Below are 57,671 nucleotides of genomic sequence, written 5' to 3'. Positions count from 1 at the left end.
TGTATGTTATTAAAACAGAGTTTGATAATAATAAACTCATTTTAAGAGTACAAAAATAGTATAATTAGTATTATGGCGAAAGTAAAATATTATTACGATGCAGACACTTTATCTTACAGAAAAATTACAGTTAAAAAGAGTGATTATTACAAGAAAAGTGTTTTCGGGATATTAGCAGTTTTTTTAATCGCTTTTATTGGTTTTGTTGTTTTTAGTCAGTTTATTATGTCTCCGTCAGAACGTTCTCAAAAAAGAGAATTAGATAATCTTAAACTTCATTACGAACTACTATCTAAAAGAATGGAAGAAAGTTCGGCAATATTAGCACAATTACAAGATAGAGATAACAACATTTATAGAACTTATTTTGAGGCAAATCCTATACCAGAAGAACAAAGAAAAGCAGGTTTTGGTGGTGTAAATAGGTACAAATCTTTAGATGGTTTTGATAATTCTACCATGATTAAAGAGTTAACTAAAGATGTAGATATACTTACAAAACAATTAGTTGTTCAGTCAAAATCTTTAGATGAAATTGTAGGTTTGGCTAAAGAGAAAGAAAAAATGTTGGCTTCTATTCCTGCAATTCAGCCTGTTAAAAATGAAGATTTAACAAGAATGGCATCTGGTTATGGTATGAGGATGCATCCTATATTAAAGTATAGAAAAATGCATAAAGGTATGGATTTTACAGCGCCAGTTGGTACGCCTATTTTTGCAACAGCAAATGGTAAAGTTGTTAAAGCTCAAAGAAGTAGCTCTTATGGTAATGTCGTTTATATAGACCATGGTTATGGTTATAAAACGGTTTACGGGCACATGAGTAAAATAAAGACTAGAAAAGGAAAAATGGTAAAAAGAGGGGATTTAATAGGTTATGTTGGTAATACTGGTTTATCTGCAGGTGCACATTTGCATTATGAGGTACATAAAAATGGTAGAGCTGTAAACCCTATTAGTTTTTATTATGGAGATTTAACACCAGAAGAATTTGCAGCAATGCAAAAAGCAGCAGCAGAAGAAGGACAATCTTATGATTAAATTACTTGTTTTATGCATGTAGAATTTCCTGATAAAAGTTACTATAAAATAGGCGAAGTTGCCAAAGCTTTTAATGTAAACACATCTTTAATTCGTTTTTGGGAAAAAGAGTTTGATATTATTAAACCCAAAAAGAATGCTAAAGGCAATCGTTTATTTACGCCAAAAGATATTTCTAACTTTAAATTAATCTATAACTTAGTTAAAGAAAGAGGTTTTACTTTAGAAGGAGCAAAACAAAAACTAAAGAAAAATCCGGAATCTACTTTTGATAAGCATGAAATAATTACTCGTTTAGAAGCTGTAAAAGCAGAGTTAATTAAAATTAAAAATCAATTGTAACATTTACTTTAGTTACGTGTCTAATAAATGCAATTCAATTTAATATTCTACAAAAAAAAGAGTGTTAAATTATATGATAACACAAAAATCAAACAAAAACTAAAAACTAAAAATTAGAAATTATGAAAAAATGGTTAATTCCTGTAATAGTAATCCTTGTTGTTGTTTTCGGACTTTATAATTGGGCTAAAAATTTTAATAACGAAGCTGTAGTTTTACAAGAAGATGCAAAAACAACTTGGTCTAATGTAGAAAGTGCTTACCAACGTAGAAACGATTTAATTGGTAACTTGGTAAAAACAGTACAAGGAGCAGCAGATTTTGAAAAAGAAACATTAACAGAAGTTATTAATGCAAGAGCTAAAGCAACTTCTGTAAATATTGATGCAGGAGATTTAACGCCAGAAAATATGGCACAATTTCAACAAGCACAATCTGGTTTAACAGGTGCCTTATCTAAATTATTGGTTTCTGTAGAACGTTATCCAGATTTAAAAGCAAATCAAAACTTTTTAGAATTACAAAGCCAATTAGAAGGTACAGAAAACAGAATTAATGTGGCAAGAGATCGTTTTAACGAGGGTGTAAATAACTATAACAAACACATTAAAGTTTTTCCTGGTTCTTTATTAGCAGGTATTTTTAATTTTGATGAAATGGATCGTTACAAAGCGAATGCTGGTTCTGAAAATGCACCAGATGTAGATTTTGATTTTAACAGCAAAAAAGAGTAAAAATGTCTAAAGTAGAAGCATTTCTTACACAAGAAGAAGAACAAGAAATTATTTCTGCTATTAAAATTGCAGAGAAAAATACTTCTGGTGAAATACGTGTTCATATAGAAGCTTCTACAGAGAAGAATCATTACGAACGTTCTTTAGAAGTATTTTATTTGCTAAAAATGGATGAAACTAAAGATAGAAATGGTGTGTTAATTTATGTTGCTGTTAAAGATAAAAAATTTGTTATCTATGGTGATAAAGGAATTAACAACGTTGTTTCTGATGATTTTTGGGATACTACTAAAGATGTTATACAAAATCACTTTAAAAAAGGGAATTTTAAACAAGGTATTGTAGACGGAATATTAAAAGCAGGAGAAGAGTTAAAAGAACATTTTCCTTGGCAGATTGATGATGAAGATGAACTATCTAATGAGATATCAAAAGGATGATAAAAGAAGTTTTTAGGTTACAGTTTTTTACATTTACTAAAAAGATACTAACGCTAGTTGTCTTCTTATTTTCTTTAAGTTTTTTTTCGCAAGGTTATAAAATACCAGAAAAACCAAATTTACAAACAAGTGTGTATGATTATACAAGTTTGTTAACGCCAACTCAAAAAACAAGTTTAGAAAACAAACTAATTCGCTATTCAGATACAACTTCTACACAAATTGTTGTTGCAATTATTTCATCTACCGAAGGTGAAAATATTAGTTACTTGGCAGCACAATGGTTAACAAAGTGGGGTTTAGGAACTGCAAAAGAAGATAATGGTGTGCTTGTTCTTTTAGCAGAAAATGATAGAAAAATAGCAATTAGTACAGGTTATGGTGTAGAGCATTTGCTTACAGATTTTCAGTCAAAAAGAATTATAGATAGAGTTATTATTCCTGAGTTTAAAAAAGGAGATTATTATAGTGGTTTAAACAAAGGATCTGACTATATTTTTAGAACTTTAAACGGAGAATTTAAAGGAAGTAGAGAACAAGAATCAGACAGTTTTAATTTTAACAAGATAATTTTTATTATTATAATCGTCATTATTTTTATTATAATTTCTAGAGGAAATAAAAATAATAGTGGCGGAAGAGGTCGTAGAAGAAGTTCTGTTGCAGGTAGTATTTTAGAAGCTATTATTTTAAGTAACGCAGGTAGAGGTAGCGGTGGAAGTTTTGGTGGTTTCGGAGGTTCTTCTGGTGGAGGAAGTTTCGGAGGCGGTTTTGGCGGTGGCTTTGGCGGCGGAATGGGCGGAGGCGGAGGCGCTTCTGGTGGCTGGTAAAAAAACATATAGATGAAAAAAAATAGCTTATTTTTATTATTATTTTTCTCTCTTAGTTGTAGTGATATAGGGAGATTAAAGTTAATTTCAGATTTACCAAAAGAATTAGAAGAGGTTTCGGGTACAGAAGTAGTTGCTGACTCTAATTTAGTTTGGATGCTAAATGATGGAGGAAATAAAGCTGAAATATATGGTGTTTCTAACAAAGGAAAAATTGTTAAAGAACTCTCTATAAAATCTAAAAATAACGATTGGGAAGATTTAACGTCTGATGAAAATGGAAATGTTTACATAGGAGATTTTGGAAATAATGAGAATAAAAGAAAAAATCTTGCAATTTTAAAAATTAAGAAAAAGCATTTATCAAGTTCTAAAAAGATAGATGTAAAAAAGATTAAATTTTATTATCCAAATCAAGACGATTTTCCACCAAAAAAGAAAAAGCTGTTTTTTGATTCAGAATCTTTTTTTTACTACAAAAATTCATTCTATATCTTTACTAAAAGTAGAGTAGAAGGTAAGTACGGAAAAACATCTTTGTATAAAATACCAGCAAAAGAGGGTAAAAAACACAAAGCAGAGTTTGTATCAGAATTTAATAATTGTAATGATGCTAATTGTTGGATAACATCTGCAGATATTTCGCCAAGCGGCAAAAAAGTAGCTTTATTATCACCAGAAGCAGTTTTAATTTTTACGGATTTTAAAAATGATGATTTCCTTTCTGGTAAAATGGTTAAAGTTACTTTAGATTCTTATTCTCAAAAAGAAGCGATTACTTTTAAAGATGAAAATACACTTTTAATTACTGATGAAAAAGCACATAATGTTGGTGGCAATTTCTATGAATTAAAAATATAATAATAACAAAAACGATTTTTAGAACATAAAAAAGCTGTTTAAGAATATTTTTTTAAAAAGCTAAGTATTTTAATGCATATTTGTTTCTTAATTATTTAAATAAATAGCCATTTCTTGTAAGTAAGAATTAGCAATTATTCATATAATGAAAAAGAAAAAGTTGTTTTATAAATAAATTTTAGTTCTCTCAATTTGTTCATAGCATATAAGTTTTAAAAGAAAAAGTTATTTTTAGAACTAAATAAAACTTATAAAACATTAATTAAATCCTTAGATTTTTCTAAGGATTTTTTTATTTATAAGATTAGAAACTTATAAAGTAAGAGAGCCCAACCTATAATTAAAAATAAACCACCAAGAGGAGTAACCGGACCTAAAATTCTTATTTTTTTATTGTTGGCGGCAGAGATTACTAATCCATAAATAGAAAAAGAAAATAGAATAACTCCCGTTATAAAAGAATAAACAATATAGTTGTCTATAGTTGTTTCTTTATTTAGTTGAAAACCTAAAATTAATAGAACAATTGCATGATACATTTGATACTTTACACCAGTTTCAAAACTTTGTAATTGCTCTGTAGTTAATTTTTTTTTAAGTAAATGAGCGCCAAAAGCACCTAAAATTACGGCTGTTAAACCAAAAGATGCACCAGTTATTAATGCTAATTTATCCATGTTTTATTGTCTTAAAAATCGAAACCTAATTGAAATGAAATTCGTAATCCATCTAAGCTATTAAAAGCCGCAATGTTACCAGCAACTAAATTTGCTGCAGTAAAAAATACACCACCTCCGTAAGAAGTGTTCCAGTCTTTTGTAATTTTATTAGGTGTAATGGTTATATTTTCTTGTCCCCAAACTTTACCATAATCAAAACCACCATAAACACCAATGTTTAATGGCGTAAAACTAGTTTTAAATCGTGTTAAATTTAGACGAATGTCTGATGTTTGATAAAAAGAGTTTTTATCTGTAAATCTTTGATTTCTATAACCTCTAAGACCATCGTTTCCGCCAATAGTAGCAGCTTGATAAAACTCATAGCCATCGTTAAAAGTAAGTCTACCTTTTAGTTTTGTAGCTAATACTAATTTTCCGTTTGGTATTAATTTATGATCAAAAGAAATAGAAGGTATAAAATAACCAAAATTGTTTTTGTTTTCTAAGTTTGATGTATATCCTAAAATAAGAGATGTTTTCATCCCTTTAGTAGGAAATATAGCGTTGTCAGAATTTTCGAAATAATAACTAGCTTCTGTGTTTACAAAATTTTGATTTTTAAAAACAGCATCATTTTCTAAAAACTGAGTACCTAAAAAACGATTTAAAGTGTTTTCTGCTTTTATATTCTGAAATTTAGCACCAATTTTAATTTTTCCACCTAAATCTCCTTGCCAATGTATAAAAGTACCTGCAAATAATTTTTTTAATTTTACTCTATTATAATCCTCTTCTTTATAATCGTTAGCAGCAGGGTTTACAGAGTTATTACCTAAACCAAAATAATTTATAGAAAAATTAGGACTCGTAAATGTTGCATCAACTCCTAAATTCCAGCTTTTAAAAACATTTGCAAATTCGCTAGCGTAATTAAGCTCAAACCCGCCTGTAGCAAAAAAGTAAGCAGCGTTTAAAGTATGTTGATAAGTAAAAGGATTTCTTTCGAAACCATAAGCGGTATATGTGTTAGAAATACCTGTTTTAACACCATCATCTGGGTTAAAACCTATTGTAGGTGTTAATAAAAACTGATTATATTTAATTTTCTTATAATCGTAAATATTGGTTTCATAATCATCTGTAAGCTTCTTTAAGCCTTTGTTGGTTACAAATGTATTTTTTTTAGATTTATAATCGTAGACCTTAACTCTTTTTCCGTTTTTAATATTAAAAGTATCGTTGTTTTGACCTCCAATAATTCTTAGTTTAATTGCACTGTCTTCATCACCTTTTACAACAAAAATATCATCATCATCTAAACCATAAATCCAAATTTCTTCACTGTCGGATTCGTTGTAAACACGTTCGTGAAAAACAATATTTTTTTCACCTTTTTTAATAGAATAAGCAGTAATTTTAGTTTGCCCATTCTTTAACCTTTCAATATCAAACCAATCATCTTTATTGGTACCTGTAATAACTTGAATTTTGTTGATCTGTTTAAAGTAGGCATCAGAAATTTTTTGTAAATTTTTCTTTCTTCCGTTTAATTTTCTTTTGATTTCTGATATTGTTTCATCATTTACTTCATCAGGAAAAAATGAAAAAGCATCTTCTATTACATTATCTGTAATATTGTTTTGAATGGTTTTAACCTGTTGATCCCAAATAGTTTTGTCTGATTTAGAAATTAAAAACATATCTAAAGGATAAGGTTCTAGGTTAAACCATTTAGGGCTTTTTAATTCTGTAGAATACGAGCGCATTAATCGTAAATCAGGAATAAGTTGAGTGGCAATATTTAACAAAAAACCATCACCAAAAATAGAAAAAGCTTGGTCTCTGTCTCTAGGAACTGGTCTGTAAATAGTTTGTTTTTTATTCTTAAAAACGGCCCATCTCCATTGGTCTTCGTGTCTATCCCAATCTCCAATTAACATATCAAACAAACGCGCTCTTATGTACGTAGCTTCATCTAAAACATGATTTTTATTTTTGTTTAGATTCTTTAATAAATCGTCTGTACTAATTATTTCATTAGAAAAACCAAAACTAGCTTTATCTCCGTGGCCAGAAGCAGCACGTTCTTCTATCATATACAATTCGTCTCCAAAACTGTCATTAAAAGAGCCCAAACTATTTTGTTTAGGCACATAGTATAATATAGGATTAGAGTGATAAATATTAATAGCATCAGATAATTTACCAATGGTAAAAGGAGCATAAGGATGAGAGCCTGTAAAAACATCAGACAAAAGATCTTCTGTTTTGGTGTTATTAAATTGACCTTCTATATATTGGTCTTTAAAAGCAACCGCTTGTAAATATTGAGTAGCATTTTTACGTAGCGCACGCATTACATATTCTCTACCTTTGTAGTCTTTTAAACGTAAAGATTTAGATTGATGTCCGCCACCTTTTCTTATAGGTTCTAAACCGCCAAAAAGCGTATCTAAACTAACAGTTGGTGCTTTAATTTCTGTACCAAAGTATTTTCTATAACGATCTCCCCAAAAAAAACGATAAGATTTTCCTTTTGTAACCTCTTCTTTTGTATAAATAGAGGCTTTTTTATAAGCTACGTTGTTTACAGCAAAGTTGTTAAATACTTTATTTACATCAGCAGGTAAAACATCTGTTGTATATACAATTCCATCATCTTTAACACTGTAAAAATTAACTCTAGATGAACCGTCTTTGTATATGTCTAATTTAGCAAATCCTTGAGTTTCGTATGTAAATTTTGCATCTTTAGATAATCTTGTAGGAGTTGTTTTAGAGCCAGAACCGCTTATAATTTGAGGCAAATTATCTTGTACAAGATATTGTAAATTATGGTCGTGACCAGAAACAAAAATTGTTTTTTCGTTTTCTTGAGATAAAGTTACAATACGTTTTTTTAGTTCGTTGTATTTTTTGTTTTGAATATCTGTGTTTGATAAGCCAGATGTTTCTCTAATTACATTTTTTATGGTTCCTAAAATAGGTAAAGGATTCATGTGGCTCTTAAACGAGTATTCTCCACCGTGAGAACCATTAGTAAACATCGGATGATGCATTGCTATAATTGTTGTTTTTCCTCTTGCTTTTTTTACTAAACTTTCAAATTCATCAAAAAATTTAGACCTAGTTTTAATTTCACATTCATCATTAATTGTTGGGTGTTTGTCCCAATTAGTTAAATACCAATGTGTATCTACTATAATTAAATCTATGTTTTTAGAGATTTCTACTTTTTCTAAAGGGCAACCGTTGTTAGGTAAAAAAGATGATTTTCCTAAAGCATTTTCAACCAATTTTTCTTCTCTTTTTAAGCCATCTAAACCGTGATACCAATCATGATTACCTGGTATAAAAATAGAGTTTCCTTTAAATTCTTTAGCAACATCTGTTTGTGCTTCTATTCTTCTTTTTGCTAAAGGGTATTTTTTAGATTTTTTCTTAGGAATACCTGTTTCATAAACATTATCACCCAAAAAAAGTAAGGTTGCATTTTCTGATTGATTTTTTATGTGTTTTCTTAAATATTTTAGGGCAGGAGAATCTTCTGTTAATGTAGAGTTACCAGCATCGCCAATTAAATAAAAAGAATGATCTATTGCAGTGTTTTTTTCTTTTAATTCTAAATTTTGATCTTCTGCAATTTGCATTTTAATAGTAGCACATGCAGAAATAAAAAACGAGAAAAATAATAATACTAGGGATTTGAATAATTTCATGACTGCAAAATTAACTATTTTAAAATATACTTTTAAAGATTGATAAACATCTTAAAAAAACATTAATAACCAATATATTTTTTAAACTTTTTTATTGATTAATAATTTGTTTAAAATTGTAAATCATGAATAAAAATTAAGTGAGGTTTAAATATAAAACTTTTATTATCAACTTAAAAAGGATATCCAATAGCAAAATTAAAAATAGGTTCATCTACTCTAAAATCCCAACGACTGCCTTCTTCTAAAGCAGGGTCATGAAAAGGAGCGGCCAAATCAAAACGAATTACAAAATTTTGAATATCTACACGTAAACCAACACCAGCACCCATACCTAATTCATTTATAAAATTAGATGAAAATTTATCTTCTCCATCAAAATCAGGATTTGCAACAGTATTCCAAACGTTTCCTGCATCTGCAAAAATAGCTCCTTTTAGAAAAGAAAAAATAGGAAAACGGTATTCTAAATTTGCTTCTAAACGAAGATTACCAGTTTTGTCAAAGTAAGAACTATCATCATCTGTATTGCTATCATTATAAGTTCCGGGTCCTAAAGATCTAATATTAAAAGCTCTTACACTATACGGTCCACCAGAGTAATATTGTTTAACAAACGGAATTACATCAGAATTTCCATAAGCATATCCGTAGCCAGCAAAAAGTCTTGTTGCAATTGTTTGTTGGTTCTTATTACCAAAATTATAATGATATCTAAAATCAACATCTGCTTTAGCGTATTGTGCATATTCTAAGCCTAAAAATTTATTAGTTTCATCGGTTTTTTTATCAAATAAACTAATAGAGTTACCTGCAATATCTAAGGTAGTTTGTAAATAAAGCTGATGTTTTTTAGCAGAGTTTATCATTTCGTTATAGATAAAAGAAAATGTAAGTCCGCTTATAAATTGCTGTTCAAAACTACTTTCTAAATAAGAATTGTTGTCTAAAATTTCTTGAAATTCATCTGTAGTATTAGACAAACGAGAATAATTTACAGAAATAGGGTTAAACTCGTAAGTAATATATTTATTAGCATTCCAAGAATAACCAAAAATAGCTGTACCAGATAAAAGTGTGTATAAATCGCTTCTACTTAAATAAGTAGCACTTAAACTTGTTTTTGTTTTAGGGATAGAATAATCAAAATAATCTTTATTAATGGAAAAAGGAGTGATAACTCTAGGAAAAACAATTTCACCTTTTAAACCCAGTTCTAAACTTGTTAAACCAGAAGTACTACCATTAGCTATTTGGGTTTCGTAACCAATATTTGTACTAATATTTAGTGTTTCTCCTCCTTTAAATAAATTTCTATTACTATAAGTTACTGCTAATGCTGGGCCCGCAAAATTGTTAGATTTTGTAACTGCTTGTATCTCTGTACGTATTGCACGTTTGGTTAATGGCGATAAAAAAATATTAGCATCTAAGCTTCCTATAGAATCTGTAATAGAATCTTTACTTTTATTGTATTGGATGTTTACAAATTTATAAGTACCAATAGAAGAAAGTCTTCTTGCAGTGTTTTTAGAGGTTAATGGATTGTAAAAATCTCCTTCTTTTATTGTAATAAAATCATCTAAATATTTTGGATTAAAAAAGACAGTGTCTTGGTGATATGTTTTTTCTTTAAAACGAGTCTTTTTTACTTCTATAGAATCGTTTAAGTTGTAATTTGGGTAAATATTAATGTTTTTAATTTTATAAGGAATTGTTGATTTTTTAGGCACATTTGCCTTTAATTTTAAAAATAAATCGAACTTTTTATTGTTGTATTTATTTGTATCGGCCTCAAACAGAAGAAAGTCGGAATTAAAATTATAATATCCTTTTTGTTTCAACTCTGTATCTAAACGTTGCCTTTCTAACTTTAAAGTACCTAAATCAAATCGCATACCTTCTTTAATCATCGATGTTTTGGTTAACTGCTTTACATCATTATAAATAGGGGCAACCATACTGTCTATTTTATAGGTCGCTATTTTATAAGGAGCTAAAATTTTTAGGTTGTACACAATAGCAGCTTCTTTTTTGTTTTCTATAAAATTAGAGTTAATTGTGCTGTAGAAAAAGCCATAATTTTCTAGTTTGTTTCTTAAAATTGCTTTGTTTTCTAATTCATTTATATCGGATTGATAAACGGGTTTTTGTCCAATTTTTTTATAAATCCATTTGGTTAAAAAACTAGTGTTTTCTTTTTGATTTTTATAATAGTAGTACAAACCAAGATGCATACCAAGAAACCTTGTGTTGGGTTGTTTGTTAAGTACAGATGATAAGTCGGTTTGTAGTTCGTCTATTTTTTGTACTGTAGAATCTGCCGCAATTTTTATAGTTGCACCAGTATATAAACGTTTATTTTCTGGAATGTATTTTTTTATACCACAAGCATAAAAAAGCAATAATATTACTGTAAAAAAGCTGTATTTTGTATAGGTTCTTTTTAACATTTAGTTACTTTTATTTTCAGAATTTTCTTTGTCTTTACTTATTTTATCCTCTTCTTTTTTTACATTTTTTTTCTCTTTTTTAGAGTGTAAAATAGAGTTCCAAAGTTGCTGAAATTCATTAAATTCTTTAGTGAAAATTAATGCAATTCCGCTTACAATAGTTTGTCCGTCAATTACATTTTCAAATTCACTTTTTCTAAATCCTTTTAAACTGTATCTGCCATCTTCTGTAATTTTATACTCTAAACTTACATTACCTATTAAAGGCGATTCTTCTTCTGTTTGGCTACTTCCTTGTATGTCTATTTCGCTACCAACTCTTACAGTTAACCGATCGTTAAATAATTTTTTTTGTGCAGCAACATCTAATTGTGTTCTTTCTGTTGGTGTATCTCCTTGGTAATCTGTAAAACTATTTAAACCAAAATCTAATTGAACACCAGAGCTACCTAAAATTTTATCAGAAAAAGAGTTTAATTGGTCTGAAACGGCATCATTTAAATTGTCTCTTGCAATAGATGCAAAACCACCAGAACTACCATCGCTACCAGAATCTGGATAAAACCTATTTAAAACCAATAAAGAAAACACTTGCTTATTTAACTCATCTTCTTGTTGATTAACTTCTTGTATTCTTTCATAAACTTGACCACTAATTGCGCCTTGTTCATCTTCTGGCATATCTAAATTAAAAGATATTTTTGGTTGTAATAATTCGCCAGCAATATTTAAATACACATTAAAAGGTAATACTTGTTTGTATTTGTTTTGTACAGATGAATCTTCGCCAGAAATTTGAGAAGCCATTAAACTTAGAGCAGAGGTTTTTAACGTGTATAAAGTACGGATGTCTAATTTTGCATCAAAAGGATCGCCAACCCAAGAAATACGACTACCAGGAACTAAAACAAATTTTCTGTCTACAACATTGTATAAGTTTAGTTGATATTGACCAGAAGAAACTTCATACGCTCCTGTTAAAGATAAATCTCCATTCGGAATCATTGTAAAGATAAATTCTCCATCACCAGAAATTTTAAAGTTATCACCCGTTTCTTCATCAATAATAACAGTTACTGCAGCTTGTTTATCAATTTTTAAAAGAGCTTTTATATCAAAACCTGTAATTGTAGCAGTTTCTTCTTTTTGTTGTGTTAAAATAGCATTTGGGTTATCTCTGTTTACAAAAGAAACTACGCCATCTCTTTCTTCTATATTAGAGTAGGTAGAAGGCAATACGTAGGTAATATCTGTGTCTGAACCTACCATTAATTTTGTGTCTAATTTTGGTATTTGTAAATCTCCAGTTAGTTTTGCATCAGCATTAAAAGTAACTTTACCATAAAGAGATTCGTTGTCTTTTTTTGTTGCATTTAAGACTCTAAAATTAGTAGCTTTTATGTCTAAATTAAAAGAAGGATTTATAAAACTTTTAGTTTTAACATCACCAGATATTATTAACGAATTGTTTGCTGCATCTAAAACAGTAAAGTTACGCATATTTAAACCTGCATTATTAATATTTAAAGTTTCATTTTGTAACTTAAATTTAGTGTTTAGTTTGGCTACATTAAAAACCGCATTGTTAAATTGTAAACTTCCGGTATATTTTGGTTCAGATGTTTGCCCTGTTATTTTAAATTGACCAGAAAAACTACCCGAAGTTTCTTTAATTTCTCCTAAAGAAAGAGTGTTTAGAGCTTCCATTTTAAAAGTATTAATTAGCAGGTCTAAATTTAAATTGGCATCGTTGTTTTCTGCTAAATAGTCTCCTTTAAGATCTAAATCTACATCGCCATCTTTTAAAGAAGCATTAAAATCATAATTACCATTTTCTAAAGATTTGGCATTTACACTTAGTTTACCAAAATCTGTTTTTAAAATTTTTAATTGATTAATGCCTAAATTAGCAATAATACCAGTGTTTCCAAAAGGTTCTTCTAAAATAAAATTACCGTTTAAAACACCTGTGGCTATTTCTTTTTCTGGACTTAGATAGTTAAAAATTTCATCAATTTTAAAGTTTTGATAATTTAAAGCAACATGATTTTTTGTAACATCAGAAATTTTATCTGTAATTTCTATGGATTGATTACCACGACTTATTTTAAAATCTGTAAATGATAATTTAGCTTCTTCTTCGGCATAAGTAATAGCATTAGTTTTAGGAATTTTCCAACTATTATTGTTTAAAAATAAGCTGTCTTGTTTTATTGTAAATTGTAATAAATTGTTGTTTTTTGTGATTACAGAATTTACATTCATTAATTTTTCACCATCATAAAAACCTAAAAAATTAAGAGATAATTGGTTGTCTTTTTGGTTACCCGTAATAATGGTTTTTGGTACATTTAAAGGGCCTGCAGTTATATTTTTAAAACCTAAATTAAAATTAAAATCTTCTTTATCTGTATTTATAGATAAGAATAAGCTGTCTAATTTATTATCACTAAAATTAATGTAAGGTGCAGTAATATTGGTTGTTAATTTCTGTTTTTTTTCTTTAAAATTAACATCAATATTAATCGTGTCTAAATCTTTTAAATTAACCAGAAAAACTTCGTTTAAAAGTGGAGCTTGAGAAATTTGAGCTTTTAAAATTAAGTTTACAGGTTTTTTAATAGAATCTGTAATAGTATTACTTGTAGAAAAATAATTAGAGATATGATGATCTAAAGCTGTGCTAAATGTTTGAGGATCTGTGTTAGATTCTAGTTGTAAATCAATCATTTTATTATTGATAGAAACAGCAGTTGTATCTTTGTCTACAAATGCATTGGCAGCTAAAGAACCCAGTAAATAAGTTTGATTGTTGTATACAACAACTCCGTTTTTTATATTACTTTTTACGGTATATTTTTCTAGATTTCCTGTAAAATCTAAAGACAAATCCATTGCAGATTTTACATTACGTTGCATTAAACCAAGTGCTTGTAAATCTGCACCAATTATGTTTAAATTAACGGTAGCTTTTGTGTTTATAGAATCTAAATCTACAAGTGCATCTAAATCTAAATTTAGATTTTTGTCTTTATAGTCAGAAGTAATTTTTCCTTTACTGTTCTTTATATTTCCATTGATATTTAAATCTGTAATGCTGTAATTTTGTAATTCGAATTTTGAAATATTTGTAGATAAACGAGCGTCTAAATCTTGAATACTTTTACCGTTTCCAGAAGAATTTAAGTTAACACTTAATTTACCAAAGTTAGGATTCATTAAAAGAGCACCAACATCATATTTATTAATTGTAACTGTGGTTTTGTAGTCTATTTTTTCTTGATTTTTAAAATCTACCTTAATGTTGGCAATACCTTGTGTTGTGTTTATTTGTGTACTTGTAGAGATGTTATTTAAAGAACCGTTGGCTTTACTTTGTATTAAAATGTTTTTTGGTAAACGAATGCCTAACGCTTTTTCATCTAAAATTTGTAAAAGATCACTTCGTTTTGTTTCAGCTTTAAAATCGGAAATGTTAAGTGATAATTTATCAGTATTTGTAATGTTTTTAAAAATACCGTTTAAAGACGCTTTGGTGTAATTTCCCCAATTTATTGCAGTATTGGCAACGTTGATTTCGGCTAAAGAACCATTAATATTTAATGTACCTGTAAAATCTTTTTTACTTAATTTATTTAGATATTCATTGTCTTTTAAGGTTGGTTGAAATTTAAAAAGAGTTTCTAGCCAAATACTAAAAGAAGGTATTTGTAGTTGAAGATTTGTTTTTTCTGGTGATGAAATTAATTGCGAAATAGAACTGTAATTTGCTTGAGCAAAACCAGAAACTTTGTTTTCGTTTAACTGGATATTAATGTCTGAAATTTCTAACTTTTGATCACTAAGTGCTGCATTTAATGCAAATTCTCTTAAGTTGAAGCCTGCTTGTTCTTTAAACTGAAAAGAAGCTAATTGCAATCCTGCTTTTTTGTCTTTTAAGTAAATGTCAGATGCTTTTAATGTTAAATTTTCTAATGCAATAGCATTTGGGTTAAAAGTATTTTCAACTACTTTTTCATCATTTACAAAATATTGAATTTTATTGTTTTCTAGATTAATATCTGCTATTGCTACTTCAAAATCTGGCCAAATAAAAACTTCATTTGTGTTAGAAGTTTCTTTAGGTGTAATTGTGTTATTAGAAGCTGTATTTAATAGAATATTAGTGTTTTTTAGCTGTAAAGTGTTAAGATTGATTTTGTTTTTCGATAAATCTATGTTAGGAATTTCGATGTAAAATTCATCAATATTTACATCTGCTATTAATTTGTCTACAGGGTTTTTATAAGATACTTTTACGTTTTTTAAAGAAATTTCATCTGCAGATAAAATAGGTAATACAGATGCTGTAGTGTCTGTATTTGTAGAAATTACAGGTTGTTGAATGAGCTTTACATCGGTGTCAGAAATAGAAATTTCATCAGCATTAAAAATCATTTTTTGCAAATCTATTTTGTCCATATCGGCAGTAAGATTTCCTATTTTAAAATGACTGTTAATTCCTAATACTTTATCGTTAAAAACTATATTAATATTGTTTAAATCAAGGTTTTCAATAACAATATTTAAAGGTTTTGTTTCTGTTTCTTGGGCAACTTCTGTAGTGTCTTCTGTTGCAAAAGCATCTATTAAAAACTGAAAATTATAATTAGCTATGGTATCTTCTCTTGTAATATTTGCTCGTAAACCATTCCATTCTAAATTGTCAACTCCAACAGCATCACCATTAATCATTGCCCAAAGAGGTAAGTTGGCTTCTAAAGATTTAGAGTAAATTAAAGTATCTCCTTTAGTGTCTTCTAAATACAAACCGTCTAATTGTAAACCGCCTTTAAAAGTTAAAAACAGTTTATCTATAGAAATTTTTGTATTGGTTTTGTTAGCAACATAATTTACAGCTTTGTTTACAATTATGTTTTGTCCCCAAGGACTTCTAATAAAAAGAATAATTAATAAAATGAACACAAAAAAGCCTAAAAAGACTCTTAGCAACCTTCTTAAAAATCGATATTTTGTGTTTTTATTTTTTTTAGACACAGTTTATAATAGTTTTAGCATTGCAAATTTAACTAGCAATAGCAAGTTAAATTGTCTTTATTTGATAATATTTTAACTCGTTTGCTAAAACATGAGGGTTTTTAGCCTAAAATTTACGGATATATCTTTTAGTATATTATAAGTAAAAGCGTTTTTGATGGTTAATTCCACTCTAATTTTTTTCTTTCAGACCAATAGTTTTCATTTGAAACTTTAAAAGAGTGTAAAATTTCAATTTCATTATTAGAAAGTAAAAAATCATTCAATTTTAAATTTTCTTTTAATTGATGTGTTGTACTCGCTCCGCTTAAAATTTTAGCATTTGTTATGGTTTGCTCACAATATTTTAAAGAAATTGCATCTACACCAACGTTATGTTGCGCTGCTATTTTTTCTAAAGAAGTGTACATTTCTTTATAATGAGGATATTTTTTATTGCTAAAAATCCTTCCGTTTGCCAAAGCTTCTTTAATAACAATCGATTTGTTTTGAAGGTTTAATTCTGATGAAATTTCTGATAAACTTTGATCTAAAAAATTATAAGTTACTTGAAATAAGTCAAAAACTTGTTCACCATCAACTAAAACATCTAAAGCTTTTTTAATCACTTCAACTTGATTAGTACCGGTAGTTGTTAACCCAATTTTTAAATGATGTTCTTTTTTTAAAAAAGATAAATATTCTAAAACGGCTGTGTTTTCTAAAACACCGGTTTCTAAAGTAGCAGAATGAATTTGATATACTTTTAAGTAAGGTAGTAGTTTTTTAGAGAAATTCCATTGCTCTTTTAACTTAGATAAACTATGCTCTTTTATTTCATGAACCGTTGCATTTGGATTAAAATTGGCTGTGTAAGTATAACCCCATTTTGTAGCAACTTCAATGGTTTTGTCATCTTTTGTTAGCAACCAATCTAACAATAACTCTTCTGCCAAACCATAACCAGGAGCCGTATCAAAATAACGAATTCCTAAATTGTAAGCCTCTTCTAAAACTGCAAAACTTTTGTTTCTAAAAGCATTTAAATCAGAATTATCACAGTTTTCTAGTCGTACATTAATGTATTGTGGTCTGCCTAAAGCAGCGGTTCCTAAGCCTAATTTCATGTGTTTTTTATTTTTAAGAACTACAAGATAACATAGAGCAACCTACTTTGTTTCTTGCCCATTCTGGTCTTTTTGCAAACCATTTTTCGTTTTCTGGTTGTTCTGAATATGGTTTTTTTAAGAGTTTAAATAATTCATCAATTAAAGAGTAATTTCCTTTTTCAGCCTCATCAATTGCCATTTGAGACATATAGTTTCTTAAAACATATTTGGGATTTACTAAATCCATTTTTTCTTTTCTTTCTTCGGATGAAATTCGTTCTATTTTAAGTCTATCGTCATATTTTTTAAACCAATTATTCCATCTATTTTTTACATCATCAGAAATGTTTTCTAAATTGTAAAAGGCATTTTTTATCAAGTTAAAAGCAGTTTCTTTAGAAGAAAAATTACTTAAAAGTCTAAAAAAGATAGTCATGTCTGTTTCTACTAACTGTAAATTTTCTTCCAATTCTTGAATCAATTTTACGTCATCTTCATCAGAAATAATTAAACCTAACTTTTCTTTCATCATTGTAAAAGATTGCTTTTCAAAGTCAATTTTATATTGCTCTAAAATGTTGTTCAGCGGTGCTACTTCTTCAATTATTGGATACAAAGTATTTGCTAATTGATACAAATTCCATAAACCAATATTAGGCTGATTTCCGTATCTGTAACGTTTGTGTTGTCTGTCGGTTGTGTTTGGTGTCCAACCAAAATCAAAACCTTCTAACCATCCGTAAGGTCCGTAATCTATGGTTAAACCCAAAATAGACATATTGTCTGTATTCATCACTCCGTGTACAAAACCCACACGTTGCCAATCAATAATCATTTTTAAAGTACGCTCAGAAACCTCTTTAAAAAAGTTGATATAAGTTTCTTTGGATGGTTTCCCTAAGTGAGCAAAATGATGTTTGATGGTATAATTAACCAGACTTTTTAAGTTTTTGATATCTTTTCTTGCTGTAAAAATTTCAAAATTACCAAAACGTAAAAAAGAAGGAGCAACTCTAGCAACAATAGCCCCTTTTTCGTAAGCAGGATTTCCATTATATAAAACATCTCGTAAAACGGCATCGCCAGATAAACTTAAAGACAAAGATCTTGTGGTTGGTACGTTTAAATGAAACATAGCTTCGGCACATAAATACTCTCTAATAGACGAACGTAAAACGGCCAAACCATCTGCAGTTCTAGAATACGGAGTTTCGCCAGCGCCTTTTAATTGAACTTTCCAGTTTTTGTTATTGTGTTCAATTTCAAATAAATTAATAGCTCTTCCGTCTCCTAATTGTCCTGCCCAATTACCAAATTGATGTCCGCCATAACACATGGCATAAGGTGTTGTATTCGGGTAAATTCGATTACCAGTAACAATGTCTTTAAAAAAATCTGATTTTGTTTCTTTGGATGAAATATTTAATTCTTCAGCCATTTCTGCAGAAACATGTAGCAATTTCGGTGCGCTTGTTTTTTTAGGTTTTACGTAAGAAAACACAGCACCTTCAACCTGTCTTCTAGTATTTTCTACATTAGAATCGGCTGGGTTTTCTGTGGTAAAAGTATCTTTTATGTTAAGATTCATGCTAGTTTGTCTGCGTGTAGTTTTCTCAATTTATTCAATTTTGGTGCAATTACAAAACTACAATACCCTTGTTGAGAGTTTTCTCTGTAGTAATTTTGATGCTCTTCTTCTGCTTCATAAAAAATAGAAAGCGGACTAATTTCTGTTACAATTTTATCATCATAATAAGGTTGCATTTGTTTTAGAACTTCGGTTGCAATTTTATGTTGACGCTCATTATGATAATAAATGACAGATCTATATTGGGTTCCTCTATCTGCACCTTGTCTATTTAAGGTTGTAGGATCGTGTGTGGTCATAAAAATGACTAAAATATCTTGATAAGAAATAATATTTGCATCAAAAGTAATTTGAATAACTTCTGCATGCCCAGTTAATCCTGAGCAAATTTCTCTGTAAGTTGGTTTTCCTGGAACATTACCACCAGAATAACCAGAAATTACTTTTTCGATACCTTTTACTTCTTGAAATACAGCTTCTGTACACCAAAAACAGCCGCCGCCAATAGTTGCTAGTTGTAAATTTTTACTCATTATTTTTTATCTAAAATCATAGATTCAGAATTAATACAATAACGTAATCCACTTGGCTCTGGTCCATCAGGAAAAACGTGTCCTAAATGAGCATCGCATACATTACACATTACTTCAACTCTAACCATACCAAAAGAAGTGTCTTTGTGGTATTTAATGGCATTTTCTGTAATGGGTTGTGTAAAACTTGGCCAACCAGAACTAGAATCAAATTTAATTGTAGAGTCAAATAAAGGTGTGTTACAGCAAGTACAATTGTATTGTCCTTCATCAAAAATGCTACATAAATCACCAGAATTTGGTCTTTCTGTACCTTTTAATCTAGTAATTCTAAATTGCTCTGCCGTTAATAAATTTTTCCATTCTGTTTCCGTTTTTTCAACTTTTTTATCTGGTATCGGATTTCCTTTTGTTGCGAAGCGAATAACTTCTGTCCAAGTAATCATATTTTATTTCTTTTCTAAATTATTATTGTTTGCAATCTAATTTTAGACGTAAAAAACACTTGATAACTTACAAAAAATAATTAATTTGTAAGTTTGAAAGCAATACATAAATTTACGACGAATATTAATGAAATAAATATTTGTTTTAAAGTTTCTTTTAAATCATTTATAAAATAATTTTACATGAGCACATTATTAGTTGATATAGAAAAATATGTTTTTAATTTGTTAAATAAAACCTTAGATAATGGGTTGGTTTATCATAATATATCTCATACGCAAGGTGTCGTAGAAAAGGTGATAGAGCTTGCAGATAATTTAAGTATTGATGAAGTTTCTAAAGAAAATTTACAAATTGCAGCATGGTTTCATGATACGGGTTTTATTAGCGGACCAGAAAACCATGAAGATGAAAGTGTAAAAATTGTAGAAAAGTATTTAAAAGAACAAAATTTTGATGCTGATAGAATTACATTGATATGTAATTTAATTTTAGCAACAAAAATGGGGCATAAACCACAGAATGATTTAGAAAGAATTATTGTTGATGCAGATTGTGGGCATTTAGGTAGTAAAGATTTTGAAGATAGATTAGAGCTTTTAAGAAAAGAATGGGAAGCCGTTTGTGATAAAAAATATTCTGATGAAGATTGGATTGCTTTAAATATTGATTTTTTAACTAAAGAACATAAATATTACACAGATTATGCTTTAAAAAATTGGAGTAAAAGAAAGGATAAAAACTTAACGAGTCTTCTTAAAAAACAAAGTAAGTTAAAAGATAATTTATTAAAATTTAATCAGAAAAAAGAAGCTTTAAAAATAAAGAAAAATAAAAGTGAAGTACCAGAAAGAGGTATAGAAACAATGTTTAGGGTTGCTTTAAAAAACCATATGACGTTAAGTAATATTGCAGATACAAAAGCCAATATTTTACTCTCTGTAAATGCAATTATTGTTTCTTTAGCATTATCTAATTTGCTTCCAAAATTAGATAATCCGTCAAATAGTTATTTAATTACCCCTACAGTTGTTTTTATTGTTTTTACAGTAGCTTCCATTATTTTATCAATTTTAGCAACAAGACCAAATGTAACCGAAGGTAAGTTTACTAAAGAAGATGTAGCTAATAAAAAGGTAAATTTATTGTTTTTTGGTAATTTTCATCAAATGGAATTACCCGATTTTGAATGGGGAATTACAGAAATGATGGAAGATAAAGAATATTTATACGGTTCTTTAACTAAAGATTTATACTTTTTGGGTTTAGTTTTAAATAAGAAATATAAAATTTTAAGACTTACTTATACTGTTTTTATGATTGGTATTATTTTAAGTGTTATTGGTTTTGCTTTAGCTTTTAAAATGCAAGAAAGAGGTGTTTTGTGAAAATTAAGCCTCAATTTCTTTTATTAAATCATTTAAAGTAATGGTGCTTTTGGCATCAAAGTTTTTATGATAAATTACTTCAACTCTTAAAGCTTTTAAACCTGCAGCACCTTGTAAATCTTCTAATTCTAAAAACTCTATTTTACCTAGTTGATTTCTAGATTGTAAGAAGTTAATATATTTAATATATTCTAAAGCATCTTTGTCTTGCGAGTATACAATAGCTATTTTACCTGGTGTTGTTAAGCGTTCGTTACTTCCTTTAATATTGGCTTTATCAATTCTTTTTTTAATAATTTCATACCTAATGTTGTAAGCACCATCAACATCAAATTGCTTTTCATCCATTCTAAACTTTATAGCCATAGGATTACTGTGTACTAAGATAAGTGAAGCAACTCTTAAATCATGCTTCATGTTTTTACGTTCATTAAAAGCAATGTTTTCCATTTCGCACATGGTTTGTAATTGCCATAAACGTAAATTATATAGGTAAATATCATCAAAATTCTTTTGTTTTGATATAGATTGACCAATATACATGTTAAACTCTACGCCATCCGTTTTATATCTCTCAAAATAATGAGGATACATTTTTTGCGCTTCTTTTTGTTTTTTATCTATATACTTAGCAAGTTTTTCATTTAAAAGAGTAACGCTTTTTTCGTATTCTTTTCTTTTTTCATAAACAACGCCTAAACCTTTGTCTAAACGGTTCATGTAAACAGTTACTTTTTTAGAAGTTTCTGTATTTAACTCTTTAACATGATTAAAAATTGGGTAAATTTCTCGGCTTAAAAATTCTAAAATATTTACTTCATCACCGGCGTTTAATCCTTTTTTAATGTCTTTTAAAAAGGTAGCAACTCTATATGTTAATTCGTTATAAATAGGTAGAGATTCGTTTTTACAAGCATCTTTTAAAACATCAATTGCTAAGTTTAATTGAGTGCTTAAATCTTCTTGAATAGCAATATTTCTTGCTTCAGATGAACCTTTAATATCACTTTGACCGTATAAAGGATATACATCATTAAAGATAATCTCATCTAATTTTGCGTTTTCATTAGTTTGAGCTGCTAAATGATATTTTTCTGCAGCTTCATAAAAGCGCCATTTTACAGCACTGTGTATAGAAGTATAATTTTCTTGAATAGTAGCTTCTAATGCATTTTGTCTTTCTTCTGAAATTCTTTTAACAGCGGCTTCAAAGACAGGAATAATATCTTTTAATTTGTTAATGTTTGCAGAATTTAGGTCATAAGCTCTTGGAGAAGCTATTTCTAATAAAGCTAGATCTCCGTTCTCAGTTGCTTTTATAGGTATTAAAATAATACTTAAAACACCAGAGTTGTATAAGTTTTGGTAAAAAGGGTTTTTATTAGTTTGAGCACCATAAAGTTCTACGTCTGATATAATAAAGGTTTCGTGCTTTTTAAAAACTTTATCCATAATAGAATCACAGAAATAACCATCTTTACAGCTAATTTCTAAATCTTTATTTAAAATAATACTGTTAGATTTTTTGATGGCAGCTTCACAAACTTTAGAGTTTACATTATCAAAAATAGAGAACCCTAATTTTAAATCTTTAATACTGTAAAAATCTCTTAAATTGTTTTGTAGCTTGTAAATAAGATCGTTACCGCCGGATAATAAATTAGCTTTAATTGCAGAAAGCATTTCTTCTGAGGTTACATCAAAAAGACTTACAAGACCAAAACCTTTAAAAATATAACTGTCAGGCGGAAATTTTTCTTTCCAAACATCAATGTTTTCAAAGTTATTTAAAAGTATTTTAAAATCATCACTATTTAAAGAAGGTGCTTTTTCTGTAGGAATTATTTCAGAGAAATCAGCATTAAAAGCTGCTCTGTAATATTTCATTGTGCCCGTTTTTTTGTCTGGAATATCAAAATAAAAAGGCCTTTTTACATCAATAGTAAATCCATATACATAACTTAAAATAAAAGTACATGCCATAATATACATGCTGTTCTCTTCAAAATTACGCACGTTTAATTCAAAATCTTCACCAGCATTTTCTACTATATTTACAAATCTATCTGTAAATTTAAAAGAGGTAAAAGAAAAAGGTATACTTGCTGCTTTTATTTCGTTTAAAAGTAAAGGTTCTGGAAATAAAGGGTTTAAAATTAAATCTATCTCTTCTTTGTATTTTTCTAGTAAACTGTAGTCAGAGAACCCCGTAATTAAATCTGGATATTTATCAAATAAGTTTAGCATTTCTTTTGCAGAACCATGATATGGATGATCTGCATATTTGCTCTGCGAATATTTTTCAAAAATTACAAACACTTTCTGAAACGAAATATTTAATTGTAACGGTAATTCCGTTTCAGCAGTTATGTTAGATTTTATAATTTTCATAAAAAAAGACTTAAAAAAGTTTCTACAATACTAGTAAGTATTTAGACGTATTAATGTCACAAAAGTTACAAACTTTTATTTTAAGGTAATTTAATTTATTTTTTAGAAAGTATATTTTTAAATAGATAAAATATTATTTCTGTCTAAAATAAATAGTAATTGGCACACCAGAAAAATTATAAATTTCTCTTAACTTATTTTCTACAAAACGTCTGTAAGAATCTTTAACATACTGTGGTAAGTTACAAAAAAATACAAACTGAGGCGTTTGTGTAGGCAATTGCATACAGTATTTTATTTTAATGAACTTCCCTTTTATTGCAGGTGGCGGGTTGTTTTTAACAATTTCTAACATTGTTTCATTAAACTTACTTGTAGCTATTTTGTTTTTTCTGTTATTAAAAACTTCTACAGCCGTTTCTATGGCTTTAAATAAACGTTGTTTTGTTAAAGCAGAAATAAATACAATTGGCACATCTGTAAAAGGTTCAATTTGTTTTCTAACCATTGCTTCAAAATCTCGCATTGTGTTAGTTTCTTTTTCAATTAAATCCCATTTATTAATTAAGATTACTACACCTTTTCTGTTTTTTTCTGCTAACCAAAATATATTTTGATCTTGGCCTTCAAAACCTCGTGTAGCATCAACTACTAAAACAATAACATCAGAATATTCTATAGTACGCACTGCACGCATTACAGAGTAGAACTCTAAATCTTCTTTTACCTTAGATTTTTTACGGATTCCTGCAGTGTCTACTAAGTTAAAATCGAAACCAAAACGATTGTATTTTGTATCAATAGAATCTCTTGTTGTACCTGCAATATTGGTTACAATATTTCTGTCTTCACCAATTAAAGCATTTATAAAAGAAGATTTTCCTGCATTAGGCCTACCAACAATTGCAAACCTTGGTAAAGCTTCTTCCTCTAAATCTACCACTTCTGGTTCTGGCATTTTTTCGGTTAAAGCATCTAATAAATCACCAGTTCCACTTCCGTTAATAGAGGCAATCGTATAATATTCTCCTAAACCTAAATTATAAAACTCAATAGCATCTGGTTCTCTCATGGCGTTGTCAACTTTGTTAACAACCATAAAAATTGGTTTTTTTACTTTACGTAAAAGTTTAGCAACTTCAGAGTCCATCGGTGTTATACCTTGCTCTACATCTACAACAAAAACAATAATATCTGCTTCTTCGATTGCAAGATTTACCTGTTTTCTAATTTCACCTTCAAAAATATCATCAGAACCAGTAATATATCCACCGGTATCTATTACAGAAAATTCTTTTCCATTCCAATCAGATTTTCCATAATGTCTATCTCTTGTAACTCCGCTTACAGAATCTACAATTGCTTCTCTCTTTTGAACCAATCTATTAAAAAGTGTCGACTTTCCTACATTTGGTCTTCCTACAATGGCAACAATACTATTCATTTTTTTTACTGATATTTTTTGCAAAGATACAATTTACTAGATGATAAATAATTGTAAATTTAAAGAGTTAATAAAATTAGAAAATGAAAGAGAATTTAAAACTTGTTATAGAGAAAAGAAATAGTGAAGTTTTTTTAAGACCTAGGTTTTCTATTACTTTAAAAGAGAATTATAAAGTGATTTTAAATCGTTTTTCTGATGAATTAAAAAAGAAAGAAATACCTTTTAGAGGCAATATTATAGATGAACATGTTTTTATTTCTGTAGCCAAAAAAGAGGAACATTTTTGGTCTCCACAATTGCATTTAGAAATTGTAAAAAGTACAGAAGAGCTATCAATATTAAAAGGTTTATTTGGCCCCAAACCACAAGTTTGGACACTCTTTATGTTTGTCCATTTTGTAATAGGAGTTACTTTTTTAGGTTTTTGTGTAATGTTATACTCTAAAATAAGTTTAAACGAATCGGTTTTTCTTCCTTTAACAATGATAATTGTTTTGCCTATAATTTGGATTGTTCTGTATTTTTTAGGAAAAATAGGAAAAGATACCGGAAAAAATCAAATGAAAGAATTGCACGAATTTATGATACGTGTAATTGGTTATTAATTTTGATTGTAACCAAAACGTTTTAATTGGTTTTTATCGCTTCTCCAATTTTTATTCACCTTTACGTATAATTCTATATATACTTTTTTCATAAAGAAACGCTCTAAATCTTTTCTGGCTTCTGCGCCAACTCTTTTTATAGCAGAACCTTTATGCCCAATAATAATACCTTTTTGGGTGTCTCTTTCTACCATAATTACAGAGCGTATTCTTACAATATTTTCTTCTTCTGTAAAACTTTCTGTTTCTACTTCTACAGAATAAGGAATTTCTTTTTTGTAATGCATTAGAATTTTTTCTCTAATTTTTTCATTCACAAAAAAGCGTTCTGGTTTGTCTGTTAATTGATCTTTTGGGTAAAAAGGAGGACTTTCTGGTAGTAACTCTTTTATTTTATCAAAAACCTCTGTAACATTAAAGTTTTCTAGGGCAGAAATTATAAAAACATCTGCATTAGGTACTTTATTTTTCCAGTATTCAATTTTTTCTTCTACTTCTTCTTGAGATGATTTGTCTATTTTATTCAGTAATAAAATAACAGGAATTTTACTATGGATGATTCTTTTAAAGAAATCTTCGTTTTTTAATTCTTTTTCACCAATCTCTACCATGTAGATTAAAATATCTGCATCTTCAAAAGCAGATTTAACAAAATCCATCATAGAAGATTGTAGCTCGTATGCAGGTTTTAAGATACCAGGAGTATCAGAAAATACAACTTGGTGCTCTTCATCATTAACAATTCCTAAAATACGATGCCTTGTAGTTTGGGCTTTAGGAGTTATTATTGATAGTTTTTCGCCTACCAAAGCATTCATTAATGTTGATTTACCTACGTTAGGATTTCCGATGATGTTTACAAAACCAGCTTTATGCGTCATATTGCAAAGGTAATTAGTTTTTATATTTGATTAGAATTAAGAGTATTAAAAAATAATTAAAAATTAATTAGAAAAAAGTTTGGTCAGTTATTTAAATAAGTTGTATATTTGCAACCCGGAAATAACGTGTCGAGCTTATGATTCGAAAGTTAATAACTAAGTCATTATTTCTGATATTATATCGCGGGATAGAGCAGTAGGTAGCTCGTCGGGCTCATAACCCGAAGGTCACTGGTTCGAGTCCAGTTCCCGCTACTAAGTAAGAGTAATCAGAAATGGTTACTCTTTTTTTATGCGGTAGATTTGGGGTTTCTTCAAAATTAAAGATTTTTAGTTTATAAGAGAAAACTAAAAATGTTCTTAACAAATTCTTTACTTTTTGGTAATCTAGTTTCTTGTTATTTTGATTTGCTTTGTTACATGCAATTACAATCTAATACTCTTAATTTTTACAAAGAATTAATGTGCAAGATAAAAGATTCTGATGAGTCTGCTTTTACGGTGCTTTATGATAGATTGTGGGAGCGTATGTATACTTTGGCTTTTTCTTTATTAAAGAATAGAGACTTATCTAAAGACCTGGTGCAAGAAGTTTTTGTAGATTTTTGGGTTAGAAGATTAGAAATAGAAAATAGTAATATCGAGGCTTACCTTATTAAAGCAACTCGTTTTAGAGTTTACAAAGAACTTAGAGATAATAAGTTTCAAAAAATAAATATTGATTTAATAGATACAGTAAAAACGCCTCATGCAAATGGAGTTTTAGAAGAATTGCAATTAAAAGAAACTGAAACTTTAATTGAAAAAGCTATTAATAACTTACCAAAAAAACGTCAACAAGTTTTTACTTTAAGTAGGTTTAAATTACTTAATAATCTAGAAATTTCTCAAAAATTAGGGATTTCTAAAAGAACAGTAGAAACTCAAATTTCCCTTGCAATTAGAAGTATAAAAAGCGAAATCAACTATTAATTTATCTGTTATTTTACATTAATTGTAAAAAAAAATATTTTTTTTACGTGTGCATTGCATTTTTGGGTATTTAATAATAGATACTCTACAATGACAGAAAAAGAAATTAAAAATCTTTTAGATAAATTTTTAAAAGGCACAATAACTAAAGAAGAAGAAGCATTATTAACTTCTTTTGAAGAACAGGCAATACACAATACTCAAAAAGAAGTTTTTTTTAATGATAAAGAAAAGAAAGAAGTTAAAAATGAAATCTTTAAAGGGGTTAAAAAACAAATAAAACCAAATAACTATTTAAGATTTGCTATTGCAGCTTCTGTAACTTTACTTCTAGGTCTTAGTAGTGTTTTTTTCTTCAACCAAAATAACAATTCAGAGATATTAACTTTTGCAAATACATCAGATCAAATAAAAACAGTTTTTTTAGAAGATGGAAGTGAGGTGATTTTAAATAAAAACAGCTCTTTTAGTTATATCAATACATTTAATAATACGAGGTATTTAGACCTTAAAGGTGAAGCTTTTTTCAAAATAAAAAGAAACGAAAAAAAACCGTTTGTAGTTAAATCTAAAAGCTTAAAAACCAAGGTTTTAGGTACTAGTTTTAATGTTTTAAATAACGATTCTCTTGTTAGTGTTACAGTAGCTACTGGTTTAGTAGAAGTTTCTGATGCTAATAAAGTTGTTTTATTAACACCTAACCAGCAAGCAAGTTATAAAATAGCTTCTAAAGTTTTTTCTACTACTAATAAATCTCATTTGTTTTTTACAGCTTGGTTTAAAAAAATAAACAATTTAGAAAATGTATCAATGATTGATATAGCAGATTTTTTAGAATATAATTATAAAACAGAAGTGGTGTTTACTAAACCGAGTTTAAAAGAAATTAAAATGTCTATTAGTATAAAAAAAGATGAAAGTATTAAGAGTATAATAAATAAGATTAATTACATAACAGATTTACAACTAACCCTTAAAGAAAATAATATGATAGAAGTTAAATAAAGAGAATAAAAAAAAGAAGAGTCTGCTGGCACAGACTCCTCTGGTAAAAAGTATCGAATCTATAATAAAAACAACACTTATTAAATATTAAAATGAATTTTAAAAATTACTTATCTAAGTTAATTTTACTCCTTTTTATGATAGGATTAGTTCCAATGACAAGTTTTGGAAATAATCAAAAAAATATATTGGGGTTAAAAGTAAGCATTAAATTAGAAAATGCTAAACTAACAACTATTTTTTCAAAACTTAAAAATGAATACGATATAAATTTTTCTTACGGACAGAAAATTATTGAAGATTCAACTAAGTTTACTATCGATTATAAAGAAATACTATTATCTAATCTATTGAATGATTTATCTAAAAAAGGTTTCTTTAAATATCAAATTAATGACAAGAGTGTCTTAATAAAGAAAGTTAATAAAAGTAAGTTTCAACAAAGTATAAAAGGTACAGTTTCAGATGAAAACGGAAACCCGTTACCTGGTAGTTCTGTTATGGAAAAAGGAACAAATAATGGAGTAACATCAAATTTTGAAGGTCAATTTTCTATAACAGTATCAAACCCCAATGCTGTTTTAGTAATCTCTTATATAGGCTATTTAAATGAAGAGGTTCAAGTTAACAATCAAAAAGAATTTAACATCGTATTAAAAGAAAATATTGCAGATTTAAATGAGATTATTGTTACAGCCTTAGGAATGAAAAGAGAAAAGAAAGCGCTAGGATATTCTGTGGGTGAAATCGAAGATAAAAAAATTAACGTTGTTCCTCAAGAAAATGTTTTAGGAGGTTTATCAAGTAAAATTTCTGGTTTAGATATTCGTCGTGGAGGAAATGATTTGAACAACGAAACCTATGTTTATATTAGAGGTAAAACTTCTTTAACAGGCAATGATCAGCCTTTAGTGGTTATAGATGGTTCTCCAATTGGAGATACCAATGTAATGGGAGATATTAGTGCAATGGATATAGAAAATATATCTGTTTTAAAAGGGGCAAGTGCAGCAGCTCTTTATGGGTCTAGAGCAGGTAATGGAGTTATTTTAATTACTACCAAATCTGGTAATAATACAAAAAAAGGAATTGGAGTTACTTTTAATACCACCACAACGTTTAATACTCCTTATAAATACGTAGAGTTGCAAAATCAATTTACTAATGGGCAAAAAGGGATCTTTAATGAAGCTACTTGGCAGCATTGGTATGGAGCAGAAGAAGGAGCTTCTGCCGTACAATGGAATAGCAATGGAGAAGAAGTGCCTTTAAAATTTTATGATAATAGTTTAAAAGATTATTTTAAAACAGGTGCTACTACTATTAATGATGTAAGTGTTTCTGGGGCTTATGATAAAGGGAGTTTTCGATTGTCTATTTCTCAGTTAAGCGGAAAAGGTTTTACACCTGGCACAGAATTGCAAAAAATTGGAGCAAATTTAACAACTAGTTTTAAAATTACAGATAAAGTAACTGTTTCTACAAACATTAATATATCTAATCCAAATTCAGATAATTATCCTATAAACTCAATTGGTGGAGATGACCAATATTTTGATATTTATAATATTGCTCCACATATCAATATAAATGATTTAAAAGATTATTGGGTTGTAAAAAATACAGAACAACGTAAAATTACAGAAGGATATAACAATCCATGGTTTTTTGCTAATGAAAGAATTAACAAGTTTGATAAAATTAGAGGGTTTGGAAACATTAAATTAGATTGGCAAATTAATGAAGATTTTAATGCTATGGCTAGAGTGTCTAACAGTAGTAATAGCAATAGAACAGAAGTTATTAGACCTTGGTCTTACGATGGTTTTGGTACTAGTAAACCTTTTGGATCTTATAATATTAGCGAGAGTAGTTCTAGTGAAACTAATATTGATGTGCTTTTTTCTTATAAGAAGCAATTAGGAGATTTTCGTATAGATCCATCTATTGGTGGTAATATATTAAACAGCCTAAGTACATCAATTAGTTCTGGCGGAGACAATTTGGTTTTACCAGGTCTTTATACAGTGTCTAATGTAGCAAGAGGCGGATTGTCTTATAGCAGTGCTAGTTATAGGAAATCTGTTTACAGTGCATATGGAATGTTATCTCTTGGCTATAAAGATTATGTTTTTCTGGATTTTACTGCTCGTAACGATTGGTCTAGTACGTTGCCAAAAGAAAATAGATCTTATTTTTATCCTTCAGTTTCTACGAGTGTATTAGTATCTCAATTTGTAGAAATGCCAAAATGGGTATCTCTGTTTAAAGTAAGATCTAGTTGGGCACAAGTAGGTAAAGACACTTCTCCTTATTTAATCAATCCAACCTTATCTCAAGGTTATTGGGGAGACGATTTTACATATTCATTACCTAGCAGTATGCCAAATACTAATTTAAAGCCAGAAATTGCTACCTCTTATGAGTTTGGTACCGATGTTAAATTGTTTCATGGTCGTTTAGGTTTTGATGCTACATATTATAAAACTCAGAATAAAAATCAAATTTTAAATGTCGCTGTATCTCCTTTAACAGGTTATACAAGTTCTACAATTAATGCTGGTAATGTAGAAAATTATGGTATTGAGTTAGGTTTAAATATAATACCGATTAGAACAGAAGATTTAGAATGGAATATGAATTTTAACTTTACCAAACAAGAAAGTAAGTTAGTTGCTTTAGTAGATGGAATTGATAGAGTTGATTTTGGAGGAGGAACTGATATGGGATCATTTACAAGAGTAGGTGGTGTTATTGGTGATTTATATGCACCTTATGTTAGAAAAGTAGAAGAAGGAGAATATAAAGGGTGGAATTTATTAGATGCTAACGGTAGATGGGATGTTGATAGAACTAAAGAAAATCAAAAAAAGGTAGGTAACTCTAATAACGATTTTGCTGTAGGTTTTAATACTTCTATTACATATAAAAATTTCACATTATCTGCTAGTTTAGATTGGAGACAAGGCGGAGATTTTTTCTCTGAATCTATGAAGAGAATGGCGCGTTCTGGTAAAATAGAAAGCTGGAACAATGGTATTAGTACAAGTACATTTACAGGTGTTTTAAATGCAAATTCTTTTAATGGAGATAGAGCTGCACTTGCAAATGAAATTAAATCGAATCCTGCTTATAGAGATAATAATGTTTGGGTTGGTGGTAGAAATCAAGATTTAGGAGGTTTTGAATACAATGGAAATTATAATGGAGCTTTCTTTCCTGGAGTTATAGATAACGGAGATGGAACTTATACAGAGAATTTTGGAGGCGAAGGAACTCAGCTTTTTGATGCTTATAGAGTAGTAGAATCTAGTGGTAGTTTTTGGAGAACCGGAGAAACTTTTATGTATGATGCTTCTTTTGTAAAATTAAGAGATATTACACTTACTTACGATTTCTCGGATAATGTAGCAAAATATATATCTGCTCAAAACATCTCTATTTCTTTATACGCTAAGAATATAATGTTATGGACAAAAGCTAAAATTGGTATCGATCCAGAAACAGCTTATGATGAAGGAAACCAGGGTTTTGATAAATGGAATCTTGCTCCGTGGACGGTACCAATGGGATTTAGACTTAACGTTAGTTTTTAATTAAAAAATACGAAACAAAATGAAAAATAATATAATAACCATATTACTATTAATGATAGTGCTTGTTGCAACATCATGTAGTGAGTCTTTTGATGAGATCAATACAAGTCCAAATACGCTACCAGATACAGAAGTAGATATTAAATTTGTATTAACAGGTGTTCTATCAAAATCTGCTCAAATTGCAACTACAATGTCTTATGAATGGGGGCATTTATCAGCTGCAACACAATATTTACAAAGAGATTTTACGAGTTATGAGGAAAATAATTATCAATGGGGAACTACAGATTTTTCTAATTATTATGAACCTTTAAAGGATAGTGAATATATTTTTGAAAGAGCAGAAAATGAAAAAACGGATGAGGTAAAAAATTACTATCAAGCAGTAGCATTAATTATAAAATCTTATCAATATGGTTTTATAACATCTGCTTATGGTGATGTCCCTTACAGTAAAGCTTTACTAGCTGAAAATGGAGGAGATGAATTCTTAAAGCCTGTTTACGATACTCAAAAAGAAGTTTTTATAGGGATTCTTAATGATTTAAAGGAAGCGAATACGCTTTTAACAAATACAGGAATAATTACAGAAGCTGTAGATAGTGATATAATGTACAATGGAGATGGTCAAAAATGGAGACGATTAGCAAATTCACTTCGTCTTAGATTTTACATTCGTTTGTCAGAAAAAAGTGATTCAGATATTAATGTATCTTCAGAAATTGCTTCAATTGTAAACAATCCAAGTGAGTTTCCTGTTTTAGAAGATAATAGTGATAATGCTGTTATGTCTTATATTGGTACAGATAGTGCTAACAGTTGGCCAGGTGGCGCTTTAAATTGGAGTAACAGATCTGAGTTTTACCGTAGAAAACCATCTTCTACCATTGTAAACGATTTAATCGCCTTAAATGACCCACGCTTAACTAAATGGATAAAACCTGTAGATGTTCAGTTAATACAAGGAACAGCAAATGAAGTTGTAATAGAAAATAACAGAGTAAAACGTTATGTAGATTTTGATATTGACGCTGTTAATAGTGATGATAATTTAGAAAATGATATTAATACTAGTTTGTTTGTTGGTTTACCTATCGCTTTAAGTGCTCCAAATGATTTTAATTTAGGAGGTACACTTAGTGATGTAATTACAGAAATAGGAAATTTAGATGGTAGTATTTATTTAAATGCTGCTGCAAATCCACATGCATCTTACCTAGCAGATATGTATTCAGAAAATAATCATGAATTAGTAAAATCTATTTTAATGACTGCGGCAGAAGTACAGTTTTTATTAGCAGAAGCTAGTTATAGAGGTTATATTAATGAAGATGCTTATTTGTTTTACAAAAAAGGAATAGAGTTGTCTTTTAATCAATATCAAATTACCGATGGAGATAGTGAGTCTGTTTATGATGAAGCAAGTAATGCTTTAATTGCTTTTAATCAAGCTGAATATATTGAGAATGCTAAAGAAATTTACGATGCGGCTTCAGATAAATTAGAACCAATTATTCATCAAAAATGGATTGCCTTATGGTTAACTACAGAGTCTTGGTTTGATTTTAGTAGAACTGGTTATCCAGAATTGAATAGTAATATTATTTCAGGAACAAAAGGGCAACAAACTCCAGTAAGATTTATTTATACAGATGCTTACAACGAAGAAAACATGTTAAATGCTATTAATAATTTACAGCCAGCAGTAAATGACCAATGGTCTAACATGTGGCTTCTGCAATAATTATTTTTACAAAGCAGAAGTTTTGTTCTTCTGCTTTGTATTTAAAATCAAAATAAATGAAAAAAATAGTATTTGTTCTTTTAGGGGTAATTGTTTTATCGGCATGTAAAACAAAGGAAAAGGAATCTCACCATAATAATGAGGATTATCAGCATACTCATTCGCATAAACCATATATGTCTGATGTAGATGCACATAAATTAATTTTCCCATCTAAAGTACCTGATAGAATTATTGTTAGTTTAACAGAAGATACAAGTAATAGTTTTGCGGTTAATTGGAGGACAAGTCAAGATATAGAATCTGCTTTTGTAGAAATAGCAGAAGAAACGCATGGCCCTGATTTTTTATTAGATGAGAAAAAACAACAATTTACTGCTAAAACAGAATTGATTACAGTAGAAAATACAAGAGACAAAGAACCTTCTGTAAAAGCTGCTTATCACTCAGTAATTATAAACAACCTTAAACCAGGAACTGATTATGTTTATAGAGTTGGAGATGGTAGTAAAAATAAAGATACTTGGAGTGAATGGTTTCAAATAAGTACTCCGCCTATAAATGAAAATGAACCTTTTAGTTTTATTTATTTTGGAGATGCGCAAAATGATGTAAAATCAATGTGGTCTAGAGTAATTCGTAAGTCATATAAAATGATGACAGAGGTTAGCTTTATGTTACATGCAGGAGATTTAATTAACCATAGTGAATCTGATAGAGAGTGGGGAGAATGGTTTTATGCGGGGAGTTTTATACACGCAACTGTGCCTAGTATTATGACTCCGGGGAATCATGAATATGATAAAAGTGTTAATAGAACAAAGTTATCAGCTTTATGGAGACCACAATTTACATTGCCAGAAAATGGTCCTTTAGAAGAGCTTAAAGAAACATGTTATGCTTTAGATTATCAAAATATGAAGGTAATTTCTATAGATGCTCAAAGTTTTAATAATAGCAAATACTCTAGAGATGCTCAAACAAAATGGTTAGATTCAGTTTTGGTTAATAACACAAAAAAATGGGTAACAATTACCATGCATTATCCTATTTTTTCTACCGCAAAGGGCAGAGATAATCAAGAGTTACGAGAAAACTTAAAACCTTTGATAGAAAAATACAATGTAGATTTAGTTTTACAAGGTCATGATCATACCTATGCTAGGGGTTACGCATCTAATGAAGGTTTAGGAAGAACAATTGTGCAAGATGCAGAAACTGTATATGCAGTCTCTGTAAGTGGTCCAAAAATGTATGAATCTCAGAATCAAGATTGGATGGTGAAAAGAGGAGAGTATGTTCAACTTTTCCAAATTATAACAGTAGAAAATGATACAATTAAATACAATTCTTACACTACAAAAGGAGAGGTTTATGATAGTTTTAGTTTGGTGAAAAATAAAAAAGGAAAGAAAACATTAACTAATAATGAATCTACAGTAAAAATGAGATTAAAAAAAGACTTTATAATAAAATAAAAAGATAATTATTTTTGTTTGCAAATAAAAAAAGGTCAGTAATTTTTAATTACTGACCTTTTTCTATTTCAAGTATTTCGAAAAAAATATTTTAATTTACCTTAAAAAGCATAGTTAAGACCAAATAACCAATAAGATTGTAATTTGTTATCTACATTATCAAAAGTTGCCGTAGAATCATCTATTAAAGCATATTCTAAAGCTTCTTGTTTGTTTTTACGTAAACCTAACTCAAAACCAACTCCAATTCCTTTCCAGATAGAATAACCAAAAGAGTTTGTAAAAGTGTAGTTAGATAAATTTGAAGATTCATAGCTTTGAAAAACAGATAGATTAGATTTTACACTTAATTTACCATATTTCTGTGTGTAATCAGCAACAATTTTTGCACCCAAAGAAGATTCGAAAACTGTATTGTCTTTACTAAAAACAAAGTTGTAGTTTCCTGGGTGTAATACAACAACTAAATTAGATTTTGGTGTCCAAGTAAAACCAACACCTAAATCTAAGTATCCAGGATTGTTAAAGTTATCTATAATTGTTGTTCTATATTCACCTAAACCAGAAACAGCCCATTTACTGTTTAATTTTTTACCATATAAAGAAGTAATTGTAAATACATCTGTTGCAGCATCAAAACTTTTACTGTCTGTTGGGTCATCTTTATCATCTAATTTTACCCAGCCAAGGTTCACTGCAGCAGAATTTCTCCAAAAGAAACTATCTTCAATTAAGTTGGCAAAACCATTTACTGTAATACCAATATTACCAGCAGAAGAGTTAGGCTCGCTTTTAGAGTACCAATTGTTAAAACCAGATAAGTTTCCACCAATTGTACCAAAAGCACCTTTTCTCCATCCAGGAAGTGCATCAATTTTAGCTTGTAAAGATTTTACCTGTCCTTGTAATTTTGCTATTTCTGCTTTTAAAGGAGCTTGTTCTTTTTTTAATTCTTCGGCTGTTTGTGCGTTTAAAGAAAAATTAATAAATGCAATTAAAAATAAAATTGATAATTTTTTCATTTTTTGTTTTTTAAATTTTAGCGTGCAAAAGTACACTTTTTCTTATTTAGACAATAAAAAAATTAATAAGTTACTTTTTCGTGAAAATTATAATTAACACCAAGGCCAAATAATTCTCTAAATTGAACTTTAGAAGAAGAGTTGTCGTCTATAATTGTTTGGAAAGTCATCTGCATTTTTATAGATTCATTTACCTTAAAATTAATGTTTGTTTGGTAATCAATATCAATATTACCAACATTAGCAAGGTAGTCTGAGTACATCGTTAATGTGTTTTCCATTGTAATATTGTCCATTATGGTAAACTTATAAAGGCCAGATAAGTTAAAGCCTAAACCTAATGATGTTGTTTTACCTTCTTCTACACCAAAGTCTCCAGAAAATTCATCACTAACAAAAATATATCTGGCAGTAGCAGGAGCAATGTTTACGTTTAGTTTGTCAGATTTTTTCCATAACATTCCTGGTCCAAGGGTTAAATATGCAGGAGAAAAAAATTCTGAAACCAACTCTTTAGGCTCTGTGCTGTAGTTAAAACCATCACTATATTGTGTTTTAAAATTGGTTAAAAAAGAAAGAAACCAATATTTAGAAGTGCTATAGCCAAATAAACTATTCAATTCAAATCGGTCATCTGTTTTTTGTAGTCCAGAATTACTTACATGACTAATACCGTAACCTGTTTTTATTATATTATCCCAGTTTACATTGTCTTTTTTGTAATTAATATCATAATTAATGCTAACATTACTTGCAATTGTATTTTGCCCTCCAGGTGCCCAATTAGAAAACGAAGATTGGTTAAATAAGAATGAAAACTTACCAAGAATACTCCATTTAGGTGTTGGCAATTCTTCTTTAGCTTTTTGTGCAGAGAAGTTTACAGAGAATAGAATGAAAAAAAGGATTATAATTTTCTTCAAAGTTCATAGGTTTATTGTTAACAAAAATAATAATATATGTTATAAATCAAAATTATTTCTTTGATTTATAAAGAGGTACAGTAGAACAAGCTTCGCCAAACATAATGCTTTTGGCAATTGGTTGTAGCTTTTCTATTAAAAAGGCAAAAGCAGAATTAGGTATTGGTTTGTTAGAGCAGCCTTTAATAATTACAGGTGCATCTGCAAAAGGTTTAAAATCTAAAAAACTTATTAATTCTTGATAAATAACGGTTTCTAATAGTTCTAAATTACCAATAACTACTTTGTTTGCAAACGGTGTTAATTCAGATGCTACTAGCATAAATGCCCAAGAAGGAATTATAGCATCTGAAGAGCAGTAAATTGCTACAAAAGAATTTTTGTATTGAGACCAATCATGGGCTTTAACAGATGCTCTAAAGTCTTTTTCTTTAAGAATTAACTCTTGAAAAAGCCAGTCTTTAATATCAAACAAAACTCTATTACCTTCTGGGTAGATTTCCTCTAAATCAAAGGTTTTTAGTTTGCTGTTTGCAACTCTATTTATTATTTCTTCTGCCATTTTAAGTTTTAAAAATTAAAAAGTTAGCAATCTTAACTGTAAGTAGCTAACTAAACTAAAGCATCCCTAATTCTAGTTTAGCTTCTTCACTCATCATATCTTGTGTCCAAGTAGGATCAAATGTAATTTCTACCTCGCACTCATTAATTTCTTTTAAAGTTTTAATTTTATCTTCTACTTCTACAGGTAGTGTTTCTGCAACTGGGCAATTTGGCGAAGTTAAAGTCATTAATATTTTAGCATTGTTTTCTTCAGAAACAAAAACATCATAAATTAAGCCTAGTTCGTATATATCTACTGGTATTTCTGGATCGTAAATTGTTTTTAAAACTCTTACAATTTTGTCTCCTATTTCTTCTAATTCTTTGTCTGTCATCCTTAAAAAATTAATTCTATAATTTTGTTTGTTGTGCTATTGCGTACATTTTTATGTGTTTAATCATAGAAACTAAACCATTTGCTCTTGTTGGTGATAAATGTTCTTTTAAACCAATTTGATCAATAAAATCTGTATCGGCTGCTAAAATATCACTTGGTTTTTGATTAGAATATACACGCAATAATAATGCCACAATTCCTTTGGTTAAAATAGCATCGCTATCTGCAGAAAATTTAACAATATCGTTTTCTAATTTAGAGTACAACCACACTTTAGATTGGCATCCTTTAATTAAGTTTTCGTCTAATTTGTATTGATCATCTATAATAGGTAAAGATTTGCCAAGTTCTATAATATACTCATAGCGCTCCATCCAATCATCAAACATAGAAAACTCATCAATAATTTCTTCTTGTATTTCTTTGATAGTCATTTTTTAAACTTATTTTTGCGTTTTATAAAAATTACTTTTGCAATTATTATGCAAAATTACTGATTAAATTTAAGAAATGAGCAAATTATTAGCAGTTGGTACAGTAGCATTTGATGCTATTGAAACTCCTTTTGGTAAAACCGATAAAATTTTAGGAGGTTCTGGTACTTATGTAGGTTTAGCCGCAAGTCAATTTGGTGTTGAAACAGGAGTGGTTTCTGTAGTTGGTGGAGATTTTCCTTCTTCTTACTTAGAAATGATGATCTCTAAAGGGATTAATACAGACGGAATTGAGGTTGATAAAGAAGGGAAAACCTTTTTCTGGAGTGGTAAATATCATAATGATATGAACTCTAGAGATACTTTAGTTACAGAGTTAAATGTTTTAGAAACTTTTGCACCAGTTGTACCAGAAAATTTTAAAGATGCTGGTATTGTTATGTTGGGTAACTTACACCCGTTAACACAAGCATCTGTTTTAGATCAAATGAAAGAAAGACCAAAATTGGTAGTTTTAGATACTATGAATTTTTGGATGGATATTGCTTTAGATGATTTACATACTGTTTTAAAAAGGGTAGATGTAATTACTATTAATGATGAGGAGGCGCGCCAATTATCTGGTGAGTATTCTTTAGTAAATGCTGCAAAGAAAATCCATAAAATGGGACCAAAGTATGTAGTAATTAAAAAAGGAGAACACGGAGCTTTATTGTTTAATGAAGGAAAAATGTTTTTTGCACCAGCTTTACCTTTAGCAGAAGTTTTTGATCCAACAGGAGCAGGAGATACATTTGCAGGTGGTTTTTGTGGATATTTAGCAAAAACAGACGATGTGTCTTTTGATAATATGAAAAAAGCCATTATTTACGGTTCTAATTTGGCCTCTTTTTGTGTAGAAAAATTTGGTACAGAGCGTATGGAAACTCTTACCAGTGATGAGGTTAATAAGCGTTTATACGGCTTTAAGGCATTAACACAATTCGAAATATAGTTATAACTATAAAAAACAATCCGCGCTTAGTAACGCGGATTTTTTATTAAAAGATAAAATAACAAAAAATCTAAAAACAATGAGTGACGCTATTAAGCATGAATGTGGAATTGCACTTGTTCGATTAAAAAAACCATTACAGTTTTACAAAGATAAATATGGTACTGCATTTTACGGAATTAATAAAATGTATTTGTTAATGGAAAAACAGCACAATCGTGGCCAAGATGGTGCTGGTTTTGCAAGCGTAAAATTTAATATAGAGCCTGGTACTAGATATATTAGTAGAGTTCGTTCTAATAAACCACAACCAATACAAGATATTTTTGCGCAAATAAATGGGCGTTTAAATGGTGTGTTAGAACAAAACCCAGACAAAAAAGACGATGTTGATTGGCAAGAACAAAATATGCCTTATTTAGGAAATTTGTTTTTAGGTCACGTTAGGTATGGTACTTTTGGTAAAAACAGTATAGAAAGTGTACATCCTTTTTTGCGTCAAAGTAATTGGAAACATAAAAACCTAATTGTTGCAGGTAATTTTAATATGACAAATTCTAATCAGATATTAGATGAGTTAATAGAATTAGGTCAACACCCTAAAGAATTTACAGATACTGTAACTGTAATGGAAAAAATTGGTCATTTTTTAGAAGATGAAGTTGCCAAATTGTACCAAGAAGCCAAGAAAAAAGGTTTTAATAAAAAAGATGCATCACCTTACATAGAAGAAAATTTAAAGCTGAAAAAAGTTTTAAAAAGATCTTCTAGAAACTGGGACGGAGGTTATGCAATGGCTGGTTTAGTTGGGCATGGAGATGCTTTTGTTTTAAGAGATCCTAACGGAATTAGACCTACTTATTTTTATGAAGATGATGAGGTTGTAGTTGTAGCATCAGAAAGACCAGTAATACAAACAGTTTTTAATGTAAAGATAGAAGAGGTACAAGAATTAGAAAGAGGACATGCATTAATTATTAAGAAAAGTGGTAAAACATCTATTAAGAAAGTAAATGAACCTAAAGAAAATTTAGCATGTTCTTTTGAGCGTATTTATTTTTCTAGAGGTAGTGATGCTAAAATTTATGAAGAACGTAAAAATTTAGGAAAATATGTGTTTCCTCAAATTTTAAAATCTATAGATAGTGATGTTTCTAATTCGGTATTTTCTTACATACCAAATACAGCAGAAACTTCTTTTTATGGAATGACAGAAGCTGCGGAAGATTTATTAAATCAGCAAAAAACAGCAAAAATATTAGCAGGAGAAGGTAAGCTATCTGCAGAAAGAGTTACAGAAATTTTGTCTGAAAGAGCACGTTTTGAAAAAATAGCAATTAAAGATGCTAAATTAAGAACTTTTATTGCCGATGATAATTCTAGAGATGATTTAGTAGAACATGTTTACGATATTACTTACGGTGTTGTAAAACCTACCGATAATCTTGTTATTATAGATGATAGTATTGTTAGAGGGACTACTTTAAAGAAAAGTATTATTAGAATATTAGACAGATTAGGTCCTAAAAAAATAGTAGTTGTTTCTTCTGCACCACAAATTCGTTACCCAGATTGTTATGGAATTGACATGGCTAGAATTGATGCATTTATAGCTTTTAAAGCTGCTTTAGAGTTGCTAAAAGATACAAATCAGTATCATATTGTAGATGAAGTTTACAAAAAATGTAAAGAGCAACAATCTAAAACAGATGTAGAAATTAAAAATCACGTAAAAGGAATTTATAATCCATTTACTACTGAGCAAATTTCTAGTAAAATAGCAGAAATGCTAAAAACAAAAGATATAAAGGCAGAAGTTGAGGTTATTTATCAATCTGTAGAAGGTTTGCACAAAGCTTGCCCAGACAATTTAGGTGATTGGTATTTTACAGGAAACTACCCAACTCCTGGAGGTATGCGAGTAGTAAACCAAGCCTTTATTAATTTCTATGAAGGAAATAATGAAAGAGCTTATTAAATAAATTTCATATTTAAAATTTTTATCATACAAAAAGACCTCTAGTATTTAGAGGTCTTTTTTTGTTTGTTATTTGTTGATATATAAATTATTACGTGTTTTTTGAAATAATGTTAATTTTTTTCATATTTGTTAAAAACTATTAGCTATGAAAAAAATACTGTTATTTTTTATACTTTCTGGTTCTTTTTTAATAAATGCTCAAAATAAAAAATTACTGATAGATAGTTTAAAAGTAAAACTAAATACTAAAATTGATGATGCAACAAAAGCAAAAATATTAGGAGATTTAACCTGGCATTATAAAGAGTTTTCTATAGACTCTGCTTTAAAGTATGGTAATCAAGGATTAGATTTTATAAAAAAAATAAACAATAAGCCAGCTTTAGCACAGCAATATAGCGATGTAGCAGGAGTTTATTTGATAAAAGGAGATACCAAATTAAGTGAAGCTTATTACAAGAAATCTCTTTATATAAGAAAAGAATTAAAAGATACTTTAGGTGTTGCAAAAATAAGTGCTAACCTTTCTGCATTTTATACACAATACCAAAAGCTAGATTCTGCAATGATTTATGCAATTAAAGCTATTTCTTTTTTTGAGAAAAAAGAGCTTTTAAATTATGCGAATATTGTAAAGAGTAATTTGGCATCTATCTATGAAAATATGCGAAATTATGAGAAATCTCTTCAATACAATTTTGAGGTTTTAGAGTACGCAAATTCTATTAATGATGATAATTTAAAAGGTAAATTATATAATAATATTGCTAATGCCTTCTATTTTTCTAAAGATTTACCAAAATCTATAGAGTATTATAAAAAAGCAATTTACTATGCTAAAAAAACAGAAAATTATTACAATTTAGGTTCTTGTTTAAACAATTTGGCAGGAATTTATTTTGATATTAATGAAATAGAAAAAGGCATTAAAACAGCTGAAGAAGCTATAAAAAATAAAAACTATTTAAATTCTGAGTTACAAAAAGCAAGTTTAAACTATACTTTAGGAGAACAATATTTTAAATTAAAGAAGATAAATAAATCAAAAACCCATTTTCTAAATTCATTATTGTTTTATGATAAAACAGTTAATACTCAAAAAGTTGCACAGATTCATAATTTTTTAAGTGTTATTTATGCGCTAGAAAACAAGATGAATTTATCTATACAATCAAAAATAAAAAGCGATAGTTTATTAGAAATATATGCTGATTTTAAAAGTAATAAGGAGTTAAAAGAACTAGAAACCAAATATCAAACAGAAAAAAAGGAAAAAGAACTTTTACAAACTAGAACAGAAAAAGCAGAGACAGAATTAATTTTATCTAAAACTAAAAATTGGGTTTATATTTTACTAGTGATATTAGCTATTGCCGCAGGAACATTTTTTGCTATCAACCAAAGAAATAAGAGAAAAGTACAAGAACAAATTTTAGCTCAAAAAGAAAGAGGTTTAAAAGCAATTATAGATGCACAAGAAGAAGAAAGAAGTAAAATTGCAAGAGAATTACATGATGGTGTTGTACAGCAAATAGGGAGTGTTATTTTAAAGTCTAGAAATATTTTCTCTAAAAACAATTTAATAGACCAAAAAGAATCTAAAGAGCTGTTAGAAAGTTTAGAAAATTCTAATCAAGATTTGCGTAATATATCTCATCAAATGATGCCAAGAGCTCTTAAAGATTTAGGTATTATACCTGCTTTAAATGATTTGTTAGAAGGTAGTTTAGGGTTGTCTAATATAAAATACAGTTTAGAGCATTATAATATTAACGATAGGTTACCACAAAAAATAGAAGTTACTATTTATAGAATAACGCAAGAACTTATCAATAATATAATTAAACATAGTAAAGCAGATGAAGTTAGTGTGCAAGTGTTTGATACCAATGATGCAATTATTTTAATTGTAGAGGATAACGGTGTCGGGTTTTCATCAAATAAATCTGATAAAGGGATTGGTTTACTTAATATTTCTAACAGATTAGATTTGGTTAATGGAAATGTTAATTTTGAACCAAGTCCTAAAAGTGGTACTTTGGTAACTATAAAAATTCCGCTATAAAATGCCTATTAATATTTTAATCGCAGACGATCATCCTTTAATAGCAGAAGGTATTAAAAACACCTTTCAAAATAATGATGATTTTTATGTAACTTCGGTTGTAAATAACGGAGTAGAAGCTTTAGATTTTATTAATAACAATAAAGTAGATATTGCTCTTTTAGATGTAAATATGCCAATACTAGATGGTATAGAGTGTGCTAAAGAAATTTTACAAGATCATAAAAATGTAAAAGTAGCCATGCTTTCTATGTATCAAGAATCATCTATTATTAAAAATTTAATAAATATGGGCGTTAAAGGGTATATGTTAAAAACAATACCAAGTGAAGAGCTTCTTATGGCTGTTCAAAAAATTTATGAAGGCAAAGAATATTTTAATGCAGATGTTACAAAAGCTTTACTAACTGATGAAAAATCTACTGTATTACACACCTATAAAAAGAAATCTCCTTTATTAGAAACATTAACATCTAGAGAAAAAGAAATAATAAAATACATAGCAAAAGGCAATACAAATAGCCAAGTAGCAGAAATATTATTTATTAGCCCAAGAACTGTAGATACTCATAGAACAAATATAATGAGGAAATTAGATGTTAATAATGTTGCATCGCTAATAAGATTTGCTTTTCAAAACGGACTTACTTCTTAAAATACGTAAAATACCGTAGTACAATACGTTAATCTCTCTATTTACTCCCTTTCTTTTCAAAACTATTTTTGGAGTGTTAATTCATAAAGCCTCTAATTAAGTAGAAAATATTGTTTAACAGTATCCATAACTTAAACCTTTTTTTAGGGAGAATTAACAAAAAGTTTTGGGTGCTGTTTTTTAATTTTTTTTAAAAATATAATTATGAAAAAAAATTTAATTATTATGTTATTGTTAACGCCAATGTTAATGTTGGCACAGGTAAAAGGGAAAAAGTCTAAAAATGCATTTACTTCTTCTAAAGGAACAAAATTTAAGGTAGGCGATGTTGTAACATTGGCAAAAGCAAGTAATGAAAGTAAGTATGCTTATGTATATGTAAATAAGTCTATGTTGTCTATGAAAAACATTACAAAAGCAGTAAAAGCGGTAAAGTCTGCTAAAAATTTAAATGTTAGCAGCGTTAGTAATATTAATAATTTAGCTAATAATATAGATGTTGTAAATAATCTAGCAAGTAACGAAGTAGTAAGTGGTGCAATGTCTCAATTAATAGGGCAAGCGGTTAGTGAAAGTTATGTAACAGAAAATGCTTTAGATGATAGTTTTAATGGTAAAAAGTTTAAAATAAAAAATTTTAAAGTATACACAGATAAAAATACAGGAGATTCTGTTGTACATGCAATAGCTATGGGAGAAGGGAAAACAGTAGCAATCCTTTTAGAGTATGCAGAAAAGTTAGGAGAAATATAATCTTTGTAAGATAAAGCCAAAGAAAATATTGATATAATAGAAAATAAAAAAGCATCCAGAAATGGATGCTTTTTTATTGTAAAAAGAAACTAATTATTTAGCTTCTGCATAACGTTTTTCAACTTCGTTCCAGTTAATAACTTTAAAGAAAGCATCAATATAGTCTGGTCTTCTGTTTTGGTAATTTAAGTAATATGCGTGCTCCCAAACATCTAAACCTAAGATTGGAGTTCCGCCACAACCAACACCTGGCATTAACGGATTGTCTTGGTTTGGTGTAGAGCAAACTTCTACTTTACCACCTGGTAAAACACATAACCAAGCCCAACCAGAACCAAACTGAGTTGCAGCAGCTTTAGAAAAAGCTTCTACAAATGCTTCTTTAGAACCAAAGGCAGCTTCAATAGCATCTTTTAATTCTCCAGATAAATATCCTTTTCCTTCTGGGTTCATTACAGACCAAAATAAAGAGTGATTGAAAAAACCACCACCATTATTTCTTACAGCACCATTGCTCATGTCTAAGTTAGTTAAAATATCTTCAATAGATTTTCCTTCTAAATCAGTTCCTTCAATAGCTGCGTTTAATTTTGTTGTATATCCATTATGATGTTTTGTATGGTGTATTTCCATAGTTTTTGCATCAATATTTGGTTCTAATGCATCGTATGCGTATCCTAATTCTGGTAATTCAAAAGCCATAATATTATTATATTTTTAATTATTAGTATAATGTTTAGTTCTGTAAAATTAACCATAATTGGGCTGTTTTACAAGAATTTTAAGTTCCGATAATTTATGATTGTATAAATAAGATTTATTCTCCGTATTTCTGCATAAATTCTTCTAGTTGAGTTACCATATTTTTGCTTCCGCAAATAAAAGGTACTCTTTGGTGCAATTCTGTAGGTTCTACATCCATAGTTCTAACATAACCATCAGAAGATTTACCGTTTGCTTGTTCAGCTAAAAAAGCCATTGGGTTACATTCATACAACAAACGTAGTTTTCCGTTAGGGTTTCTAGATCCTTTAGGATACATATAAATACCACCTTTAATCATATTTCTGTGAAAATCAGAAACTAAAGAACCAATGTATCTACTTGTGTAAGGTCTGTCTCCTTCTTCTTCTTGACAATATTTGATGTATTTTTTTACTCCTAATGGAAAATCAAAATAGTTACCTTCGTTTACAGAATAGATACTTCCATCTTCTGGGAACTCCATTTTTGGATGCGATAAGTAAAAAGAACCAATTGCTGGGTTTAAAGTAAAACCGTTTACACCATCGCCAGTTGTATAAACCAACATAGTAGAAGTACCATAAACTACATAACCAGCAGCTACTTGCTCGCTACCTTTTTGTAAAAAATCTTCTAATTGCACAGGAGTTCCAACAGGAGTTACACGTCTGTAAATAGAAAAAATTGTACCCACAGAAACGTTTACATCAATATTAGAAGAACCGTCTAAAGGGTCTATTAAAACAACATATTTGTTTTGGTGGTTTTCATCTTGGCTATTAATAGTTATAAAACTATCTTCTTCTTCACTTGCAATACCACAAACAATATTTCTACGAGTTAAAGTCTGGATAAATTTATCATTAGCGTAAACATCTAATTTTTGTTGATCTTCACCTTGTATATTAGTGTCTCCTGCAGCGCCAATAATATCTACCAAACCGGCTTTGTTTACTTCATGATTTACTACTTTTGCGGCTAGTCTTATAGAGTTTAAAAGACTAGATAGTTCTCCAGAACTATATTTAAAAGCATGTTGATTTTCAATTATAAATTCACCTAAAGTTTGTTTTTTTCCTGTCATTTTACGTCGTGTTGTAATTAATTTTAACAAATATCTAATTTTTTTAATTATTTACAGCCTTTTTTTTCAATCGATTTCGTTGTTTTTGCAAATAATTTTTAAACAAATTCAAAAATAACTGTGTAAAATCTGTAATTATTTTTAACAGGTTTCAAAAAAACTATCTTTGACCAAAATTTTAAAGATGGATTTTATAGTAAGACTTGCAGAAAAAAAAGACATGCAATCTGTATTTAATTTAATTACAGAGTTGGCAGTTTTTGAAAAAGAACCAGATGCGGTAGAAATTACTGTACAAGATTTAGAAAGAGATGGTTTTTCTGAAAAACCAAAATTTAAGGTTTTTGTAGCAGAGCAAGAAAATAATATAATTGGCATTGCATTATTTTACGAGCGTTACTCTACATGGAAAGGTAGAACAATACATTTAGAAGATTTAATTGTAACAAAAGAAAAACAAAAAATAGGAGCCGGTAAAGCTTTGTATGCTGCTGTTTTAAAATATGCATACAATAACAACTACAACAGAGTTGCTTGGGAAGTGATTGATTGGAATACCAATGCAGTAGAATTTTATAAAAGTACAGGTGCAAATTATTTAAACGATTGGTCTGTAGTACAAATGGATAAAGAAGGATTAGCAAAATTTATTGAAAATAACTAAGATGAAGATTTTTAAATTTGGAGGAGCATCGGTAAAAGATGCAGCGAGTGTAAAAAATATTACTCAAATATTACAAAGCGAAGGAACAGAAAATACAGTAGTTGTTATATCTGCAATGGGTAAAATAACAAATGCTTTTGAAGATGTAATAGAAGCTTATTATAATAAAACAGAAGAACTATCTAGTAAGTTAGGTATTATAGAAGATTTTCATAAAAATTTAATGAATGATTTGTTTGATGCAGATGATTCTATCTATAAAGAAATAGATATTCTTTTAGGCGAGTTAAGTTGGTTTTTAGCAAGAAATACATCGCAAAGATATAATTATGTTTACGATCAAATAATTTGTTTTGGAGAGCTTTTATCAACAAAAATAGTAAGTGCTTATTTGTCTAAAATAGGTGTAGATAATAATTGGTTTGATGTAAGAAACTATATTAAAACAGATAGTAATTATAGAGATGCAAAAGTAGATTGGGATTTAACACAAGAGCTTATTAATAAAAAAGTAGATAGTTCTAAATTAAATATAACACAAGGTTTTATTGCTGCAAATGATACAGAAAATACTACAACTTTAGGTAGAGAAGGTTCTGATTATACTGCAGGTATTTTTGCTTATTGTTTAAATGCAGAAAATGTAACTATCTGGAAAGATGTACCTGGTGTTTTAAATGCAGACCCAAGAGTATTTAAAGATACCACTTTGTTAGAACAAATTTCTTATGAAGAAGCTATAGAAATGGCTTTTTATGGTGCATCTGTAATTCATCCAAAAACATTACAACCTTTAGAAAGAAAAGAAATTCCGTTGTTAGTGCGTTCTTTTGTAAACCCTAAAGAAGCGGGTACTAAGGTAACAAAAGGTACAAGGCTAGTACCTTACATACCTTGTTTTATTGTAAAGAAAGATCAAATATTAGTGTCAATTTCTGCATTAAACTTTTCGTTTATGGTAGAAAATAATATCAGTTACATATTTAAGAAGTTGCATGATTATCAATTAAAAGTAAATTTAATTCAGAATTCGGCTATTAGTTTTTCTGTATGTATAGATAATAAATTTAACAAGTTTGATGCTTTTTATGATGAGTTAAAAACTCAGTTTAAAATTGATGTTCAAAAAGGAGTAGACTTATATACGGTTCGTCATTTTGATGATAATGCTATTAAAATGATAGAAGAAAAAGGAAGTTCTTTGCTAACTCAAGTAAATAAGGAAACAATTCAAATCGTTTTAGCGTCAAATTAATTATTGCCTATCTGTTTTTTTAGTATGTTTGCAGTTAGTTCTAATTAAAAAATATGGCATTAGTAACATCTAAAGAAATTGCACAAGTAATTGGTTTACAGAAAATTGGTTTTTTGGGAACTTTTATTGGATGGATATTATTGAGATTACTTCGTATTTCTAAAATCAATAAGATATACGATAAAAATAAAAACAAAAAAGGATTAAACTTTTTAAATGCAGTTTTAGACGATTGCGATATTAAATTTGAAATTCCTGAAGACGACCTTAAAAGAATTCCTAAAGACGGTGCTTTTATTACCGTTTCTAATCATCCTTTAGGAGGCATAGATGGGGTTTTGTTGTTAAAACTTTTAATAGAAAAAAGAACTGATTATAAGATAATTGCTAATTTTCTATTACATAGAATAGAGCCAATAAAACCCTATGTAATGCCTGTAAATCCTTTTGAGAATAGAAAGGATGCTAAATCTAGTGTTGCTGGTATTAAAAGTGCTTTACAGCATTTAAAAGAAGGTAAACCATTAGGTATTTTTCCTGCTGGTGAAGTTTCTACCTATAAAGATGGTAAACTAAATGTAGATAAACCTTGGGAAGAAGGAGCAATAAGGTTAATTAAAAAAGCAAATGTACCCGTAATTCCTATTTATTTTCACGCAAAAAATAGTAGACTTTTTTATTTTTTATCTAAAATTTCAGATACTTTAAGAACAGCCAAACTTCCATCAGAAGTAATGTCTCAAGGTGGAAAGGTTATAAAAGTAAGAGTTGGTAAGCCTATATCTGTAAAAGATCAAAATGAGTACAAAGAAATTTTACCGTTTTATGAGTTTATAAGAAAAAAGACATATATGTTAGCAAACCCTTTTCAGAAAGCTAATAAAATTTTGTCTCCACAAAATATCAAAATAAAAAAACCGGCAAGTAAAATTGCATCTCAAAAAAATACAGACTTATTTATTAAAGAAGTTAATGCTTTAAGAGAAGGTAATGGTAGACTTTTAGAAAGTAAGAATTACGAAGTGTTCTTTGCAAATGCAAAAGATATTCCTAATTTATTACATGAAATAGGTAGGTTAAGAGAAGTAACTTTTAGAGAAGTTGGAGAAGGAACAAACAAATCTATAGACTTAGATAAGTATGATAAATATTATTATCATTTATTTCTTTGGGATAGAGAGGTAAATTGCTTAGTTGGTGCTTACAGAATGGGGCTTGGAAAAGAGATTTACCAAAAATATGGTATCGATGGTTTTTATGTGCAAACATTGTTTAGAATAGAACCAGAGTTACACAAAATGGTAGAGCATACTATAGAAATGGGTAGAGCTTTTATTATTAGTGAGTATCAACAAAAACCAATGCCTTTATTTTTATTGTGGAAAGGGATAGTACATGTTACTTTGCGTTATCCAGATCATAAATATTTAATGGGCGGGGTTTCTATAAGCAATCAATTTTCAGATTTTTCTAAATCTTTAATGATAGAGTTTATGAAGTCTCATTATTACGATCCTTATATCGCACAATATATTTATCCAAAAAAAGAATACAAAGTAAAACTAAAAGACGCAGACAAAGATTTTGTGTTTGATGCAACCAAAGCAGATTTACAAAAGTTTGATAAAATTATAGACGAAATAGAGCCTGGTGCTTTAAGAATTCCAGTGTTAATTAAAAAGTACGTAAAACAAAATGCACGTTTAGTCGCTTTTAATGTAGATCCTAAATTTAATAATGCAGTAGATGGGTTAATGTATATAAAAGTGGCAGACATACCACAAAGTACAGTAAAACCAGTTATGGAAGAGTTTCAAGCAGAATTAGAACGTAAAGCAGCATTGTAAATGTTGTAATAAAATGTGTAATTATTTGTGTATCTGCTGTTTGAATAAAGTTGTTTTTGAATAAACTACAAGTCAAGCAAATTTTTACTTATATTTGTAACATACTATAAAAGCATCTTATAGTAAACATATTCCCTCAGCCAAAAAATAAATTTACTTAAATAAGGCTAAGACAAACAAGTTATTATTGTACAAGATAAATAGAAAATTGTAATAAAATCTATTGTCTTGTTATGGTTCGTCTATAGAAAATGACTAATCAACTTATTTTAATATTTTAAAGATGGGTACTTTGTAGTTTTGTACGCAATAATCTGTCTTTATTTTAAATATTTAAGTTTTAATAGAAATATAAGTATAGGTTAGAATTAGATTAAAAATCTGATTTTATAAAAATAAAACTATGTTAAACCAAACGAAACAAATTAGGAAAAAAAATTACGTTACTTTTTTAAAATCAACAATTCTTATATTATTTATAAGTTTTTTATTTATACAAAGTAGTATTACTTATGGGCAGACTACTTACCCAGACCCAACTATACCTAGTACAGGTGGTGCTACGCAAAATTGTGTTGATTGTACTCCTCCAAACTGGCAAGACACAGGTGGAACGCCAGATGTTTCTAACAATACCAATGCAGGTGTTCAGAGCGGAGATTATGGAGGAGGTGGAGCTACATGGCAAAATGGACCATTACCTTTACCTCCTCAAGGAGATGAAAGGTGGATAACAATGAGAGATTTGGGTACAAGAGATAATGTTGTTGAAGAATCTGTGACAACTACCATGGGTAATATTGTTGCAGGACAACTCTACAGGTTAACGGTACATACAATGGCTTCTATTACAAATCAGAATGGAGGTCAAAATAATAATCAATACTACGCAGGTATTTATAAAACTAGGTATGATTATCAGGTAGGTAGGTCAAGTACGGAGTTAGAGGTTAGGCAAGTTGTAACGACTGTTACACAAAATGCTTGGGGGGAAAATTATTATTATTTTATAGGTAATCCTGATAATAATGGTAATATGATTCTGTATGTTTATCCAGGTGGTTATTCAACTTTCAATAATAATTCTAATAATTTAAGGACTATTGAAGCCCTGAACTTAGCGGTAGACTTAAACGCTGTAGAACTGGTTGATACAGATGGTGATGGTATACCAGATGTAGACGATATAGATGATGATAATGATGGTATTTTAGATACAGAAGAACTTACAATAAACGGAGTAACTTACGATCCTTTAGGTGATGAAGACGGAGATTTATTACCAAATTACTTAGATACAGATGATGATGGTAATGATGGAGATGGATCTACTACAGATTATACAGACGCTAATAATGATGGTGTGGCAGATGTGTTTGATACTGATAATGATGGTATCGCAAACCATTTAGATTTAGATTCAGACAACGATGGTATACCAGATAATATAGAAGCACAATCTACAACGGGTTATATAGCACCAAGCGGTGTTGATGCAGATTTTGATGGTTTAGATGATGCTTATGATGGTACAGGTTCTAATGGTTTAACGGCTGTTGATACAGACTCAGACAATATTCCAGATTATTTAGATTTAGATGCAGACGATGATGGTATTTATGATGTAGAGGAATCTGGTAGCGGATTAGCAAATGATGGTTCTGGAATGGTAACCGGAGATGTTGGTGTAAATGGTTTAGTAGATGCTATAGAAACAGGAAGTACAGACAAAGCATACACAGATGTAAATGGATCTTATGATAATAACCAAACAAATAATTTTACAGATACAGATAACGATGTTTCAACTGCTAACGGGGATGTAGATTATAGAGACAGCTCTCTTGATGCAGATGATGATGGTATTTTAGATAGTGTAGATATAGACGATGATAATGATGGTATTTTAGATGTTGATGAAGGGTACATAGAAGATACTTGTATAGAGTATAATGGAACTATTGAAGCATCTACTAGTATAAATAATGCTGCAAATATTTTAGGAGCACCTGATGGTAATTTTGGTACAGTGTATCAGGGTCAAAGTCAATTCGATTTTGATTTCGGGCAAGTATATCCAGCAGGTACACAATATATAATAACTTGGAGAAGAAGAAATGATGTAACTAACGGAGTAGCTTATATAGATCTAGAAGAATCTTTAGATAATACTACATACATACCAAACTCAACAAAACCAACTAATTCAGATAATGTAAACTTTAAAAGTGATATTGTAACTTCAGAAAGAGACTTTAGATATATTAATATTGATAAAGGGATTACAAATAATGTAGATTTTGAAATTGATGCAATAGGTATTTATGTTAATTGCGGCTCTTCTTTAGACACCGATAATGATGGTATCCCAGATCATTTAGATTTAGATTCAGACAACGATGGTATTCCAGATAATATAGAGGCACAAACTACAACTGGTTACACAGCCCCAACTGGTACCGATGCAGATAATGATGGTTTAGATGATGCTTATGATGCTACGCCAAATGGTAATAGCGATGGTACAGGTTCTAACGGAATATCTGTGGTAGATACAGATTTAGATCAAACACCAGATTATTTAGATTTAGATTCTGATGATGATGGAATTTACGATGTAGAAGAATCTGGTAGCAATCTTGCAAACGATGGTTCTGGTAAGGTTACAGGAGCTGTAGGTTCTAATGGATTGGTAGATACTATAGAAACAGGAGGTGTAGATGGTGGTTATGCAGATGTAAATGGTGGATATGATGATACACAAGAAGATAATTTTACAGATGCAGATAATGATGTTAATACTAGTTATGGAGATGTAGATTATAGAGATGATGCATTTAATGCAGATACAGACAACGATGGCATACCAGACTCAGTAGATTTAGATGATGATAATGATGGTATACCAGACGCGGTAGAAGTAGGCGATTATTGCCCTACAACAACTTATGTTCCTCTTGGCGCATCTTTTACAAATACAGATACCAATACAGATGGTGGTACAGCTTCAGGTACAGTAGCTAATCTTTATACTTTTGATGATGCAGAGGCAACATTTAGTTACCAAGTATTAAACAATGCTACTTGGGAAGATGGTGTATCTAGCCAAGGATCAACTGCAGGTATAGATGGCGACTATATAAATGTACAACCAATAGGTACAGAATTTGTTACAGGAGATAATTACCCAGAAGATATAAATGATATAGATGTTGCGGTTTACAAATTAAAATTTAATAAAGAAGTTTATAATTTGCAATTTAAATGGGGAGGGTTAGATTTTGAAGATAGAGTAGATTTTATTGCTAGGGCTAATGGTGTAGACGTACCAGTAACTATTACTAATATAAATTTAAATCAATTTACAATTACGGGACAATCTGTAACGGGTGAAGAAAATGCAGGTTCTAATGCGCCAGATAATGCAGTTTTAGTAACTATAGAAGGTCCTGTTACAGAAATAATTATGATTGCTGGTAAAAATCAAAATAATGTTCCTACAAGACTTGTTACCATGCAGCTTTTTGAATTAACATACTGTCTTCCTTTAGACACAGACGGCGATGGAATTCCAGACTATTTAGATTTAGATTCAGATAATGATGGTGTTCCAGATATAGTAGAAGCAGGAGGAGAAGATACAGATGGTAATGGTTTAGTTGATGATATAAATGCAGATGGAACACTTGTTAATGATACGGATGGAGATGGTTTAGATGATAGATACGATTCAGATAACGGCGGTGATGATATTACCAATGCAGATTCAGACAATGATGGTATTCCAAATTACTTAGATTTAGATTCAGATAATGATGGTATACCAGATGTTGTAGAAGCGGGCGGAACCGATGCTAATGGAGATGGTAGAGCAGACAATTATGTAGATACCGATGGCGATGGATTTAATGATGTAGTTGATGGTGATGTAGGTAATGACGGTTCTTCAGAAAATTCTTCTAATGCATTAATTTTAACAGGAGAAGATTCAGATAATGATGGTGTTCCAGATTCTTATCCAAATGGAGATTTTGATGGAGATGGTATCTTAAATCAATTCGATTTAGATTCAGATAATGATGGTATTTTAGACGTTGAAGAAGCAGGCGGAACCGATGATGATAGAGATGGATTTGCTGACAATTTTGCAGATTTAGACGGTGATGGATTTAATGATACAGTAGATAGTGATCCAACAAATGCATTAGATACAGGTACAGATACAGCAGGTACAAATACAACGAATGCATTAATCGTTACAGGAGAAGATTCAGATAATGATGGTGTTCCAGACTCTTATCCTAATGGAGACGCAGATAGTGATGGTAATCTAAATTATTTAGATATAGATGCAGATAATGATGGTATACCAGATAATATAGAAGGGCAAACTTCCTTAAATTACGTAGCTCCTAGTGGGGTTGCAACAGGCATAACAGATGCAAATAATAATGGAGTTGATGATGAGTACGAAAATGGTAGTGTTATTGGTTTAGACCCTGTTAACACAGATAGTGACAATGATGATATTCCTGATTATTTAGATTTAGATTCTGATAATGATGGTGTTTTAGATATTCAAGAAAATGGGCATGAGTACAATACAATATCAGGTACAGATTCTGATAGAGACGGTTTAGATGATAATTTTGATGATAATGATGATTCAAGTATTTTAGGATTTACTGTAAATGATGGATTAGGAAATAGTGATACAGTAACAAACGAAGCTTCTTTAGAAGTAGCTTATGGAGACGCAGATGATGATTTTAATCCTGGTAATGGAGATTTAGATTATAGAGATGTGTTAGATTCAGACAATGATGGTATTCCTAATAATATAGACGTAGATAATGATAACGATGGTATACCAGACGCAGTAGAGTTTTCTAACTGTAAAGTAAATTTTGTTACAGATGTAGTGGCTTATTGGTCTTTAGATAATAATACAAATGATATTTCAGGAAATGGAAATAATGAAAGGTCTGATGGTAATGCACCTACTTATTCTACAGATGCTATGCAAGGTACACACTCTGCAAGCTTTAATGGTACTTCTAATGAAATAAGGTATAGTGTAAATGGTGGTTTTATGGAGTCTACTTACTCACAAATAAGTTTTTCTGCATGGATAAAACCAAATAATTTAACAGGTAGCAGAGTTATTTACGAAGAAGGTGGTACTACACATGGTGCTGTTTTGTGGTTAAATGATAATATTTTAACTTTTACAACTAGAAGTAATTCCAATCAAAATGATCTTCAACATCCTATAGAAGTAGTATTAGATACTTGGCAACATGTTGCTGTTACTTTTAATAACGGAGTTTTAACAGTATATATAGATGGTATTCCTAAAACAATAGATAACAGTTCAGAGTATACTACAATACCTGGTCACGGAAACGATGGAGGTATTGGTGGTGCTGTAGGAAATAGTAGTTCTGCAGGAAATATAGGTCATTTCTCAGGTTTAATAGATGCTGCCAGATATTCTAATTCTGTAGCATGGTCTTCAGAAGACATCGCATTAGAAGCTGTAAAATGTGATAATGACGGAGACGGAATTCCAAATTATTTAGATTTAGATTCAGACAATGATGGTATACCAGATATAGTAGAAGCTGGAGGAGAAGATACAGATGGTAACGGTAAAGTAGATAATATTAATGCAGATGGTACATTAACAAATGATGCAGATGGTAATGGGTTAGATGATTTGTATGATTCAGGTAATGGAGGAAATGATATATCCAATCCAGATACAGATGGAGATGGAGTTCCGGACTTTTTAGATTTAGATTCAGACAATGATGGAATTGCAGATGTTGTAGAAGCCGGAGGAACCGATGTAGACGGAGACGGGTTAGCCGACAATTATGTAGATAGCGATAATGACGGGTTTAATGATGTAGTAGATGGAGATGTAGGAAATGACGGAACCTCAGAAAATACTGCCAATGTATTAATCACAACAGGAGCAGATGGCAATGGAGATGGAATCCCAGATGCATATCCAAACGGTGATACTGATGGTGATGGTGTTTTAGATCATTTAGATTTAGATGCCGATAATGATGGAATTGCAGATGTTGTAGAAGCAGGCGGAACCGATGCAAATGGAGATGGTAGAGCCGACAATTATGTAGATGCAGATGGTGATGGATTTAATGATGTAGTAGATGGTGATGTAGGAAACGACGGAACCTCAGAAAATACAGCCAATGTATTAATCACAACAGGCGCAGATACCGATAATGATGGAACCCCAAATGCATATCCAAACGGCGATACCGATGGCGATGGTGTTTTAGATCATTTAGATTTAGATGCCGATAATGATGGAATTGCAGATGTTGTAGAAGCAGGCGGAACCGATGCAAATGGAGATGGTAGAGCCGACAATTATGTAGATGCCGATGGCGATGGATTTAATGATGTAGTAGATGGAGATCCAACAAATGTATTAGATACTGGTTATGACGGTTCTGGATTTAATACTAACAATGCTTTAATTTTAACAGGCGCAGATGACAATGGAGATGGAACCCCAGATGCATATCTAAACGGCGATACCGATGGTGATGGTGTTTTAGATTATTTAGATTTAGATGCCGATAATGATGGAATTGCAGATGTTGTAGAAGCAGGCGGAACCGATGCAAATGGAGATGGTAGAGCAGACAATTATGCAGATACCGATGGCGATGGATTTAATGATGTAGTAGATGGAGATGTAGGAAATGTATTAGATACAGGTGTTGATACAGCAGGAGCAAATACAGCTAATGCATTAATTTTAACAGGAACAGATGGTAATGGAGATGGAACCCCAGATGCATATCCAAACGGCGATACCGATGGCGATGGTGTTTTAGATCATTTAGATTTAGATGCGGATAATGATGGCATTGCAGATGTTGTAGAAGCAGGCGGAACCGATGCAAATGGAGATGGTAGAGCAGACAATTATGCAGATACCGATGGCGATGGATTTAATGATGTAGTAGATGGAGATGTAGGAA

Annotated in this window: 40 protein-coding genes and 1 tRNA gene; 23 read left to right on the top strand and 18 right to left on the bottom strand. The window is 29.7% G+C overall.

Features of this window, described 5'->3' with window-relative positions; all coding sequences use genetic code 11:
* Nucleotides 1–72 precede the first annotated feature (72 nt).
* From KI686_RS14050 to KI686_RS14025, 6 genes are all read left to right on the top strand, one after another.
* Nucleotides 73–1,041 (top strand): M23 family metallopeptidase, encoded by a 969-nt coding sequence (locus KI686_RS14050; RefSeq protein WP_237589959.1) that lies wholly within the window; start codon nucleotides 73–75, stop codon nucleotides 1,039–1,041.
* A 12-nt stretch (nucleotides 1,042–1,053) separates the two neighbouring features.
* A complete protein-coding gene (locus KI686_RS14045; RefSeq protein WP_237589958.1) occupies nucleotides 1,054–1,383 on the top strand; it encodes a MerR family transcriptional regulator in 330 nt (109 codons plus the stop codon).
* Between the two features lie 122 nt (nucleotides 1,384–1,505).
* Nucleotides 1,506–2,117, top strand: coding sequence for a LemA family protein (locus KI686_RS14040; protein ID WP_237589957.1), 612 nt, complete (start codon nucleotides 1,506–1,508; stop codon nucleotides 2,115–2,117).
* 2 nt (nucleotides 2,118–2,119) lie between these two features.
* Nucleotides 2,120–2,557, top strand: coding sequence for a TPM domain-containing protein (locus KI686_RS14035; RefSeq protein WP_237589956.1), 438 nt, complete (start codon nucleotides 2,120–2,122; stop codon nucleotides 2,555–2,557).
* Nucleotides 2,554–3,387, top strand: coding sequence for a TPM domain-containing protein (locus tag KI686_RS14030; RefSeq protein ID WP_237589955.1), 834 nt, complete (start codon nucleotides 2,554–2,556; stop codon nucleotides 3,385–3,387). Before KI686_RS14035 ends, KI686_RS14030 begins: the two co-directional genes overlap by 4 nt.
* Nucleotides 3,388–3,399: 12 nt before the next feature.
* Nucleotides 3,400–4,248 carry a hypothetical protein gene (locus KI686_RS14025; RefSeq protein ID WP_237589954.1) on the top strand — a complete coding sequence of 283 codons (849 nt, stop codon included), beginning with the start codon at nucleotides 3,400–3,402 and terminating at the stop codon, nucleotides 4,246–4,248.
* A 296-nt stretch (nucleotides 4,249–4,544) separates the two neighbouring features.
* On the opposite strand, the gene KI686_RS14020 is transcribed toward KI686_RS14025, so the two are convergent.
* The 8 genes from KI686_RS14020 to msrB all read right to left on the bottom strand — a co-directional run bounded on the left by KI686_RS14020 (nucleotide 4,545) and on the right by msrB (nucleotide 19,774).
* On the bottom strand, nucleotides 4,545–4,925 hold the full coding sequence (locus tag KI686_RS14020) for a DUF423 domain-containing protein (protein ID WP_237589953.1): 381 nt from the start codon (nucleotides 4,923–4,925) through the stop codon (nucleotides 4,545–4,547).
* An 11-nt stretch (nucleotides 4,926–4,936) separates the two neighbouring features.
* Nucleotides 4,937–8,629, bottom strand: a complete 3,693-nt coding sequence (locus tag KI686_RS14015) for a metallophosphoesterase (RefSeq protein ID WP_237589952.1) — start codon at nucleotides 8,627–8,629, stop codon at nucleotides 4,937–4,939.
* Nucleotides 8,630–8,802: 173 nt separating this feature from the next.
* Complete coding sequence (tamL, locus tag KI686_RS14010) at nucleotides 8,803–11,082, bottom strand: translocation and assembly module lipoprotein TamL (RefSeq protein ID WP_237589951.1); 2,280 nt, start codon at nucleotides 11,080–11,082, stop codon at nucleotides 8,803–8,805.
* Nucleotides 11,083–16,119, bottom strand: a complete 5,037-nt coding sequence (locus KI686_RS14005) for a translocation/assembly module TamB domain-containing protein (RefSeq protein ID WP_237589950.1) — start codon at nucleotides 16,117–16,119, stop codon at nucleotides 11,083–11,085.
* 161 nt (nucleotides 16,120–16,280) lie between these two features.
* On the bottom strand, nucleotides 16,281–17,225 hold the full coding sequence (locus KI686_RS14000) for an aldo/keto reductase (RefSeq protein ID WP_237589949.1): 945 nt from the start codon (nucleotides 17,223–17,225) through the stop codon (nucleotides 16,281–16,283).
* A gap of 13 nt (nucleotides 17,226–17,238) precedes the next feature.
* The gene (locus KI686_RS13995; protein ID WP_237589948.1) at nucleotides 17,239–18,795 is read right to left on the bottom strand and encodes a protein adenylyltransferase SelO; all 1,557 of its coding nucleotides are present in this window, start codon (nucleotides 18,793–18,795) and stop codon (nucleotides 17,239–17,241) included.
* Nucleotides 18,792–19,328, bottom strand: coding sequence for a peptide-methionine (S)-S-oxide reductase MsrA (gene msrA, locus KI686_RS13990; protein ID WP_237589947.1), 537 nt, complete (start codon nucleotides 19,326–19,328; stop codon nucleotides 18,792–18,794). The genes KI686_RS13995 and msrA overlap by 4 nt, the downstream gene beginning before the upstream one ends.
* On the bottom strand, nucleotides 19,328–19,774 hold the full coding sequence (gene msrB, locus KI686_RS13985) for a peptide-methionine (R)-S-oxide reductase MsrB (protein WP_237589946.1): 447 nt from the start codon (nucleotides 19,772–19,774) through the stop codon (nucleotides 19,328–19,330). The genes msrA and msrB overlap by 1 nt, the downstream gene beginning before the upstream one ends.
* A gap of 183 nt (nucleotides 19,775–19,957) precedes the next feature.
* Between msrB and KI686_RS13980 the strand changes: the two genes are divergently transcribed.
* Nucleotides 19,958–21,163 (top strand): Pycsar system effector family protein, encoded by a 1,206-nt coding sequence (locus tag KI686_RS13980; RefSeq protein WP_237589945.1) that lies wholly within the window; start codon nucleotides 19,958–19,960, stop codon nucleotides 21,161–21,163.
* Nucleotides 21,164–21,166: 3 nt separating this feature from the next.
* Here KI686_RS13980 and KI686_RS13975 read toward each other — a convergent pair whose 3' ends face one another.
* Together KI686_RS13975 and der are read right to left on the bottom strand one after the other, a co-directional pair.
* Nucleotides 21,167–23,554, bottom strand: coding sequence for a GAF domain-containing protein (locus KI686_RS13975; RefSeq protein WP_237589944.1), 2,388 nt, complete (start codon nucleotides 23,552–23,554; stop codon nucleotides 21,167–21,169).
* A gap of 133 nt (nucleotides 23,555–23,687) precedes the next feature.
* Nucleotides 23,688–24,998 carry a ribosome biogenesis GTPase Der gene (gene der, locus KI686_RS13970; protein WP_237589943.1) on the bottom strand — a complete coding sequence of 437 codons (1,311 nt, stop codon included), beginning with the start codon at nucleotides 24,996–24,998 and terminating at the stop codon, nucleotides 23,688–23,690.
* Between the two features lie 83 nt (nucleotides 24,999–25,081).
* Between der and KI686_RS13965 the strand changes: the two genes are divergently transcribed.
* Nucleotides 25,082–25,606, top strand: a complete 525-nt coding sequence (locus KI686_RS13965) for a GTP-binding protein (protein ID WP_237589942.1) — start codon at nucleotides 25,082–25,084, stop codon at nucleotides 25,604–25,606.
* Here KI686_RS13965 and era read toward each other — a convergent pair.
* On the bottom strand, nucleotides 25,603–26,487 hold the full coding sequence (gene era, locus KI686_RS13960; protein ID WP_237589941.1) for a GTPase Era: 885 nt from the start codon (nucleotides 26,485–26,487) through the stop codon (nucleotides 25,603–25,605). The genes KI686_RS13965 and era overlap by 4 nt on opposite strands.
* Nucleotides 26,488–26,669: 182 nt before the next feature.
* On the opposite strand from era, the gene KI686_RS13955 reads away from it, so the two are divergent.
* From KI686_RS13955 to KI686_RS13930, 6 genes are all read left to right on the top strand, one after another.
* Nucleotides 26,670–26,742: transfer RNA gene (locus tag KI686_RS13955), tRNA-Met, on the top strand.
* 207 nt (nucleotides 26,743–26,949) lie between these two features.
* Entirely contained in the window at nucleotides 26,950–27,459 is a 510-nt protein-coding gene (locus KI686_RS13950; RefSeq protein WP_237589940.1) for a sigma-70 family RNA polymerase sigma factor, read from the top strand.
* 90 nt (nucleotides 27,460–27,549) lie between these two features.
* On the top strand, nucleotides 27,550–28,464 hold the full coding sequence (locus KI686_RS13945; protein ID WP_237589939.1) for a FecR family protein: 915 nt from the start codon (nucleotides 27,550–27,552) through the stop codon (nucleotides 28,462–28,464).
* A gap of 137 nt (nucleotides 28,465–28,601) precedes the next feature.
* Nucleotides 28,602–32,060, top strand: a complete 3,459-nt coding sequence (locus tag KI686_RS13940) for a SusC/RagA family TonB-linked outer membrane protein (protein WP_237589938.1) — start codon at nucleotides 28,602–28,604, stop codon at nucleotides 32,058–32,060.
* Nucleotides 32,061–32,079: 19 nt separating this feature from the next.
* Nucleotides 32,080–33,807, top strand: a complete 1,728-nt coding sequence (locus tag KI686_RS13935) for a SusD/RagB family nutrient-binding outer membrane lipoprotein (RefSeq protein ID WP_237589937.1) — start codon at nucleotides 32,080–32,082, stop codon at nucleotides 33,805–33,807.
* A gap of 56 nt (nucleotides 33,808–33,863) precedes the next feature.
* Nucleotides 33,864–35,285 carry a purple acid phosphatase family protein gene (locus KI686_RS13930; protein WP_237589936.1) on the top strand — a complete coding sequence of 474 codons (1,422 nt, stop codon included), beginning with the start codon at nucleotides 33,864–33,866 and terminating at the stop codon, nucleotides 35,283–35,285.
* 101 nt (nucleotides 35,286–35,386) lie between these two features.
* Here the strand turns inward: KI686_RS13930 and KI686_RS13925 are convergent, their stop codons facing one another.
* The 5 genes from KI686_RS13925 to KI686_RS13905 form a co-directional block, all read right to left on the bottom strand.
* Nucleotides 35,387–36,307 (bottom strand): DUF3078 domain-containing protein, encoded by a 921-nt coding sequence (locus tag KI686_RS13925; RefSeq protein ID WP_237589935.1) that lies wholly within the window; start codon nucleotides 36,305–36,307, stop codon nucleotides 35,387–35,389.
* A 62-nt stretch (nucleotides 36,308–36,369) separates the two neighbouring features.
* Nucleotides 36,370–37,230, bottom strand: coding sequence for a DUF3078 domain-containing protein (locus tag KI686_RS13920; protein ID WP_237589934.1), 861 nt, complete (start codon nucleotides 37,228–37,230; stop codon nucleotides 36,370–36,372).
* Nucleotides 37,231–37,282: 52 nt separating this feature from the next.
* Nucleotides 37,283–37,792, bottom strand: a complete 510-nt coding sequence (locus KI686_RS13915) for a DUF2480 family protein (protein ID WP_237589933.1) — start codon at nucleotides 37,790–37,792, stop codon at nucleotides 37,283–37,285.
* A 55-nt stretch (nucleotides 37,793–37,847) separates the two neighbouring features.
* A complete protein-coding gene (locus KI686_RS13910; protein ID WP_237589932.1) occupies nucleotides 37,848–38,168 on the bottom strand; it encodes a DUF59 domain-containing protein in 321 nt (106 codons plus the stop codon).
* Between the two features lie 16 nt (nucleotides 38,169–38,184).
* On the bottom strand, nucleotides 38,185–38,604 hold the full coding sequence (locus KI686_RS13905) for a SufE family protein (RefSeq protein WP_237589931.1): 420 nt from the start codon (nucleotides 38,602–38,604) through the stop codon (nucleotides 38,185–38,187).
* Nucleotides 38,605–38,680: 76 nt separating this feature from the next.
* Here KI686_RS13905 and KI686_RS13900 point away from each other — a divergent pair, with 76 nt between their 5' ends.
* The 5 genes from KI686_RS13900 (at nucleotide 38,681) to KI686_RS13880 (ending at nucleotide 45,052) form a co-directional block, all read left to right on the top strand.
* Entirely contained in the window at nucleotides 38,681–39,598 is a 918-nt protein-coding gene (locus KI686_RS13900; protein ID WP_237589930.1) for a PfkB family carbohydrate kinase, read from the top strand.
* 79 nt (nucleotides 39,599–39,677) lie between these two features.
* Nucleotides 39,678–41,576, top strand: coding sequence for an amidophosphoribosyltransferase (locus KI686_RS13895; RefSeq protein WP_237589929.1), 1,899 nt, complete (start codon nucleotides 39,678–39,680; stop codon nucleotides 41,574–41,576).
* 148 nt (nucleotides 41,577–41,724) lie between these two features.
* A complete protein-coding gene (locus KI686_RS13890; RefSeq protein WP_237589928.1) occupies nucleotides 41,725–43,644 on the top strand; it encodes a tetratricopeptide repeat-containing sensor histidine kinase in 1,920 nt (639 codons plus the stop codon).
* Between the two features lies 1 nt (nucleotide 43,645).
* Nucleotides 43,646–44,299, top strand: coding sequence for a response regulator (locus tag KI686_RS13885; protein WP_237589927.1), 654 nt, complete (start codon nucleotides 43,646–43,648; stop codon nucleotides 44,297–44,299).
* Nucleotides 44,300–44,503: 204 nt separating this feature from the next.
* Nucleotides 44,504–45,052 (top strand): hypothetical protein, encoded by a 549-nt coding sequence (locus tag KI686_RS13880; RefSeq protein WP_237589926.1) that lies wholly within the window; start codon nucleotides 44,504–44,506, stop codon nucleotides 45,050–45,052.
* A gap of 93 nt (nucleotides 45,053–45,145) precedes the next feature.
* Here the strand turns inward: KI686_RS13880 and KI686_RS13875 are convergent, their stop codons facing one another.
* Complete coding sequence (locus tag KI686_RS13875; RefSeq protein ID WP_237589925.1) at nucleotides 45,146–45,754, bottom strand: superoxide dismutase; 609 nt, start codon at nucleotides 45,752–45,754, stop codon at nucleotides 45,146–45,148.
* 115 nt (nucleotides 45,755–45,869) lie between these two features.
* Nucleotides 45,870–46,880 (bottom strand): class 1 fructose-bisphosphatase, encoded by a 1,011-nt coding sequence (gene fbp, locus KI686_RS13870; RefSeq protein WP_237589924.1) that lies wholly within the window; start codon nucleotides 46,878–46,880, stop codon nucleotides 45,870–45,872.
* Between the two features lie 184 nt (nucleotides 46,881–47,064).
* Between fbp and KI686_RS13865 the strand changes: the two genes are divergently transcribed.
* The 4 genes from KI686_RS13865 to KI686_RS13850 form a co-directional block, all read left to right on the top strand.
* Nucleotides 47,065–47,544, top strand: coding sequence for a GNAT family N-acetyltransferase (locus tag KI686_RS13865; protein WP_237589923.1), 480 nt, complete (start codon nucleotides 47,065–47,067; stop codon nucleotides 47,542–47,544).
* Nucleotide 47,545: 1 nt separating this feature from the next.
* Complete coding sequence (locus KI686_RS13860; RefSeq protein WP_237589922.1) at nucleotides 47,546–48,799, top strand: aspartate kinase; 1,254 nt, start codon at nucleotides 47,546–47,548, stop codon at nucleotides 48,797–48,799.
* A 53-nt stretch (nucleotides 48,800–48,852) separates the two neighbouring features.
* A complete protein-coding gene (locus KI686_RS13855; RefSeq protein ID WP_237589921.1) occupies nucleotides 48,853–50,646 on the top strand; it encodes a GNAT family N-acyltransferase in 1,794 nt (597 codons plus the stop codon).
* A 403-nt stretch (nucleotides 50,647–51,049) separates the two neighbouring features.
* Nucleotides 51,050–57,671 (top strand): LamG-like jellyroll fold domain-containing protein (locus KI686_RS13850; RefSeq protein ID WP_237589920.1); only part of this gene is annotated, 6,622 nt, incomplete at its 3' end.

The organism is Polaribacter sargassicola, assembly GCF_021991835.1.
Lineage (GTDB): Bacteria > Bacteroidota > Bacteroidia > Flavobacteriales > Flavobacteriaceae > Polaribacter > Polaribacter sargassicola.
Note: the sequence above shows the minus strand (reverse complement) of the source record. Positions and strands in the feature narration are given on the sequence as shown.

Bases quoted from the DNA above. Each gene is read 5' to 3' on its own strand.
- KI686_RS14020 (WP_237589953.1), bottom strand. From the start codon at position 4,925: ATGGATAAATTAGCATTAATAACTGGTGCATCTTTTGGTTTAACAGCC.
- KI686_RS13885 (WP_237589927.1), top strand. From the start codon at position 43,646: ATGCCTATTAATATTTTAATCGCAGACGATCATCCTTTAATAGCAGAA.
- KI686_RS13975 (WP_237589944.1), bottom strand. From the start codon at position 23,554: ATGAAAATTATAAAATCTAACATAACTGCTGAAACGGAATTACCGTTA.
- KI686_RS14000 (WP_237589949.1), bottom strand. From the start codon at position 17,225: ATGAAATTAGGCTTAGGAACCGCTGCTTTAGGCAGACCACAATACATT.
- KI686_RS14035 (WP_237589956.1), top strand. From the start codon at position 2,120: ATGTCTAAAGTAGAAGCATTTCTTACACAAGAAGAAGAACAAGAAATT.
- KI686_RS13910 (WP_237589932.1), bottom strand. From the start codon at position 38,168: ATGACAGACAAAGAATTAGAAGAAATAGGAGACAAAATTGTAAGAGTT.
- KI686_RS14045 (WP_237589958.1), top strand. From the start codon at position 1,054: ATGCATGTAGAATTTCCTGATAAAAGTTACTATAAAATAGGCGAAGTT.
- KI686_RS13950 (WP_237589940.1), top strand. From the start codon at position 26,950: ATGTGCAAGATAAAAGATTCTGATGAGTCTGCTTTTACGGTGCTTTAT.
- KI686_RS13915 (WP_237589933.1), bottom strand. From the start codon at position 37,792: ATGGCAGAAGAAATAATAAATAGAGTTGCAAACAGCAAACTAAAAACC.
- KI686_RS13860 (WP_237589922.1), top strand. From the start codon at position 47,546: ATGAAGATTTTTAAATTTGGAGGAGCATCGGTAAAAGATGCAGCGAGT.
- KI686_RS13865 (WP_237589923.1), top strand. From the start codon at position 47,065: ATGGATTTTATAGTAAGACTTGCAGAAAAAAAAGACATGCAATCTGTA.
- msrA (WP_237589947.1), bottom strand. From the start codon at position 19,328: ATGAGTAAAAATTTACAACTAGCAACTATTGGCGGCGGCTGTTTTTGG.
- KI686_RS13905 (WP_237589931.1), bottom strand. From the start codon at position 38,604: ATGACTATCAAAGAAATACAAGAAGAAATTATTGATGAGTTTTCTATG.
- KI686_RS13925 (WP_237589935.1), bottom strand. From the start codon at position 36,307: ATGAAAAAATTATCAATTTTATTTTTAATTGCATTTATTAATTTTTCT.
- KI686_RS14015 (WP_237589952.1), bottom strand. From the start codon at position 8,629: ATGAAATTATTCAAATCCCTAGTATTATTATTTTTCTCGTTTTTTATT.
- KI686_RS13945 (WP_237589939.1), top strand. From the start codon at position 27,550: ATGACAGAAAAAGAAATTAAAAATCTTTTAGATAAATTTTTAAAAGGC.
- der (WP_237589943.1), bottom strand. From the start codon at position 24,998: ATGAATAGTATTGTTGCCATTGTAGGAAGACCAAATGTAGGAAAGTCG.
- KI686_RS14040 (WP_237589957.1), top strand. From the start codon at position 1,506: ATGAAAAAATGGTTAATTCCTGTAATAGTAATCCTTGTTGTTGTTTTC.
- KI686_RS14050 (WP_237589959.1), top strand. From the start codon at position 73: ATGGCGAAAGTAAAATATTATTACGATGCAGACACTTTATCTTACAGA.
- KI686_RS13880 (WP_237589926.1), top strand. From the start codon at position 44,504: ATGAAAAAAAATTTAATTATTATGTTATTGTTAACGCCAATGTTAATG.
- era (WP_237589941.1), bottom strand. From the start codon at position 26,487: ATGACGCATAAAGCTGGTTTTGTAAACATCATCGGAAATCCTAACGTA.
- KI686_RS13900 (WP_237589930.1), top strand. From the start codon at position 38,681: ATGAGCAAATTATTAGCAGTTGGTACAGTAGCATTTGATGCTATTGAA.
- KI686_RS13930 (WP_237589936.1), top strand. From the start codon at position 33,864: ATGAAAAAAATAGTATTTGTTCTTTTAGGGGTAATTGTTTTATCGGCA.
- msrB (WP_237589946.1), bottom strand. From the start codon at position 19,774: ATGATTACTTGGACAGAAGTTATTCGCTTCGCAACAAAAGGAAATCCG.
- KI686_RS13890 (WP_237589928.1), top strand. From the start codon at position 41,725: ATGAAAAAAATACTGTTATTTTTTATACTTTCTGGTTCTTTTTTAATA.
- KI686_RS13935 (WP_237589937.1), top strand. From the start codon at position 32,080: ATGAAAAATAATATAATAACCATATTACTATTAATGATAGTGCTTGTT.
- KI686_RS14025 (WP_237589954.1), top strand. From the start codon at position 3,400: ATGAAAAAAAATAGCTTATTTTTATTATTATTTTTCTCTCTTAGTTGT.
- KI686_RS13940 (WP_237589938.1), top strand. From the start codon at position 28,602: ATGATAGGATTAGTTCCAATGACAAGTTTTGGAAATAATCAAAAAAAT.
- KI686_RS13875 (WP_237589925.1), bottom strand. From the start codon at position 45,754: ATGGCTTTTGAATTACCAGAATTAGGATACGCATACGATGCATTAGAA.
- KI686_RS13895 (WP_237589929.1), top strand. From the start codon at position 39,678: ATGAGTGACGCTATTAAGCATGAATGTGGAATTGCACTTGTTCGATTA.
- KI686_RS13995 (WP_237589948.1), bottom strand. From the start codon at position 18,795: ATGAATCTTAACATAAAAGATACTTTTACCACAGAAAACCCAGCCGAT.
- KI686_RS14030 (WP_237589955.1), top strand. From the start codon at position 2,554: ATGATAAAAGAAGTTTTTAGGTTACAGTTTTTTACATTTACTAAAAAG.
- KI686_RS13980 (WP_237589945.1), top strand. From the start codon at position 19,958: ATGAGCACATTATTAGTTGATATAGAAAAATATGTTTTTAATTTGTTA.
- fbp (WP_237589924.1), bottom strand. From the start codon at position 46,880: ATGACAGGAAAAAAACAAACTTTAGGTGAATTTATAATTGAAAATCAA.
- KI686_RS13965 (WP_237589942.1), top strand. From the start codon at position 25,082: ATGAAAGAGAATTTAAAACTTGTTATAGAGAAAAGAAATAGTGAAGTT.
- tamL (WP_237589951.1), bottom strand. From the start codon at position 11,082: ATGTTAAAAAGAACCTATACAAAATACAGCTTTTTTACAGTAATATTA.
- KI686_RS13855 (WP_237589921.1), top strand. From the start codon at position 48,853: ATGGCATTAGTAACATCTAAAGAAATTGCACAAGTAATTGGTTTACAG.